Here is a 57,671-nt window from a genome sequence, read left to right as displayed (position 1 = left end):
GCCACGCTCGAGGTCCGCAAGGCCGCACGGTATGCGCTGGCTTTGTGTCAGTGGTTTGAACTGGAGGCTGAACGGGCCGCCTGCACCGATGGGCTCTGGAACGAGTTCGGCTTCCTCCTGGGCAAACTGGGTTATACGCGGGTGGAGATGCACGGCCCGGATGGTCAGGTCCGCACCTGGCAACGAAACGGCCCCCCTGAGGCCGACCTGCGCAGGGCCGTCTTCCGACTGCCGCATCAGGGCGGGATTGAACTCCGGTTCGAAGCCCCGGCCAGCATGCCGGAACGAGTGTTTGACCTGCAAAATGAACTCGCGGCCGAGGCGTGGAGCAAGGCGTTGGAAAAGCTTGCCGCACGCGCGCCGTCCCCTGCCCCCGCGGTTACCAGCCCCGCCCCATCTTCACCCCGGAGGCTCAGGGATCCTCACGTGGTCGGGTGACAAGCCACGGAGGTACGAAGGTTTTCGGTTTCACCACAGAGACACAGAGGACACAGAGGGGTACAGAGGGGGTGTGGTGTTTCACGAACGGCATGGGAGGGACGGCGTCCCCGCCGTCCGCAAGGATTGGCGGGCACAGAGGACTGTGCCCCTCCCATGTATAAGGGTTGACGGAAACGGGCACAGGGGACTGTGCCCCTCCCGTTTGAAGAGTAGGGCGATACGGTCATGAACGTGCTCATCACCGGCGGGGCGGGTTTCATCGGCAGGCGCCTGGCGGAACGGCTGGCGGCGGACGGGATCGGGGTGCGCGTGCTGGACCTCCGCGCGCCGCACGACGCCATGGTCTCGTTCCATCCCGGAGACGTCCGGGATCCGGAGGCGGTGGGCCGGGCCGTGGCCGGCACGAACGCCGTGTTCCACCTGGCCGCCGAACATCGCGACGATGTGCGGCCGGTGGAGCGTTACCAGGAGGTGAACGTCCGCGGCACGGCCAACCTGCTCGAGGCCATGACCCGGGCCGGTTGCCACCGGATCGTCTTCACCAGCACGGTGGCGGTCTACCCTCTGAATGTGCACGAACCCGACGAGGAACATCCCCCGGCCCCGTTCAACGATTATGGTCGGAGCAAACTCGAGGCGGAACGGCTGGTCGAGGCGTGGGCGGCCGGGGATCCAAACCGGTGCGCGGTGATTGTGCGGTTGTGCGTGGTGTTCGGTGAGGGGAACCGCGGGAACGTGTACAATCTGCTGCACCAGATTGCGTCGGGTCGGTTCGTGATGGTCGGGCGTGGCGGAAACCGGAAGTCGATGGCGTACGTGGGTAATGTGGCCGCGTTTCTCCGGTGGTGCCTCGATCTCCCGCCCGGGTTGCATCGGTTCAATTACGCGGACAAGCCGGATCTGACCACGGCGGAGCTGGTGGGGCTGGCCCGTCGGGCGCTGGGGAGGGATGGGCACTGGACGGCACGCCTGCGCCTCCCCTACCCGATCGGCCTGGGCCTGGGGTACGTGGCGGACGGATTGGCACGGCTGACGGGTCGGTCGCTGCCCTGGAGCAGCATCCGGGTGAAGAAGTTCTGTGCCGAGACCACGGTGAACACCGCCCGGCTGGAACGAACGGGTTTTGTGCGGCCGTTTACCTTGCAGGAGGGGCTCCGGCGCATGATTGAGCACGAGTTCCTGTCGGCCGGGTCGTCGGCCGGGCAGGCCCCGGGTGCCGACCGGTAGGGACGCCGGTCAACGGGTGTGTCCAAGCAAGGCCGCCTCAGGGCGGCCTTTTTGTTTTCCGGGGACCAGCGAAACACGCAGGTTTTTGGTTTCACCACAGAGACACAGAGGGCACAGAGGGGGTGTGGTGTTCCGCGAACGGCTTGGGAGGGACCGCGTCCTCGCGGTCCGCACGAATTGGCGGGCACACGCATTTTTTGTTTCACCACAGAGACACAGAGGACACAGAGGCAGAGCACAGTGTTGTGGGAAGATCCAGTCCATGGGAGGGGCACAGTTCTATGTGCACCTCTTTTTTCCGTGTGCCTGCATGGTTCACGCGGGTGGTGGGAGGGGGTTAATCGTTGAGGGTGATGACCTCGATGCGGGCGGGGTCGCTGACGCCGAGTTCCAACAGGGCGGCGTTCTCGTACAGTTCCCGGCTCACCGGCGGATGGGCAATCCCGAGAATCCGCCGCTGACGTTCGATTTCGCGCAGGGACAACACGTCCAGGGCCACCGGATCGTTGCCCACGCGGATTTCGTTGAGTTCACTGGAATAGTGCAGCAATCCCCGGTTTCCGCCCAGGTACTGACATAACAGGCCGTCCACCACGCACAGGGTCAGGGGATCGGACAACGCCGGCAGGGCGCAGATCTCCGGCACGGCCTGGGCCAGCCGGGCCGCCTCGCCCTCGAACCGGAGGAAATTGTCCACGCTGCCCCGGGCCAGCGTGTACAACAGGCCGGCCACGCCCGCCTCCGGATGCGCCATCATGGGACTGACCACGATCAACCGGGTGATGCGCCGGGTGAGCAGTTTGGTCACATGGGATTTTCGGCCCGCACCGGGCTGATGTTGACCGTATTCCAGGTCGCCCCACACCAACGTACCGAGCAGAGCGGACTCGTAATAGACCTCGGGATCGTATCCGGTGTCGGCCGCACCGGCCAGGACCACTCCGTACCGGTTGGTGAGGGTGTCGAATCCAGCCTGTTGGAGGTCGCGCAGGTAGCGGTCCCAGACGATGATGTTGGTGGGGGCGCAACCGGCCTGGAGCAGCCCGGCGATCAGGGCTTCCACCACGGCCGGGCGGGTGCCGAAGATCCGGCCGGGCGCGCTGTGCACCTTGATACCGACGACGTCGCCGGTGCCGACCAACCGGCGCCATGCGCCGGCCACGTCGGCGGTTTCCGTCCAGCGCATTAATGCCCGGTCCACCATCCGCCGGACGCGGTCGGGTCGGGCTCCAAACGCCTCGAGGGCTTGCGGGTCGTGGACGACGACGACGCGGGCCGCGGGCCGCGTGGGGACCTGGGCTGCCGGACCGGTCCACGGGCAGACAAGGCCCCACGCGACGAGCAGGAGGGCGAGGTGAATCCGCCTTTGCAGAGATTGACCTGCGTTTCTTGACACTTCGAAGGGCGGGATGTTACCACCGGCGGAGATGGCGGCCACGAAAAATCGGGTCAGGTCCGGGTGCCTCCTCCTGTTGGTCTGCCTGATGGTTGGGTGGCTGGGTACGGGGTGCACACCGGGCGGCGTGAAGGCGCTTCGCGAGGGTCAGCGTGCCCTGGCCGCGGGCGATCTGCCCCGGGCGATGCAGCGGTTGCAGCAGGCGGTGACGTTGTTGCCCACCAATGCGCTGGCCTGGAACGAGTACGGCGTGGCCTGTCATCGCGCGGGGCAACTCACCAATGCGGCGATGGCCTACCTCCGGGCCTTGCAGTGGAATCCGGACCTGCTCGAGGCGCGGTACAACCTGGGGTGCGTGTATCTGGAACTGGGACAGTTTGAGCCGGCCCGGTCCGCCTTTCTGGCCTGTACGTTGCGGGATCCGGGTCGGGTGGAGGCGTGGTGGCGGTTGGGGTTGGTGTGTCTGCAACTGCGTCAGACGGCCGAGGCGGAGCGTGCGTTCCGGGAGATGCAACGGTGGGTGCCCAACGATCCACGTCCGTTCAACGGCCTGGGCTTGTGCGCCCTGCAACGGAATCGTCCCCAGGAGGCGATCCGCGCCTTTACGGCGGCGTTGCAGGTGCGGTCGAATGATCCCCCGGCCCGACTCAATCTTGCGGTGACGTTGCATCGGTACGCGGGCAACCTGCCGGCTGCGTTGGAACAGTACCGGCAGTACCTGGCCCTGCAGCCGACCCCGCCCCGGTACGCCGAGGTTCTCGAGGTGGCGCACGCATTGGAGCAGGTATTGATGGCGCGGGAAGAGGCGACCGCGCGCCCGGCCGTCACCAATGTGGCGCAATCGGAGGCTGCGACCCGGCCGGCCGAGCCCGGTGCGGGTCCGACCGCCCCGGCGGCCGGGTCCGCCGGAGGGGTCCCCCGCCCTGCCGAGGCCCCGGTCCGGACGCCTTCAACACCGACCGCTGTTGCCCGAGGGCCGGCCACGGGCGAGTTGGAGACCGGGTCGGGTCGTACCCCCGGGCGCACCGAGGTGCCCAAACCGGGGCCGGTGACCACGGGAACCGCCCCTGCCCTCCGTGAACCCGAGATCGGTGGGGCGCGTGAGCCGGGTCCGACCCGTCCGGGGCCGACCCGGGTGCAGCCGGTGCCCACGGAGGTGGTGCGATTGCCGGAACCGACGCCGGTGGAGCCCGCGCCCGGGCCCGGACCTGCGGAGGCCCGACCGGCCGGTGCGCCTCCGGAACCCGCAGCGAGGCCGGAGGTGGAGGTGATAGAACCGGCACAACCGCTCGCCCGGACGGCGCCGACCGGTTCACGCACCCCGTGGTGGGAGCGGATGAACCCGGTCCGATGGTTTGGCGGGCGGGAGGAATCGGTGCGACGGCCCACGCCGTTGCCGGGGAGCGCCCCGGCGAGTGAAGCGGCTCCGGCGGCCGGGCCGGCGGTGGCCGAGGCGGGGTCGGCCCCGCGCGGCCGTGTGGAGACGGGTCCGACAGTCCGGGTGCAGGCACCCGCGCCGGCCCCGGCCACCGCGTCCCGAACGGAGGAACCACCGCCGGATGTGCCGCGGTACACGTATCTTCGGCCCGGCCGACCCGAGCCGGGCGATGTGAACACCGCCAATGCATGGTTTGCCCGGGGACTGGAAGCCCAGCGGGACGGTCGGTTGATGGACGCCCTGCAGGCGTATCAGATGGCATTGGAGGCGAATCCGGCGTTTTTCGAGGCGTACTATAACTTTGCGTTGGCGGCCATGAAGGTGGGTCGATTGCGGGATGCCCTGAGGGCGTCGGAACATGCGCTGGCGTTGCGACCGGAGTCGCGGGATGCGCGTTACAACTTTGCGCTGGCGTTGCGGCAATCGGGGTATCTGCTGGACGCGGCGTCGGAGCTGGAGACGTTGTTGCGCCGGTATCCGGACGATACGCGGGCGTTGCTGGCGCTGGGAAATCTTTACGCGCAACAGTTGCGGCAGCCGGATCGGGCCCGGGTGTACTATCAACGGTTGCTGGCGCTGGAACCGGGGCACCCGGATGCGGAGGCGATCCGGTACTGGTTGTCGCGGCACAGCGACTGAACCCGCGGAAATACGGAGGTCTTTGGATTCACCACAGAGACACGGAGGACACAGAGGGGCACAGAGGGGGTGTGGTGTTTCGCGAACGGCATGGGAGGGACGGCGTCCCCGCCGTCCGCAAGAATGGGCGGGCACGGAGGACCGTGCCCCTCCCGGGGATGATTGCGGGCACAGGGGACTGTGCCCCTCCCCCATCGTGCGATCGGGAGGGACCGCGTCCTCGCGGTCCGCAAGAATTAGCGGGCACAGAGGACTGTGCCCCTCCCTGGATAAGGGTTAACGAAACCGGGCGCAGGGGACTGCGCCCCTCCCTCAATTGGGTCTTTCCACTCTCTGTGTTTCACCTCTGTGTCCTCTGTGTCTCTGTGGTTCTTCTCCTCTCCGTGCCGCGCTGGTTTTGGTTTGCGCGGGGGGTGCGGGGTCGTACCCTCAACCGGCGGAGAAGGGTGGCTGATGGACGTTTCGACCGCGATGCAAGCCGGCGTGGGCCGACCGTTGTGGGTCCTGGGCCTGTGCGTGGCCCTGTTGGTGCTACTGATTGGTCGCTGGCGGGTGCATCCGTTCCTGGCGCTGTTGGGGGCGGCGTTGCTGGCGGGTTGGTGTGCCGACCCCGCCCGGTTTGCCGCGGCCAACGGCGGCGAGGGACAGTCGCATGCGTTGCGGGTGGTGGAGGTGGCGGCGACGGAGCTGGGCAACCTTTGCGGCCGGGTGGGGATTGTGATCGCCCTGGCGTCGATTCTCGGGGTGTGCCTCCTGGAGAGCGGTGCGGCGGACAAGGTGGTGCGGCGGTTCCTGGCGGTGACGGGCGAGGCCCGGGCCGGGCTGGCGCTGGTGTGCGGCGGGTTTCTGGTGAGCCTGCCGATTTTTTTTGACACGTTTTTCATGCTGCTGATTCCGCTGGCGCGGGCGTTGCGGCTGCGGACGGGCCGGGATTACACCTTGTATGTGCTGGCGATCTGTTGTGCCGGTGCGGTGACGCATTCGCTGGTGATTCCGCATCCGGGGCCGCTGGCGATGGTGGAGGTGTTGAAGGTGGACGCGGGCGCGTCGGTGTTTGTGGGGACGTTGTGTTCGATTCCGGTGGTGGCGTTTGGGTGGCAGGTGGCGCGGTGGTTGAACCGGAGACACGACCTGCCGTTGCGGGAGGCGCCGGGGTTGAGCCTGGCGGAGCTGCAACAGGTGACGCGCCGGCCCGAGTCGGAGCTGCCCTCGCTGGGTGCTTCGCTGCTGCCGATATTGCTGCCGCTGGTGTTGATCTCGGGCGCGTCGTTTCGGAAGGCATTTGTGCCGGCGGAGGTTTTGGGTCCGGGGACCGCGGTTCTGGAGTTGTTGGGGAACCGGAATGTTGCGTTGCTGCTGGGAACGGTCTGGGCGATGGGGTTGGCGTACCGGTACACGGGTCGGAGTTGGTCGAGGTTGTCGCGGATGACCGGTCAGGGTTTGGAGACGGCGGGGGTGGTGGTGTTGATCACGGCGGCGGGTGGGGCGTTTGGTTTGATGCTGGCGCGGGCCGGTGTGGGGGATGCGGTTCAGGCCCTGGTGGCCGGGCGGGAGGTGAATCTGTTGGTGCTGGCCTGGACGATGGCGGTGCTGCTGAAATTTGCGCAGGGCTCGGCGACGGTATCCATGCTGACGACGGCGGGGATCATGGCGGGGATGGCCCAGCAGGGGCAGTTACCCTACCATCCGATGTATCTGTTTCTGGCCATCGGGTTTGGGGCGCTGGGGATTTCGTGGATGAACGACAGCGGGTTTTGGGTGATCGGGCGGTTGAGCGGGTTGACCGAGCGCGAGACGTTGTCCACGTGGACGGTGCTGGCATTCAGCATGTCGGCGGCGGGGCTTGTTCTGACGCTGCTGTTGGCGGCGGTGTATCCGGGGATCTGACGGCGTGTCCGGGTGGGCGGCTGTCAGGGGGCTCAGCGGGGTCGGATGAGGAGTTCTTCCACCACGGCGTGCTGCGGGAGTTGGACGCAGAACAAGACGCAGGCGGCGATGTCCTCGGGTTGCAGCATGCGGGCGCGGGCCTCGGGCGGTGGCGGTGAGGGTCGTTTGTCCAGGAGTGGGGTATTGATGTCGCCGGGGAAGATGGCGCAGGCGCGGATGCCGTGGTGACGTTCCTCGGCGTTGATGCTCTGGGTGAGGCCGGCCAGGCCGAATTTGCTCATGACATAGGCGGGGCCGGCCTTGGCGGAGGCCCATTTACCGGCGTCGGATACGATGTTGATGATGGTGCCGCGGCCCTGCCGGCGCATGACGGGCAGGAAGGCCCGGACGCAATGGAAGGCGCCGTCGAGGTTGGCACCCATGATGGTGCGGTAATCCCGGAGGGACAATTCGGCCAGGGCGCGTTGCGGGACGTTGGTGCCGGCGGCGTTGACCAACAGGTCCACGCCGGGCCAGCGTGCGAGGATTTGAGCGGCCACGCGGTCCACGGCGTCGGGGTCGCTGATGTCGCAGGTGATGGTGAGGAGGTGATGGGCGCGGGGTCCGGCCTGGTGGAGGGTTTCGGTGAGGCTGTCGGGGCGGCGGCCGAGGATGGCGACGAACCAGCCGTGTTGGACGAGGGCCAGTGCCACGGCGCGGCCGACGCCGCTACCGCCGCCGGTGACGACGGCGTAGCCGGTGGGGTTGACGGGGTGGGAATCGGAGTTGGACGGGCGCGGGGTTTCGGTCGGGGTCATGGGGTTTCGGTCCATGGCGGCAATTCGATCCATTGATGGTGTTCGGCGGATTGGGCGATGGCGTCCATGACTTCCTGGACGCGTGCGCCGTCGCGGAAGGTCACGGCGCAGGGTCGTTCTTCGCGGATGGCCTGGATGAATTCCCAGGTTTGGTCGTGGCGGAAGGTGATGAGTGGGTTGCCGCGGGCGGGGTCGCGCGGGGAGCCCGGCCAGGTCCAGAACTCGCGGGGCACGTCGAGGGGTTCGAGGTCGGTTTGACCGGGTCGGCCCAGCCACAGGCGGTTCCACTGTCGGGTGTCGTAGAGGAAGGTGGCGTGGCTGCCGTTGAGTTCGACGGTGTCGGGGGATTGCCAGCTTTCGCCCCGGCCGGTGGCGAGTTTGCTGCTTTCCCAGACGCCGGTGGCGCCGTTGCGGAAGTCTGCGAGGACGGCGACCCATTCATCGAGTTCGTTGGGTTGGCCGCCGCGGGTGGCGTGCCAGCGTCGCCAGTGGGCGCAGAGGCGGTGGATGGGGCCCATCAACCAGTGTCCGAAGTCGAGTCGGTGGCTGAGCATGTCGCCGAGTTCACCGGTGCCGGCGCGGGCGCGGCTTTGGCGCCAACCGAGGGGGCGGCTGCCCCAGTCCTGGAGGCGACAGGCGCGGAAATGGTAGGGTTGACCGAGGTCACCGGCGTGGATGCGGCTGGCCAGATAGCGCATGGCGGGGACGAACCGGTAGGTGAAGGCGGTCATGTGCCGGACGCCGGCGGCTTCGGCGGCCCGGACCATTTCCCATGCCTGGCGGGCGTTCAGGGCGAGGGGTTTTTCGCAGAGGACATGTTTCCCGTGGGCGAGGGCGGCCAGTGCGATGGGTGCGTGGGTGTCGTTGGGGGTGGCGATGATGACGGCGTGGATGTCGTCCCGGGAGACGATGGATTCGAACCGGGTGCTGGCGATCTCGGCGCCGGTGGTCTGGCGGGCGGCTTCCAATCGGGCCGGGTCGGCATCGCAAATGGCTTTGAGTCGGACGTCTTTGCAGAGGGCCAGGCCCGGGAGATGATTTTGGAGGGCGATGGCGCCGCAACCGATCAGGGCGACGTTGATGGGTGAGGTGGACATGGTGGGTTGATTGGGGTTCGCGGCGGCGGGTTGTGGTGGGCCGTGGTGCGGGTGGTCAGCGGTCGACCTCGCCCAACACGATGTCGATGCTACCGAGGATGATGACGACGTCGGCCACGAGGTGGCCGCGGCACATGTCTTCGAGGACGGTGAGGTTGATGAAGCTGGGCGGGCGGACGCGGTAGCGGTAGGGGTTGGGGCTGCCGTCGCTGATGAGGTAGAAACCGAGTTCGCCCTTGGGGGCTTCGATGCGTGCGTAGGCCTCGCCGGGTTTGGGTCGGAGTCCGCGTTGTTTGACCTGGGGGTTTTGGATGGGGCCCGGGGGGAGGTCGCGCAGGGCTTGATCGAGGATTTTGAGGGATTCGCGCATTTCCAGGACGCGGACCATGTAGCGGTCGTAGACGTCGCCGTGCTGGCCGAGGGGGACTTTGAATGAGAAGCGGTCGTAGATGCCGTAGCGGTCGACTTTGCGGATGTCGTAGTTGACGCCGCTGGCGCGGAGGACGGGTCCGCTGACGCCGGCGTTGATGGCGAGGTCGGCGGGCAGGACGCCGACGCCCTGGGTGCGTGCCATGAGGATTTCGTTTTCGGTCAGGAGGGCTTCGAACTCGTCGAGGAACCGGGGGAAATCGCGGACGACGCGCCAGGCCTGTTCGACCCAGCCCGGGGGCAGGTCGCAACGGACGCCGCCGAACCGCATGTAATTGCACATCATGCGTGCGCCGGTGAGGGATTCGAAGAGGTCGAGGATTTTTTCACGTTCGCGGAAGGCGTACATGAGCGGGGTGCCGCTGGCGCCCATGTCCTGGAGGAGGAAACCGGCCAGGGAGGCATGGTTTTGGAGGCGGGTCAACTCGGCCAGGATCACGCGGATGTACTCGGCCCGTTCCGGGACGGTGATGCCGCACAATCGTTCGACGGCGAGGGCGTAGGCCCAGTTGTTGGTGAGGGAGCAGAAGTAGTCCAGCCGGTCGGTGTAGGGCATGGACGCGAGGTAACTGATCTGCTCGGCGATTTTTTCGTGGTTGCGGTGCAGGTAACCGAAGAGGGGTTTGAGTTTGACCACCCGTTCGCCGTCCAGCACGACGTCCATGCGGAAGACGCCGTGGGTGGAGGGGTGTTGCGGCCCCATGGAGACCTCCAGGAACTCGCCCGGGAGGTCATCGGTGCGCGACATGAGTCGTGCCGCGTGGGCGGGCGCGGTGGTGGCGAAGTTGGAATGGTCTTCGGTTCCCTGCGACATAGGCTTACCCAACGGACGCGTACGGGTTTGGCACGCGGCCCGGTACCGATGACAGGACGTTCCTGCGCCCTGTCCAGCAAGGTCCGGTCCGGCGTGCGCCCGGTCCGCCCGGGACGAGTGTGCCGTACAACCGGGGGTTGGACGGGCCACACATGCCGGGTCCGGGAACGGGCACGGATCGCATCAAACCCGCGCTGAATCTAGAGATGCCGGCGGCGCGTGACAATGTCCAACACGGGTGCGGTGGGGAAGTGGATGCGGTGGCTGTGTGGTCAAAGGTCCGCTTGCGCACCCCGTGGGGGCCGGTACCTTCGCGGGGTGATGCATGGAACACCCGCAAAGGATGTTGGCGCGGACGCTGCGCTGGGCGCGGGCGGCGTGCCGGGTGGTGGTCGGGTCGGTCGTGGTTTCCGGGCATGGGACCGGCTCCGGCTGGCTGGTGTGCTGGTGGTTTGGCTGGGGCGGGCCCTGGCGGTGCCGGGGGCCGGGTTTGGTTTCACCGGGCCGGAGTTGTATCCGATTGATCAGGGGATTGGTCTGTTGCGGGTGGCGGACGTGGATGGCGACGGTTTGCAGGACCTGGTTTTGGCGAACAACACGCGGGCGCGGATTGTGGTGATGTACAATCGGACCGGGCAGCCTGCATGGACGAACCGGCTGGCCGTGGACCGTGTCCGCGAACCGAATGCACTCCCGCCGGATGCGCGGTTTGAGATCCGGTCGATCGCATCGGAAAAGCGGATCAGTGCGTTGGAGGTGTCGGATCTGAACGGGGATGGTCGGCCGGACCTGGTGTATTTCGGGGAACCGCGCGAACTGGTGGTTCAGTACAACGAGGGCGGGCGACGTTGGAGTGTGCCGGAGACGTGGTCACTTTCGGACGTGCCCTTTTCCCCCAACGTACTGGCGGTGGCGGACCTGGACGGGGATGGTCGGACGGACGTGTTGGTGGTGGGTGAATCGCAGATTCACTGGTTTCGGCAGACCGGGTCGGGTCGGCTGACGCGTGCAGATCCGATCCCTTTGGGTCAGCCGGCCTACAGTCTGCAGGTGTTGGACGTGGATGGGGATCATCGGCAGGATTTGTTGTTGGTGAACTGGGAGAGTCCGGACCCGTTCCGGGTACGGTTTCAGAGGGCGGACGGGGGGTTGGGACCGGAGTTGTATTTTCGGTTTCCGGCGCTGCGGGCGTATTGGGCGGACCGTGCCGGTGCGGAGGGGCCGGCCTGTCTGGTGGCCATCGGGCAGGCGTCCGGGCGTGCGTTACTGGCCCGGTTCGAGTCGGTGCCGCCGGAGCGGAAGGGCCCGTTTGCACAGGGGCAGTTTGAAGTGTTTCCGTTGCCGCGCACGGACAAGGTACGGCGCGGAGTGGCCTGGGCCGACGTGGACGGGGACGGTTCGGTGGACCTGGTGGCTTCGGATCCGGATCAGGGGCATTTGTTGGTGGGTTGGGCGGATGGTCAGGGCGAGGTGGCGATGCTGCGCCGGTTCCCGTCGCTCATGGGGGTGACGGAGATCGTGGTGGCGGACTGGGACGGGGACGGTCGGCCGGAGGTGTTTTTGCTGAGTCCGGACGAGAAGGCGGTGGGGATGACGCGGATTCGGGACCGCGACACCGTGCCGTTTCCGACGTTTCTTCCGATTCGGGGTCGGCCCCTGGGGATGGCGCTGGACCGGCCGGGTCCGGATCAGCCGCCCGTGCTGGCGGTGGTGGTCGAGGAGGAGGGTCGGCGGTCGGTAACCCTGCTGCGGGCGCAGGGTGATCCGGTGCGGATTCCCCTGAGTGAGTCGTTCAAGGGTCAGCTCACCGGCATGGTCTGGCACGATGCAGACGGGGATGGCCCTGGGGATTTGATCCTGCTGGCCTCGTACGAGCGGATCAAGGTGCTGCGCCAGCGCGGGCGGGACGAGTTTGAGGAACTGGACGTACCGCCACCCGGCGGTGTGCTGGAGAATCCGTGGTTGGCGCGGACGGATCTGGACGGTGACGGCCGACCGGAATTGTTGCTGGCGCAGCGAAACCTGGTCCGTTCGGTACGGCTGCAGCAGGCGCCGGCCGGATCGGGCAGCGATTCGTCCTGGTCCTTTCAGGTTTTGGAACAGATCAATGCGGCCTCGCGCGATTCGCGGCTGGTGGCGGCCACGGCGTTGACGGTCGGGGAGTCGGTTCCTGCCCTGTTTTTGTTGGATGCCACGACGCGTGCGCTGCAGTTGCTGGTTCGGCAGACGAACGGCGTTTGGGAGGTGGTGGATACGCTGGGGCTGCCCCGTGCGGATTACTTTCGGCTGCAGGTGCTGTCGGGGCCCGGTGCGGGGCCGGTTCGGCTGGGGTTGATTGGATTGGCGACGGCGGCGCAATTGCGGTTGGGGGGGCCGGTATGGGCGTTGCGGGAGCTGGACCAGTACGAGACGCCGGTTCGGAACGGTTACCTTCGCGACGTGGTGGCCGGTGACCTGGATCAGGACGGTCACAAGGAATGGGTGTTGCTCGAGACGGCGCGGCATTATGTGGACATCGTGCGATGGGAGGGGGATCGGCTGGTGCCGGGGGACCGCTGGCCGGTGTTTGAGGAACGGTCGTATCAGCGGGCGGGGGCGCAGCGGATGGAACCGCGGGAGGCCTGCGTGGCGGATGTGACCGGCGACGGACGGAACGATCTGATCCTGGTGGTGCACGATCGCGTGCTGGTGTATCCCCAGGAACCGCCGGCGGCTCAGTCGGCGGGGGAATCCGGGTCGGTCTCCTCGACCGGTCGTCGCCACTCGGGATACACGGATTCGGGCAACTGACCGCGCCGGATGAGTTCCTGCAGGTCGCGCATGATGGTGCGACGGGCCACGCGGAATTCGCGGGCCAGGGCCGAGATGTTGGCCCGTTGGGACTGACCGCGCAATTTGGAGAGGATGCGGTTCTGGCGGCTGAGGCGGTCGGTGGACCGGCTCAACAGTTCGAGCGCGTCAATGCGCCGGGAGCGTTCCAGGGCTTCGAACTGGCGCACCACCTCGGCAGGGCCGCATTCCCGGAGGGCTTCCTCCACGGTGCGACGCAGTTGACGCAGGTCCACCGGTTTGGGCAGGCAATAGTGCGCGCGCCGCGGCCCCTGCAGGGCGCGCAATTGCTGGTCCACTTCCAACACCCCCGAGACAATGATCACCGGCACGTGGGGCAACAACTCGCGGAACTCGGGCAGGAAATCCAGGCCGCGTTCGCCCTGCTCGAGCACGTGATCCAGGATCACGACGTCGGGCTGGCAATGGCGCAGGCAGGCCAGGGCATCGGTACCCGTGCGGGCCCGCACCAGTTGGTAGGAACCCAGGGTTTCCTCGTAGAGCTCGTACTGGTCATCGTCGTCTTCGATGACCAGGATCGTGGCCGGTTTGGCGGTCATGGGTTCAATTCCCTGGCAGGGGCACGGTTGCCCGGGGGGCGACCGGCCCCGGTGGTCCGACCTGTTCGTTTTTTAGCTCTGAGTGCCGGGGCCGGCAACCTCGCGGGTGGCCGGTTCGAGGGTTCCGGAGTCCATTGGCGGCACGGGCAGGATCAGCCGGAAGGTGCTCCCCTGCCCCGGCTGCGACTCCACGGCCAGGCCGCCGCCGAGGCGCTTGGTCATTTCGTAGACCATGGTCAGGCCCAGTCCGGTCCCCCGACGACTGGAGAGTGCCTTGGTGGTGAAGAACGGCTCCCAAATCCGGGTGAGGTCTTCGGGGCGGATGCCGCAACCGAAGTCCTGAACGGACACCTCGACGTACTCGGGCGCGTCGGCAGGGCGCAACACCATGCGCGGCGGCAACTCCCGCAGGCGCCGGGTGCGCACAATGATCTGGCCGGTGGGACCGCCCGCCTCGGCCGCGTTGAACAGGAGGTTCAGCAGGCTTTGCTGGACCAGATCCCGGATCATGGGCACCGGGGGCAGGTCACGGCCGGGTTCGAAGGTTACCTGGCAATCGTTGCGCCATGGCTCGCCCAACAGGGCGAGCGTATCGTGGACCACCTGATTGAGCGACAGCCGTTCAAACTGCCCGGCCGAGGCCCGGCTGAAGCCCAACATGGCCTGCACGACGCGGGTGCCCTGCTCCACCATGGCCTTGATCCGTTCCAGGCGGCGCCGGACCTTGACCGGATCGTCCATGTGGTCCTCGATGACCTGGACCGAACCCTTGATGATGGAGAGCAGGTTGTTGAAGTCGTGGGCGACGCCTGCGGCCAGCGTGCCCAACGCGCGCATTTTCTGGCTTTCCAGCAATTCCTGGTAGGCGCTCTCGAGCTGGCGCGTGCGTTCGGCCACCTGTCGTTCCACCTCGGCATAGCTCCGGCGCAGGCGCCGGTGCCGGTTCAGGGCCAGTCCCGCAAAGAACAGGACCCCGAGCGCACCCGTCACGGCCACGCCGACCAGCCGCGGCTCACGGTACCAGGGCAACCGGACATGGAACTCGCGCTGGGCCGGGCGACGTTCGACGTTGCCGGCGCGGTCCACGGTCCGGACCTGCACCACGTACCGGCCGGCGGGGAGGTCATTCCAGGTAATCACGGTGGATTCCTGGGCGGGGGACCAGTCGCCCTCGTTCAACCGGTAGGAGTAGAGCAGACGGGACGTGGGAGTGAACTTCCAGCGGTCCCAGCCCCGCAGGCCCAACGTCACGAGGGAACCTTCCGGGACGGTGAGGCTTTCGGGGAGGTTCAGCTCCGTTTGGGGTGGGTCGCGGTCGGCCTCCGGATGCCAACCGTACAAGCCCCGGCCCGTGGCCAACCAGAGGCGGCCTCGGCGGTCCTCGATCATGCCGTGGAGGGTCGCCGCGGGCAGTCCTTCGTCCGGGCCGTGGCCGATCCAGCCCACATCGGTGCGCCGGAACACGCCCTCGGCGCTGATGACCCAGAGGCTTCCGTCCCGGGTACAACCCAGGGTTCGCAACGGGCCGCTGCCGCTCCAGACGAGGGTCCATTCGCGTTCATCCCAGCACCAGACCTGTTCGCGGCCGCCGGCGTAGATCCGGCCGTCCGGTCCCTCGGCCAGCAGTTCCACCGCGTCCGCTTCCATGAGATCGGTCATGAGAAATCCCTGCTCACGTCCCTGGCGGATCCGGATCATGCCGGTGCGGGCGGCCAACCATTCGTCTCCGCTGCGAGTCTCCAGGTAGGCGGTCCAGGGACCGCCTGGTGCGGACGCAGGAGGCAGGACGGGGAAAGGTTCCCATTGACCGGCCCGCCACCGCCACAAGGTGCCGGCAGGGTCGGCCGATTCTGCTGCGGGCTCGGTTTGGACCACCAGTGTGCCGTCGTGACGCCGGCCCAGGGCCCGCGCCGGTTCACCTGCCGGCCCGCGGACCTCGATCCAGTCCGGGTCACCCGGGCCGGCCACCCATGCGCGTCCTGCGTGTTGGATCCAGAGGTAGCCATCGGCGGCGGCCCACACTTGCACGGCTCCCCCCTCTTCCGGATGCATCCCTTTCGGCAGGGGGCGCGATACGACGCGCAGTCCATCCCAGCCGTCCAACCGGTCCGGACGGGCCAACCAGAGCATGCCATCCGGGGCCTCTGCCAGGGCGAGCACGGGCATGTCATTCACGGCAGCGTGGACCGGCTGCCACAGGGGCGGGCTGTATTTCAGCAGCCCGTCGAGCGTGGCCAGCCAGAAGGTGCCGTCCGGAGCCGGCGCCACGTCGTAGAATTCCCGGGCCGGACAGGATTCGTCGTGGACCCACTCCCGGCGGGATGCATCGAAACGCCACAACCGGCTTTCGCTCAGCGACCAGAGATCGTCGCCGGGGCCGTGCCAGACGCGGAAGGCCCCCTGGGGCAGGTCCGGGCCCGGTTGCCATCTTGAGCCGTCAAACTGCAGCGCGACCCTGGTTTGCCCTGTTGTTGAGGCGGTCATGACCAGGTGGCCCAGAGTATCTTCGGTGAGGCCTTGCAGATCCGCGAGTCCCCATTCAACCGGCAGTTCCCATCGCTGCCAGGGATCCCCGGCGCGCAGGCTGCGGGCCGGGACATTGGCCCGGGCCAGGCCCCGTTCCGCACTGATCCACAGGTTCCCGTCCCGCCCCACCCAGAGGTCCCACAACCGGCCGAGGGCCAGGGCCGATGCCGTTTGAACCGTTTCAACCTCCACGGCACCGTCGCGCGTGACCTGCAGCACCAGCAGACGATCCGGCAACAACACAAGCAACCGACCGGTCCTTACCGGGCGGATGGGCGTGTCGGGGTTCACCGGGCCTGCCTGGATGCGGATCCAGGTCCAGTTGGTGCCGCTGTACAGGAAGACGCCGCCCGCGGCCGCCGTCCAGAGTTGTCCGGTGTGCCATGCCCAGACCCGTGACCCTGCCCGGGCGGGCAGGTCCACCACCTGCACGGTGTATCCGTCCAGGCGGCTGACGGCGTTGGTGCGCCGGTGCCGGACGATGACCTCGCCACGGACGGTTGCGGTCACGCCCGCACAGGCCGCCTCGGCCATACCGTCCAGGGCCTTGAACGAACGCCACCACGTGGCTGCCCGGCCTGCTCCCGGCCAGGCCAGCCACAAGCCGATGCCGGCCGCGATCCATGCCCTGGGAATCCGGTGACTCATGAGTTTGTCGGCCGCATCTGCGGCGGTTCCCTTGAACCCTACGAAAGGGCGTGCCCGGCCGCAATGGTCCGGGGCCTGTGCCTTCAAACGCACACTTCCCGGAGCCGGCTCGCTGATTAGGATGGAGTCCAGGAACCGGCCATGACACACCCTCGTCTCCAGATGAAAGCCGCCCCCGACCCGAATCCAGGGTCTTCCGGAGTTCCTCCATCCTCCGATTACCGGGTCAAGGTTGCGGGTTCGGCCGGGGTGAGGCGTATGTCCGGCACCGGCCCGGCCGCCCGGCGCCGGATTGCCCGCATCCGGTGGAAGGTATCGGGCTGGGTCGTGCCCATCCGATTCCCTGCCGGGGGCGGGCCCGGGGTTTGAACCGGCCCTGACCGGGCCGGTGCGATCAAGTGTGCCGGGGGCGGCCGCCGCTTTTGGCCCGGGCCGGTTTGGTGCCGCCCGCAAGGACGGTTTGAAAGTGGGGCGGTGTTTCCTCGCGTGCGACCACGCAAACTTCGATGTCCCGGAAACCGGCCTGTTCCAGCCAGCGGTGCAGTTGACCCTCGGTGAAGCCCAGCCAGCGGTCGCCGTAGAGTTCGCGCGCTTTTTCGAACTGGTGCTGCAGGAGGTCCAGGATCCAGACCTGTCCACCCGGTTTCAGGATTCTCCAGGCACTTTGCAGGGCGCGGGGCGGATCCTCGGCGTGGTGGAGGGCCTGGCTCAGGAGTACCAGGTCCACGCTGGCATCTTCGATGGGCGGGTCCTGGAGGTCGCCGAGCCTGAACTCGAGGTTTTTGAGTCCGATTTTGCGTGCGCGGGCCCTGCCATAGGCCACGATACGTTCGGAGTTGTCCACCGCGATGACCTTGCGGCAGCGCCGTGCCAGCAGCTCGCTGACCAGGCCTTCGCCCGATCCCAGGTCCGCGACCACCAGCGGCGGCAGGATGCGCAACAGAAACTGGCCCAGGGCCTGCCAGGAACGGCCCGGGCCGTACACCCGGTCGAACCGGCCCGCCACCTGGTGAAACGACACCTGGGCCTGGTCGCGCCGCCACTGCAGCACGCGGCGCAGATTGGCGGCGTCGTCCGCGGCCTGGGGCAGTTCGGCCGCGCCGGCCAGGGCGGCCTTCACCAGGCCGGCCGCATCGCCGTTCAACCCGTCGGCCAGTCGGTAGAAGGCCCGGCGTCCCTCCCGGCGGGAGCGCACCAGGCCGGCCTCCAACAACTGCCCCAGATGGGTGGAGATTCGCGACTGGCCGAGCCGGGTGATCTCCTGCAACTCGTGCACCGAGAGTTCTTCGCGCTCGAGCAACGCGAGCAAACGCAGACGCGTCGGGTCCGCCAGAGCCCGCAAGATTTTCAAGGTCCCGTTCATGGCATCGTCGTCCCCGGCCGGCACGCTCCACGTTCCGGCCCCCCGATCACCCGGCTCGACCGCGCCGGTTCCGGTCCACGGTCGCCGGGCGGTTCGCCGGCGTCTGCCGGTTCCGGTGCGATTTGCCGGTTGACGATTGTCGTTGATGACATATCTTCGCATCCTGATTTGTCAATGAAACGAACGTGCAACAGGAGCAAGCGCCGGTCATGAGCCCTGATTTCATCTTTTCCTCCGAGTCGGTCGGGGAGGGACATCCCGACAAGGTCTGTGACACCGTTTCGGATTACGTGTTGGATGCCTGCCTGCAGGTGGATCCGCAAAGCCGCGTGGCCTGCGAGTGCTATGCCAAATCCAACGTCCTCATCGTGGGCGGTGAGATCACCATCCCGTCCCTGGGCAGCCGTCATCCCAGCGAGGTGATCGACTTCATCCAGATCGCCCGTCAGGCGGTGCGGGACATCGGGTACACCCACGACGACGATGTGTTCCATGCCGACCGGATCTTCGTCCATCTGCTGGTGACCGGCCAGTCGCCCGACATTGCCCAGGGTGTGGACGCCCGAAAGGCCAGGGGCAAGAAGACGTCCAAACAGGGGGCCGGCGACCAGGGCATGATGTTCGGGTATGCCTGCGACGAGACGCCGGAGCTCATGCCCGCGCCCATCATGTTCGCCCACCGGCTGGGTCGCGAATTGAACCGAATCCGCAAGAGCGGCAAGGTCCCGTGGCTGCGGCCCGACTCCAAAACGCAGGTGTCCGTGGCCTATGAAAAGGGGCGGCCGGTGGCCATCACCAATGTGGTGCTTTCCACGCAGCACACGCCCGATGTGGACCACAAGGAGATCGAGGATTTCTGCATCCGCCAGGTGATTCAAAAGGTGTTGCCCCGGGAGCTCCTCACGCCGAAGACGCAGTATTTGATCAATCCCACGGGCCGGTTTGTGGTGGGCGGACCGCATGGCGACACGGGCCTGACCGGCCGCAAAATCATCGTGGACACCTACGGCGGGATGGGCCGGCACGGCGGCGGTGCGTTTTCGGGCAAGGACCCCACCAAGGTCGATCGCAGCGCCGCCTACATGGCGCGCTGGGTGGCCAAGAACATCGTGGCCGCCGGCTGGGCCAGACGGTGCGAGATCCAGTTCGCCTACGCCATCGGCTATCACCGGCCGTTGAACGTGAGCATCGACACATTCGGCACCGGCACGGTGTCCGAGGACCGGATCCTTAAGGCGGTGCAAAAGGTCTTCAACTTCGAACCGGCCGAAATCATTCGTCAGCTCGACCTGCGCCGACCCATCTACAAGAAAACCACCAATTACGGCCACTTTGGAAAGGACGATCCGGATTTGACCTGGGAACGCACCGACAAGGTGGAGGAACTCAAACGCGCACTCTCTTAAACCCACTATCTGCAATCCCTGCAAGCCATGGCCACGACACTGAAAAACAAAACCGCCGCGAACCGCAAACCAGCCCGCGCGTTGCCCGCGCGTGCCCGGCGCAAGTCGGAACCGGACTTTTACGTCCGCGACCTCAGCCTGGCCGAGCTCGGCCGCAAGGAGATCGAGGTGGCCGAACATGAGATGCCCGGGCTCATGGCCATCCGTGCCAAGTACGGTCCCCGCAAGCCGTTGCAGGGTGTCCGCATTTCCGGCTCGCTGCACATGACGGTGGAGACCGCGGTGCTCATCGAGACCCTGGTGGAACTGGGGGCCACCGTGCGCTGGGCCAGCTGCAACATCTTTTCCACCCAGGACCACGCCGCCGCCGCCATTGCCAGGGCCGGCATCAGCGTGTTCGCCTACAAGGGGGAGACGCTCGAGGACTACTGGGAGTTCACCCTGCGGGCGCTGACGCATCCCGACATGAAGGGCCCGCAACTGGTGGTGGACGACGGCGGCGACGCCACCCTGCTCCTCCACCGGGGCTATGAAATGGAACAGGGCGACGACTGGGTGCATCAACCGGCCGAATCAAAGGAGGAACAGGTCATCAAGAACCTGCTCAAACGGTGTGCGAAGGAACGGCCCGGCTGGTTCACCGAGGTCGTCAAGGAATGGAAAGGGGTGAGCGAGGAGACCACCACTGGCGTCCATCGACTCTACCAGATGCTGCAGCAGGGTCGGCTCCTCGTCCCGGCCATCAACGTCAACGATTCCGTCACCAAGTCCAAGTTCGACAACCTGTATGGGTGCCGGGAATCGCTGGCCGACGGCCTGAAACGGGCGCTGGGCGTGATGATCGCGGGCAAGACCGCGGTGGTGTGCGGTTACGGGGACGTGGGCAAGGGCAGCGCCCAGAGCCTGCGCGGGTTCGGCGCCCGGGTGATCGTCACGGAGATCGATCCCATCAACGCCCTCCAGGCAGCCATGGAAGGGTACCAGGTCACCACGGTCGAGGAGACCCTGGGGATTGCGGACATCTACGTGACCGCCACGGGCAACTGCGACGTCATCACCCTGGAACACATGTTGCAGATGAAGGACCAGGCCATCGTCTGCAACATCGGGCATTTCGACAACGAGATCCAGGTGGACCGTCTCAACGCCCTGCCCGGGGTGCGAAAGGTGAACATCAAACCCCAGGTGGATCGGTATGACCTGCCCAACGGCCGGAGCATCTACATCCTGGCCGAGGGCCGGCTGGTGAACCTCGGCTGTGCCGAGGGTCATCCCAGCTTCGTCATGAGCAACAGCTTCACCAACCAGTGCCTGGCGCAGATGGACCTTTGGGAGAATCGCGACACCTACAAGGTGGGGGTCTATCGACTGCCCAAGAAACTCGACGAGGAGGTGGCCCGGCTGCACCTGGACCGGCTCGGGGTGAAGCTGACCCGGCTCACTCCCAAACAGGCCGCGTACATCGGCGTGCCCATTGACGGACCCTACAAGCCGGAGCATTACCGCTACTGAGTTGGGGCACGACAACCGGGTGTACCGGTGGGATCCGGCGGCGGGACCGGACCCCGGACGTCACGGGCCGGGATTCGGCCCGGCGGAAACTCGGGTGCGGTCCTTCCACGGTCGTTGCACCGGCCGGGCGAAACGATGGGTCGGATGGACGGGAGATCCCGGCCCTGCCCCACAATCCACACCCGGTGCGTGCACCGGCGTGTCCGAGGATCCCCTTTTGCCGATTCGCCCGCGGCGAAGCGCAAATCCGGGTATGCCGCCGATGCAGCCGGGGGCTGTTGTGGGTTCGCCCTTCAGGGTCGGCCCACGAAGCCGAACGCGGCGCAGGCCGGTGCCGCCCTGGCACGAGGGCCCGTCGAGCGGTGTTCAGTTCCGCCAGTGTCGGGCCGAAAGGATCCGGCCGCGGATGAGCCCGACAAACCGGCACTCTCCGACGTACCACCAACCCAGTTGCAATCCGCAGCCGCGGCAGACGCAATAACACCACGCGTGTCCGGGGAACCACGTATGCAGTTCTGTGGGCACCCCCACGGGCCGACCACCCGGACAATCGGCAAACAACAGGATGTGAAACCGCTGGCCGTCCGGGTTCTCGAAATCGAACTCGCTGCGTCCGTCCCGATACACGCGATCGTATTCCCGGGCCACGCCCCGCAGGCAGCGAACGCAAAACCAGTCCAGACCCGGATCCGCGTCCGCGCCCCAGGTCACCGGCTCCACCAAACCCTGTTCATGCACCGGAGCACTGTCCGACATCGCCACTACTGAACCACACCCGGCAGCGGCCGTCCATCGCCCAATCCGGCTCCGGCTCGGAGGTGCAGTTCTGGCGGAGACGCATGGCGGCCGTGGACCGGTCAGGTGGTGAACGAGGCCATTTGGGGTTGGACCAGGCGTTCGAAATCGGACCAGGCCATTTTGATGATTTCGGTGTGGGATCCGGCGTTGAAGGCGATCTCCGGGTTTTGGCGGAGGGACTCGGCGGCAAACACCTTCATGCCGTACAGGTTGCCGAAGGGCGGCATGGCCCCGATCTCGCAATCCGGGAACCGGGTCTGAAACGCCTCTTCGGTGGCAAACCGCGCGCGATCGCAGCCGGTGAGCTCGCGCAGGTCCTGCAAGACGACCCGGCGGGTTGCGGGCAGGACCGCCATGGCCAGCTCGCCGTCCAGGTCAACGATCACCACCTTGGCCATGATCCGGCCCGGTACATGGGCTGAAGCGGCCACTTCTTGGGCGGTATAGGCCGGTGAATGCAGGATGCTGACGTATTTGACGCCATGGGCGTCGAGGAACTCCTTGAGTTTGCGCACGGGCATTGCGGGCTCCTTTCCATTGGTGGCGTTGTTGATGGGGGCTGTTGGTTCTCACCGTACCGTACGACCGGCCGGCGGATTTGCAAGGGGCAGGTTCCGGTCCCGGGGATCGCACGGCGGGGGCCAGAGGCTCCCCGTCGGGACTGACCACGGCAGCACGGAGCCAGGCCCCTCCACAGCACACAAGCCACACAGGGCGAATGCAAAAGGGGCTTTCGAAGGGGGAACCTGAACGTGAGGGGCAACCATCCCCGGTGCCGGCTCATTCTTGCGGACGGCGGGGACGCCGTCCCTCCCTTGCCTCTGGCGGAACACCGCACCCCTCTCTGTGTCCTCCGTGTCTCCGTGGTGAAACCAAAAACCTGCGTGCGCCCGCCAATCCTTGCGGACGGCGGGGACGCCGTCCCTCCCAATTGCACAATCGGGGAGGGGCACAGTCCTCTGTGCCCGTTTACCTCATCCCCGGGAGGGGCACGGTCCTCCGTGCCCGCCAATCCTTGCCTTTGTGCCTGCCAATTCTCACGGACCGCGAGGACGCGGTCCCTCCCCATCCACCACCTGGGAGGGGCACAGTCCCCTGTGCCCGCTAATTCTTGCGGACGGCGGGGACGCCGTCCCTCCGGTGCTGTTCGCGGTACACCACACCCCTCTGTGTCCTCTGTGTCTCTGTGGTGGAACAAAAACCTGCGTGCGCCCTCCAATCCTTGCGGACGGCTGGGACGCTGTCCCTGCCGGTTTGGGGCGGTTGCCGCGGTGGGTGCGGGTCGGCGGGAACTTGCCCGCCGGGTTGGCCGTTGCCTAGGTTGGTCGGCCTTGGATGGATGAACGACGCAAGGTGTTGATGTCCGCGTACGCCTGCGAACCGGGTCGCGGATCCGAGCCCGAGGTCGGTTGGCGTTGGGCGACGGAGATGGCTCGTTACCACAAGGTCACGGTGGTGACGCGGGCCAACAACCGGCCGGCCATTGAAAGCGCGCTGGGATCGTTGCCGGAGCCGCATCCGGAGTTTTTGTACTATGACCCGCCCGGTCCGTGGTTGCGGTGGAAGGGCCGGGGCGTGCCCGTGAGCGTCTTTTATGCGGTGTGGCAATGGGGGGTGCGCCGGCACGTGGCAGCCCGGCTGAACTCCTACGATTTGGTACATCACGTCACCTTCAATTCGTTCCGGCAACCCGGGTTTTGGTGGCAGGCGCGCCCGCCGGTCCTGCTCGGCCCACTGGGCGGCGGGCAGATCTGTCCCTGGCCGTTCCTGCGCCGGTTTGGCACCCGGCTGATCCCGGAAGGCTTTCGGTCGCTCACCGTCCTGAGCGCGCCGTTCTGGCCTCCGTTGCATTTCAGCTTTCGCGCCGCGGCCATGATTCTGGTGGCCAATGGCGACACGGCGCGCCGGATTCCGGAGCGTTACCGTTCCAAGGTGCGGTCCATGCTGGAGACGGGTGTGATGCCGGAGCAGGTGAGGCCGCCCCGACCGGTCCGGCGGGAGGGCCCGGTGCGGGTGTTGTGGGTCAGTCGCATGGAAAAGATCAAGGGCGGCTCCCTGGCAGTGACGGCCTATGCCCGGGCGCGGCAACAGGAGCCGCGTCTGCGATTGAGCATGGTGGGGGACGGACCCGACGCGGGAGCGGTCAAGGCGACGGCGGTGCGGCTGGGTGTGGCCAGTGCCATTGAATGGCACGGTCGTGTGTCGCGGGAGCAGTTGCCGCCGCTGCTTGAGTCTCATGACCTGTTTTTGTTCACGAGCCTGCGAGACACGTCGGGCAACGCCTTGTTGGAGGCCATGGCGGCATCCCTGCCCGCCGTGACGCTGCTGCATCACGGACAGGCCGAGATTGTCACGGACGCGACGGCCATTCGCGTACCGCCGACCGATCCGGAAACCACTGCCGATGCCCTGGCACGGGCCCTGGTGGAACTGGCCCGCGACCCGGATCGGCGCCGGTGCATGTCCGTGGCGGCACATGAACGCGTGTTGCAGCACTACATCTGGCCGCAAAAAGCCGCGGCGATGAATCGGATTTACGAGGAAATCTGGTCGGCCCTGGCGGCGCAGGCGCCCTCGTCCGGTGTTCCCGGTTCGGCGAGGTGAGGTTCCCCGGCCGGACCGCGGCGCGGGGGTTTGTCGGTGATTTTTCGTTTCTGCTTGCGCCGGGCTGTTGGCTCTTCAAATGCTGCAACAGAGTTATGGCCGCCAGGAAACAGTCCCGGTCCGGATCCAAACGCAAGGCTGCGACCCGGCGCGTCCGGAAAAGTGGCCGGGCCAGGGTTTCCGCCCCCGCGCAGGGCGGGACCCGGGCGGCAGCCGGACAGGTCCCGGCACCTGCCGAGGCTGCGGAACCTGCGGCGCCCCCCCCGGAGGCCACTTCGCCGCCCGCCGCCGCGACCGTACCCGAGCCTCAAACCCCGGCGCAGTCACCCGGCCCCACCCCGGCCGAGCTCGAAGTGGCGCGGGAGGCCGAGGTCGGCCCGGAGGATCAGGACATTGACGATCGGGACACGGAGAACGCGTTCCGGCTGTATTTACGGGAAATCGGGCAGGTGAAGCTGCTGACGCCCGAGGAGGAAATCGAACTGGCGGCGCGGATCAAGGCCGGCGACAAGAAGGCGCGGGAACACATGATCAAGGCCAACCTCCGGTTGGTGGTCAAGATTGCGCGGGATTACGAGGGGCTGGGGTTGCCGTTGCTGGATCTCATCAGTGAAGGGAACATCGGGTTGATGAAGGCCGTGGAACGGTTCGATCCCAAGAAGGGCGGCAAGCTTTCCACCTACGCCGCCTGGTGGATCAAACAGGCCATCAAACGCGCCCTGGCCAACCAGTCCAAGACCATCCGCCTGCCGGTGCATCTGGTGGACAAGATCGCGCGCATGCGGCGCGTGGCGATGGAGTTGCAGGAGGAGCTGGGGCGCGAACCCACCGATGAGGAGCTTGCAGCCGAGCTGGGGACCACCCCCGCCCGGGTGGCGCAAATGCGCACGGCGGCCATCCGACCGGCCTCGCTGGACGCACCGCTTTCGGATGAGGAGGACTCCAACAGCTTTGGCGAGATCGTTCAGGACGAATCCGCCCACACACCCTACGAGGAGCTGGAGGAAAAGACGGTGACCGCCATGCTCCGCGAGTTGTTGGCCCGGCTGGACAAGCGCGAGGCCACCATCCTGACGCGGCGCTTCGGCCTGGACGGTGAACCGCCGCAAACGCTGGAGGAGGTGGGCGCCCAGTTCGGCGTCACCCGCGAACGCGTTCGTCAGATTCAAAACATTGCCCTGCGCAAGCTGCGCCGGATGATTGAGAAACTCGAGAAGGTCAAGGATTGACCCACGGGAGTCTGAACCATGGCGGATGTCACCCCCCTTGAAATCCAGCAGGCCATTCGGAACGTGCCGGACTTTCCCCAGCCGGGGATTCAGTTCAAGGACATAACGCCCCTCCTGGGCGACGCGCGCCTGTTCGCCGGGAGCATCGACCTGTTGACGGAGGGTTTTACGCCCGGCCAGGTGGACACCGTGGTGGGCATTGACGCGCGCGGGTTCATCTTTGCCGCAGCCGCCGCCTATCGGTTGCGCGCCGGGTTCGTCCCGGTGCGCAAAAAGGGCAAGCTCCCCTACCTGACCCACGAACAGACCTACCAACTGGAGTACGGCACCAACACCATCGCCATTCACGTGGATGCCATCCGGCCCGGTGCCAGGGTCTTGCTGATGGACGATCTGTTGGCCACGGGCGGCACCGCCGCGGCAGCGGCGGAGCTGGTGCGAAAACTGGGCGGGCAGATCCTGCAGATCGCCTTTTTGATCGAGCTGAGCCACCTGCAGGGGCGGGCCCGGTTGGCCGGGTACCCGATCCGCTCGATCGTGGTTTACTGAGGGTTTGCGTCGGCGTTCCCCCGCCCTCGCCCCACCCCTCGGACGGGCGTCGGGTCCGGTTGCCATCGCGCGCCTCTCGAACGAACCCCCGCGTGGCCCGGAAACCGGCCGGTCCCGTTATACCCGGCCGTCGCCGCGGGCCCGGATCCACCCTGAAGGTTGCCGCAAACGGCGTCCGGTGTTCCCTATCCCTGGACTTCCGTGAGCACCCGCGCGGACCGGGCGCGTTCCAAGGGATTTGCAACGGGGCGGGGCTTGGGGTTAGATACGGACGGTTATGAACACGCGAGTCCACTGGCGGTGTCATGAATTCATTCCGCTCATGGCAGGGGTGCTTCTGGGGTTGGTCTGCCTGCCAGGTTCGGGTCAGGTTCCCTCGCCCACCCTTCCGCCGCAGGGCGCGGCCGCGGCCGCGGGTGCGCCGGCGACCCCCGAGACCGGTACCGGTACCGGACCGCAGATCCGTTTCGCGGCGCCCATCCACGATTTCGGTCGCGTGGTCAGCGGGGCCGTCCTCCGACACGATTTTGTCTTCACCAACACGGGCCGGGCGGTGTTGGAAATCACCGGCGTGCATGCATCGTGTGGTTGTACCACGGCGGGGGAATGGACCCGGCGCGTCGAGCCGGGACAAACCGGCGTCATTCCCATCCAGTTCAACACGGCCGGCTTTCAGGGGCAGGTGCTGAAGCCCATCACGGTCAGTTGCAATGATCCCCGGCAACCGACCGTGGCCTTGCAATTGCGGGCCGAGATCTGGAACCCGGTCGAGCTGAGCCCCCGCTACGCCATCCTGCACGCCAATCCCGAGCGACTGGACCAGGCCAGGGCCGTCATCCACATCGTCAACCGCGAGGAGGCGCCGCTCCGGTTGGAGGCACCCCAAAGCAGCAGTCCCCACCTGAAAGCCGAGCTTGTGGAACGGGAGCCGGGCCGTGAATTCGATCTGGTCATCGCTGCCACGGACAACGCGCCGCCGGGCAATGTCCAGGGCGTCATCAGCATGGACACCTCGTCCACGAACCTGCCGAAGCTCAGTGTCACGGCGCTGTTGTTGATGCAGCCGGTGGTCACGGTGGCGCCGCCCTTCCTGCAACTGGCGCCCGGGCCATTGCCCACGCCGCAGACGTTGACCGTGGCGGTGGTCAACAACGGCACCAACCAGCTGCGCCTGTCGGACGTGACCGTCAACCACACCAACGTCACCGTGGAGGTTCAGGAGACCAATCCGGGCCGGTATTTCAACGTCCTGCTGCATTTTCCCGCCGGATTCCAGATTCCGGCCGGTCAGGTACTGGCCCTGACAGCCAACACTTCACATCCGAATCATCCGCAGCTTCGCGTGCCCATCGCCCAGTCGCGCGGCCCGGTGGCACCGCCCCCGGCCCTTCCGCCTCCCCCACAACCGCAACCGGCAGTCCAGGCGGGTCCGCCGCCCCTACCGGCGCCCAACGCCGCCCCTGCCCCGGCCGCACCGGGCGCCAGGCCGGCAGCAGCGAGCCCGGCCGCACCCGCGGCAGCGCGGCCGGCCCGGCCGCCGCTGGAATTACCGCCCATGCCCGGAACCTGAGCTCTCGCCCCGGACCGGCACCCGCATGCAACGCGCGCCAGAAATATCCGCGATGAGTCACGGTGGGGAGGGTGCGGGCCGGTCCGTCGGTTCCGTTTGGTGCATTGTGGCGGAGGCGGTTCTGGTGCTGGCCGTCGGGCTTGGGTTCGGGTGTCTGGCCAATGCGCTCTCGCCGCGCGGGCTGAACTGGACGAGGAACTACTTCCCGTTGCCGGCGGTGACACCTCAACCGGTGACGGCGGGAGACGCCCCCTCCGGAGTCCCGGCCGCAGACGCGGAATCCGAAGCGATCGCCCGGGTGACCGCCCGCGGGTATGCGGCCTGGACGTTCGAACGGGCCGTGGAAGCGTTTGCGGATCCTGCGCGGCTGACCGGTCGGATGGTGTGGGTGGACGCGCGCGCCGAGATCCCCTACCGACGCGGTCACATCCCGGGAGCCCGGCAGTTTGATCCCTATCGGCCGGAGCAGAACCTTTTGGAAGTCGTGGCGGCCTGTTTGCAGGCGGAAAAGGTGATTGTGTACTGCAGCGGGGGCCGGTGCGAGGACGCCGAGCTGGCTGCCTCCCTCCTGGAACAGGCCGGTGTACCGCGGGAACGGCTGGTCATCTACGTGGGGGGCTTCGAGGAATGGGAGGCCCGGGGCCAGCCGGTGGAACCCCGTCCAACCTCAACCGGTTCAACTCCGGCCCCGACGCCATGAACCGACGGGAACAGGTCAGGAATTGGGTCGGCGCCGCGCTGCGCGTCGGGTTGGGTTTGTGGGTGGGCTGGCTGGGGCTGGCCAAGGTTCTTGACCCGGTGACCTTTCTCAAGGCGGTGCGGCAGTATGATGTGATTCATTTCCCGTGGTTGTTGAATGCGACGGCAATTCTGCTGCCGTGGCTGGAGGTGTTCTGTGCGGTGTTGCTGGTGGTCGGGATTGCCGTTCGGGGCACGTCCTGGCTGTTGGCCTGCCTGTTGGCCGGGTTCACCGTGTTGGTGGCCGTGCACGGGTGGCAGTTGGCCGCCGCGCAGGGGCTGGCGCCGTGTGCGGTGAGGTTTGACTGCGGTTGCGGGACGGGCGAAGTGTGGCTCTGCACCAAACTGCTGGAGAACGCCGTGATGCTCGGTGTGTCGGTTGTGCTGGGCTCGGGCCGGCTGGGTCGCGCGGGCTCGGTTCGCTATGCACTGTTGGCCGGGTGCGCGACCCGCGCCTGAGGTCCGAGGTCCGGCCGTCGCGGTGCGGGGTCCGCCCCCGGGCCGGGCCGGTCCGACCTTGCCACGCAACCGGGGACGTTCTCATCCTTGCGGGCGCAAGCGACGATGGTGTTTTGTCCTGTCTGTTCCGGCCATTTGCGAACCATCCGGCATCGCGGCGGAATCTATCATGCCTGCGATCAGTGCGGAGGATGCGCCGTCACCGTCCCGCAAATCCGGCAAATGGCCGGGGATCGCTGGGCCACGCAGGTGCTGCGTTTGCTCAACCAGCAAAGCTTCCGGGGAGGTCCACGGTGCCCGTTCTGCAACCAGTTCATGCGCCGGTTTCACGTGCAGAACCCGTCGCTCGAGTTGGACGGTTGCCGGTCGTGCAGGCTGATCTGGTTTGACCCCGGCGAATTTGAAGTCGTACCGAAAAACGTGGTCGTGAGCGAGGCGGCCCAGGAACTGGCCCTGCGCGAGCGCCTGGCACTCCACGAACTGGAGAAGGTCAAGCGGGAGATGGAAGCCAACCCGGAGCCGGAGGGATGGCACTGGCTGCCGATGCTTCTTGGATTTCCGGCCGAGTTGTCGGATCGGGAACCGGCCGGGTTCCCGTGGGCCACGTACGGGCTTGCGCTTTTGATCACCGCCGTTTCCCTCATCGGTTGGTGGGGTGGCGAGGGCGTGTTGGCCGAGTGGGGTCTGATTCCCAACCAATGGTGGCGCATGGGGGGCCTGACCTTTCTCACCAGCTTTTTCCTCCACGCGAATGCGTGGCACTGGTTCGCCAACTTTTATTTCCTGTGCGTTTTCGGCGACAATGTGGAGGATTACCTCGGACGAAAGCGCTGGCTGGCGCTGCTGATATGCTCGGCCCTTGCCGGGGACATCCTGCACATCCTGCTGGATCCCCGTCCGGACGAGCCCTGCGTGGGGGCCAGCGGCGGGATTTCGGGATTGATCACCTTTTACGCGCTGCAGTTCCCGCATGTCCGGCTCGGGCTGCTTGTGTACTGGCGTCTGGTTCGCATCCCGGCAGGTGTGGCGTGGTTCATCTGGATTCTGTTTCAATTCATTCTGGCGTTCTCTCAACTGGGCGGTCACGGGGAGGTTTCCGCCCTGGCGCACCTGGGCGGGGCGGTGGTCGGCGCGGTGGCTTGGTGGATCCACAAAAGGCGGACCCGTGATGAGCCCGCGACCGACATGTAGCCACTTCATGCCACATGACGGGCGGGCGGTTCTGACGCAGACTGTGCGGCACACGGAGCGATCCGGTCCGGGCGGGACCGGAGTTCGAACGACGTTGCGCCCGTGAACGACCGGGGTCATGCTGGGCTCGGATCGGGTCCGAACCGGGAACGTCCCATACCGTTGGCAAACGCATTCCAGGGCAAAATCGACATGAAGAGGTCAGGCCGGGCATGGACAGTGCTTGCGATCGTCGTGGCGTGGGTCGGGTGGACAGGTCGGGCTGAGGACGGTCCGACCGTGGTGGAACGGCCTGTGGCGTCGGGGCCCAACCGCTTTTATGGCGGCCATCGCGCGCCCTTGGAACCGGCGGCGTTCGTGCGTCTTCCCATCGGCAGCATCGTTCCCCGGGGTTGGCTGCGCCATCAACTGGAACTGGCCCGCGACGGCATGGTGGGTCGGCTGTCGGAAATCTCGCCCTGGCTGGATTTCCAGCGGAGCGCCTGGGCCAGCCCGGAGGGCAGGGGCGAACGCGGCTGGGAGGAAATGCCCTACTGGCTGAAGGGATATGGCGACCTCGGCTACGTGCTGAACGACCCGCACCTGATCGCGGAGGCACGGCGCTGGATTGAGGCAGCCATGGCATCCCAGCGGGAGGACGGCTGGTTCGGTCCGCGCGATCTGTTGACCAGCCTGGACGGCCAACCCGATATGTGGCCGCACATGGTGATGCTGAACGTGCTGCAGAGTTACCACGAATTCAGCGGGGATCCGCGGGTGTTGGAGGTGATGCGCCGTTACTTTGCCTGGCAACATCGGCTGCCGGGTCGAGCGTTCAGCGTCGGTTACTGGCCCCCGTTGCGCGCCGGCGACAACATCGAGAGCGTGCTCTGGCTGTACAACCGCACGGGCGAACCCTGGTTGTTGGACCTGGCGCGCAAGATCCACGAAAACATGCCCGCCTGGCACCGCGACGTGGTCAACTGGCACAACGTCAACATCGCCCAGGGCTTCCGCGCCGGTACGATTGCCTGGTTGTTCACCCATGATCCGGCCCATCGCGATTCGGCCGAGCGCAACTGGCAGAAGGTCATGCAAACCTACGGCCAGTTTCCGGGGGGCGGTTTCGTGGGGGACGAAAACGTACGGCCCGGGTACGTGGATCCGCGCGGGGGCATCGAGACCTGCGGCATTGTGGAGTTCATGCACAGCTACGAAATGCTCGTGCGTCTGACGGGCGATCCGGTCTGGGCCGACCGCTGCGAGGAGATCGCATTCAACTCGTTTCCGGCGGCCCTGACACCGGACGCGCGCGCCCTGCACTACATCACCTGCGCCAACCAGGTGCAGCTGGACCGGCACAACAAGGCCCCGGGCATTCAGAACTCCGGCACCATGTTCTCCTACAGCCCCTACGAGGTCTATCGTTGCTGCCAGCACAACGTCTCCCACGGCTGGCCCTACTACGCGGAAGAGCTCTGGCTGGCCACGCCCGACCAGGGTCTGGCGGCGATTCTTTATGCGCCCTGTGAATTGCGTGCCCGGGTGGGCTCGGGCACCACGGTGCATCTCCAGGTGGACACGGAGTATCCGTTTGACGATCGCGTCCGCATCCGCGTGGTCACGCCCGAACCGGAGCGGTTCCCGCTGTATCTCCGGGTGCCGGGTTGGTGCCGCGAACCGCGTTTGTTCCTGAACGGTCGTCGCGTCCCGGTGGAAGCGCGACCGCGAACCTACGTCCGGTGGGAACGCACCTGGCGGGATGGCGACGTGGTGGAATGGCAACTGCCGATGGAACTCTCGGTGCGCACCTGGCCCACCAATCACAATGCCGTGTCCGTTCACTACGGGCCGCTGGCCTTTTCCCTGGCCATCCGGGAACGCTGGGAAAAATACGGCGAACGTGTCCCGGGCTGGCCGGAATGGGAGGTCTTCCCCGCCTCGGCATGGAACTACGGACTGGAACTCGACCCTGCCCGGCCCACGGCCGGCCTGCGGATCGAACGCAAACGCGGCCGGCTCGCCCCACAACCGTTCACCCCGGACACGGTGCCGATCCGCATCCGGGCCCGGGCCCGGCGGATTCCCGAGTGGCAAATGGACCGGCTGAACATGGTGGCGCCGTTGCAGCCCTCACCCGCTTACACCACCGAGCCCATGGAGGAGGTGACCCTGATCCCCATGGGCGCCGCGCGGCTGCGCATTGCCGCCTTCCCCACCGTCAGCACCGGGTCATCCGCACATCGTTGGATGCCGCCCGCGCGCCCGAAAAAGCCGGACTGGCGCGCCTCCGCTTCGCACTGTTACGAGCACGACACGCTCGATGCCCTGGGCGACGGTTTGGAACCGGCGCACTCCAACGATCACGACATCCCGCGGTTCACCTGGTGGCCCCGACGCGGCACCCGCGAGTGGGTCCAGGCCGAGTTCGAACGACCGCGCAAGGTCGGCGCCGTGGCGGTGTACTGGTTTGACGACACGGGTGTGGGGGAGTGTCGCGTGCCGGCCGGCTGGACCATTGAATACCGCGCGGGCGATCAATGGCGGCCGGTAACGACACGCATCCAACCCGGCGTGGCCCGTGACCGGTGGAATCGGGTGGAGTTCGATCCGGTGGAAACCACCGCGATCCGCCTGGTCGTCCAACTGCAACCCAACTTTTCCGCAGGCATCCTGGAATGGAAAATCCTCGAAGAATGAAACGACAAATCCTCCTCCTCATCGCCGGCATCATGCTCGGACCTCAGGTTCAACCGGTACCGGCCGCCTCCGCGGCCGATGCACCTGCACCCTCTCGATGGCAACCGGCTCGCGGCCCGTTGATGACCCGATGGGCGGCGGACGTTTCGCCCGAACGGGTGCACCCCGAGTATCCGCGACCGCAACTGGTCCGCACGGAATGGCAAAATCTCAACGGCCTCTGGGATTACGCCATCACCTTGCGCGAAGATCCCCAACCCCGAACCTGGGACGGAAAGATCCTCGTGCCGTTCCCCGTGGAATCGGCGCTTTCGGGTGTGATGCGCCGCGTCTATGAGACGAATCGTCTCTGGTACCGGCGCACGTTCACCCTGCCGAAGCGCTGGGCCGGCCAGCGGGTTCTCCTGCATTTCGGTGCGGTGGATTGGGAGACCGTGGTGTGGGTGAATGGACGCGAGGTCGGCCAGCACCGGGGCGGTTACGACGCCTTCAGTTTCGACATCACGGACGCGCTGAAGCCGGAGGGTGAACAGGAACTGGTGGTGGCGGTCTGGGACCCCACCGACGCCGGCACACAACCGCGCGGCAAGCAGGTCCGGGACCCTCACGGCATCTGGTACACCCCGTCCAGCGGCATCTGGCAGACGGTCTGGCTCGAACCGGTGCCGCAGACGCACATCGGCCGCGTGCGCCTCACGCCAAACATTGACGACCAGACCATCCGCATCGAGGCGTTCTGCGCCGGCCCCGCCGAGGGCTGGCAGCTGGAGGCGGAGGTGCGGTCCGAGGGCCGCGCCGTGGGCCGGGGCGCCGTCCCGCTCCCCGCGGCCGGGCCCGCCCAACCCGCGGTCCTGGAAATCCGGATTCCCGGGCCGCGCCTGTGGTCGCCGGATGATCCCCACCTCTATGACCTCCAACTCACACTGCGGCGCGGAAAGCAGGTGGGCGACCGCGTCGGATCCTACTTTGGCATGCGCAAGATCGCCGTCCAACGGGATCCCACCGGCATCCCGCGCCTGTACCTGAACAACCGGCCCCTGTTCCAGTTCGGTCCCCTGGACCAGGGCTTCTGGCCGGACGGACTTTACACGGCCCCGACGGACGAAGCCCTCCGCTACGACATCGAAATGACCAAAAAGCTCGGGTTCAACATGGCCCGGAAACATGTCAAGATCGAGCCCGCCCGATGGTACTACTGGTGCGACAAGCTGGGCCTGTTGGTCTGGCAGGACATGCCCAGCGGTGACCGCTACATCGGCCCGAACGATCCCGACATCCAGCGTTCCCCCGAATCAGCTGCCCAGTTCGAACGCGAACTCCGGGCCATGGTCGAGGGCCTTTACAACCACCCTTGCATCGTCATGTGGGTGCCTTTCAACGAGGGCTGGGGCCAATACGACACCTGCCGGATCGTGGAGCTGATCAAACAGTGGGATCCAACCCGGCTGGTCAACAACGCCAGTGGCTGGGCCGATCGCGGCTGCGGCGATGTGCATGACATCCACGTCTATCCGGGTCCCGGCACCGCACCCGTGGAATCGCGCCGTGCGGTGGTGTTGGGCGAGTTTGGCGGGTTGGGGCTGCCGCTGGCCGGGCACACCTGGCAGGAGGAACGCAACTGGGGGTACCGCAGCTACAACAGCCGCGAGGAACTCACCGAGGCGTACCTCGAACTCCTGCGCCGACTCCATCCGCTCACCGGCGATCAGGGCCTGGCCGCCGCCGTCTACACCCAGACCACCGACGTCGAAATCGAGGTCAACGGTCTCATGACCTATGACCGTGCGGTGGTCAAAATGGATCCGGACCTGATTGCCGAGGCCGCCCGCAAACTCTACACCCCGCCGGTGAAACGGGTCAGCCGACGGGACGAACTCATCCCGCCCGCCACTCCGCTGGTCGCGCACGACCCGTACTTCAGCATCTGGTCCCCCGCGGACGAGTTGACCGGGGCCGACACGGTTCACTGGACCGGGCGTCCGCATCGCCTCACCGGCCTCATCAAGATTGACAACCGCGTCTGGCGGTTCCTCGGCGCCAGCCCGGCCCGCGTGCCCGCCCTGACGCAGACCGGCCTGGAGGTCCTGCCCACGCGCACCCGCTACACCTTCGAAGGCGGCGGCATCCGGTTGCATCTCACCTTCCTTACCCCCGCCCTCCCCATGGACGTGGACATCCTCTCGCGACCCGTGACGTACGTGACCTTCGACCTCGCCTCCACCGACGGACGTTCCCACACCGTGGCCCTCTACTTCGATGCCTCGGCGGAATTGACCGTCAACGAGCCGGAACAAACCGTGACCTGGCAACGCGAATCCTGGGAGACCGTCCACGCCGTGCGGGTCGGCTCGGTCGAGCAGCCCATCCTCGAAAAGCGCGGAGACGATCTGCGCATCGACTGGGGGTATCTCTACCTGGCCGGCTCGGCGAACACACCCGGCGCACCGGCGGCCGGTCCGCGCCATGAAATCCAGGAACTCTTCCTCCGGGGCGGTCGCTGGCCCACCGAAGTGGCCGGAAGCGCCGAACCGGTGCGTGCCGATCGCCTGGTGGTGGCGTGGAACCTGCCCGTGGGCAACGTCGGCCCCAGGCCCGTGCGCACCTGGCTGATGATCGCCTACGATGACCTCTATTCCATCCAGTACATGGGGCACAACCTGCGACCCTACTGGCGGCGCAACGGCTGGGAGGCGGCCGATCTCCTGCGCGCGGCAGCCGCGGAGTTTGAAAGCCTGGAGCGCCGGTGCGAGGCGTTTGACCGCGAGTTGATGGCCGATCTGGAAAAGGTTGGTGGGCCCGCCTACGCCCGAATGGCGGCCCTGGCCTACCGCCAGTGCTTTGCCGCCGGCAAGTTCGTGGCCGATGCCAACGGTCAACCCCTGCAGTTCTGCAAGGAAAACCACTCCAACGGCTGCATCGGCACCGCCGACGTGTTCTATCCCATGTCGCCCCAGTTCCTGCTGTTCGGTTCCACGCTGGCCAAGTCGTTCCTGGTGCCCTACCTCAACTACGCCGCCAGCGAACGTTGGAAGTTCCCCTTCGCACCGCATGACCTCGGCACCTATCCCCATGCCAACGGCCAGGTCTACGGAGGCGGCGAACATTCGGAAGAAAATCAAATGCCGGTCGAAGAGTGCGGCAACGCGCTCATCCTGGTGGCCGCCGTGGCCCGGATCGACCGCGACGCGCGCTTCGCCCTGCCGTACTGGTCCCGGCTCGAACAATGGGCCGCCTACCTCAAGGAGAAGGGATACGACCCGGAAAACCAGTTGTGCACCGACGATTTCGCCGGGCACCTCGCCCACAACGTCAACCTCAGCGCCAAGGCCATCATCGGCCTGGGCGCGTTTGGTCAGCTCTGCGCCCTGCGCGGCGACCGGGCCCGGGCCGAAGAATACCTCACCACCGCGCGCAACTTCGCCCGACGCTGGGTGCAGGAGGCCGACGACGGGGATCATTACCGGCTGGCCTTTGACCGGCCGGGCACCTGGAGCCAGAAATACAACCTGATCTGGGACCGGATCCTGGGCCTGAACCTCTTCCCCGAGGAGGTCTTCCAGAAGGAGGTGGCCTTCTACCGCAAAGTGCAAAACCGCTACGGGCTCCCCCTGGACAACCGTCGCGACTACACCAAGCTGGACTGGATCTTCTGGTCCGCCACCCTGAGCCGCAATCCCGCCGATTTCCTCGCACTGACCGAACCGGTCTGGCGGTTTCTGAACGAAACGCCCGACCGGGTCCCCATGACCGATTGGTACGACACCAAAACCGCACGGCGCGTCGGGTTCACCGCCCGACCCGTGGTCGGGGCCCTCTTCGCACCCATGCTCTACGAGCCGCAGCTCTGGGAGAAATGGGCCGCCCGCGACCAGACCCGCGCCACCAACTGGGCGCCCATGCCGGTCCCGCCCAGGATCATCCCGGTCGTGCCCGCCGCCGATACCCAACCCGCCACTTGGCGCTACACCACCAGCCGGCCGGGCCCGGACTGGTACCAGCCCGGGTTCGACGACTCGCAATGGAAGGAGGGCCGGGGCGGTTTCGGCACCCCGGGCACTCCGGGCGCCCATATCGGCACCGTCTGGAATACTCCCCGCATCTGGTTGCGCAGGGAAATCGAACTGCCCGCCGAAGGACTCGACCAGCTCCAGCTCTGGATCCACCACGATGAAGACGCCGAGGTCTACCTCAACGGACAGTTGATCGGCCGGTTCCGTGGGTATGTCACCAGCTACTTCAACCGGGCCCTCAATCCCCAGGCCCGGGCGGCCCTGAAACCCGGGAAAAACCTCCTGGCCATCACCTGCCGGCAAACCGTCGGCGGCCAGTACATTGACGCCGGGTTCGTCCGGGTGGAGTTCGCCCCGAAGTAAAGGCCGCGCCCGCGCCGGGCGCCGGCCCTGATATCATCGGCCCGGTCGCCAAGAGCCGGCCGCCCCTGCAGGGGCCGAAGCAACCAATCTGCCCCTGCGGCAGCGCCCCCACCGTGGCCCGTGCCCCTTTTCAAAAGGGAAGGGAAGCGCCATCACCCGGCTTGCGGGTACCGCACCGGTCAGAACTCGGCGTGTCCGGGCGTGCGCGGGAAGGGGATCACGTCCCGAATGTTGCCCATGCCCGTCAGGAACATCAGCAACCGTTCAAAACCCACGCCAAATCCCGCATGCGGCACGGTGCCGTACCTGCGCAGGTCGAGATACCACTGGTAATCCGACTCATCCAACCCGTGAAACCGCAGGTTTTCGCGCAGCACCTCGAGTCGCTCCTCCCGCTGTGCCCCGCCGATCACCTCACCCACACCGGGCACCAGGACATCCATCGCCCGCACCGTGACACCGTCATCGTTGAGCCGCATGTAGAACGGTTTGATCGCCCGCGGATAGTCATACACGATCACCGGTGCATGGAAATGTTCCTCGGTCAGGAACCGTTCGTGTTCGGACTGCAGATTCTGCCCCGGCTCCGGCGGGAATTCGAAGGAGCGCCCTGATTTGCGCAGGATTTCCATGGCCTCGGCATAAGGGATTCGCACGAACGGCCGCTCGGTGACGAACCTCAACCGGGCCCGCACCTCCCTGTCCACAAACCGTTCGAACAGGTCCAGGTCGTCGCCGCCCTCCTCGAGCATGTGCCGGGCCATGGCCTTCAGGAAATCCTCCGCCAGGTCCATGTCCGCCTCGAGATCAAAGAACGCCGCCTCCGGTTCGATCATCCAAAACTCGGCGGCGTGCCGGGAGGTGTTGGAATTCTCCGCCCGGAAGGTCGGACCAAACGTGTACACCCGGCCCAGCGCGCACGCCAGCGCCTCGGCCTCCAGCTGTCCGCTGACCGTCAAATACGTGGGCCGGCCGAAGAAATCGTCCTTCGGCCGCTCCCCCGGTTGCCCCTTGAGGGTTGTCACCCGAAACAACTCCCCCGCCCCTTCACAGTCACTGGCGGTAATGATGGGGGTGTGCACCCAGAGAAAATCGCGTGCCTGGAAAAACTCATGCACCGCGCGGGCCAGGCGGCTCCGCGTCCGAAACACCGCCCCGAACAGGTTCGATCTGGCCCGCAAATGCGCGATGCTCCGCAGGAACTCCAGCGAATGACCCTTCTTCTGCAGCGGATAGGTGCTGTCGGCCGGACCGATCAACTCCAGCCGCGTGGCCCGCACCTCCCAGCGCTGGCCCGGCGCGGGCGATTCCACCAGATCCCCATCAACCCTCACTGACGCCCCCGTCGTGCACCGGTTCAACTGCTCCGCCCCGGGAATCTGCGCGTCCACCACCACCTGCAGATTCTTGAGGCATGAACCATCGTTCACTTCCAAAAACGAAAAGCCCTTCGCGTCCCGGCGCGTCCGGATCCACCCCTGCACCCGCACCCCGGAACAGGGGCGGTCCGAGGCCAAAAGTTCCCTGATGCGCTTTTCCATAGGCTTCCGATACGAACAATCCCCAGAAATCCGGTCCGGAGCCTGCCGCCGAACCGGTCACCCTGCAAGGGCAAAAGACGCCTCACACCCGCCCCCGATTTGAGCCAACAAGATTGTCACCCGGGTGGGGTGGACTCGTTCGCCGAAACGGACCGCTGCGACACAAGCCGGTGTTACCCGCCTAGAACACCGAAAGGAGCGCACAAACCCAAACGCGAAGCGCCGGCCAAACTGCGGCATGCTTATGCCCGGGCCGGCAGGCTTAACAAACGTCAACTGCTCGACCCCCGCACCAATCAAGGACCTTTGCTCCACAGTTCAGGCCGTAGCGCAGATTGTCAATCTGCCGTCTCGCCGACTGGAAGTCGGCAGGGCGCTCGGTCTGACCGAGCGTCTCACCCCTTTCGCGCGCCCTGCGGCAGTATGGGCCGGCGCAGAGACGCCCCATGCGCGGGTACTGGCGGCGGCCGAAGTCAGCGCGGAAACCAGGGCCCGCGTACAAGCCCTGCACACCACGCTCAACCGCTTCCCACTGGCTCGGGACATCGAGCAGCAGAAGACGACCATCGAAGCCCGGCGCCGTTTGCCGGCTTGAAGGCGAGGGAGACTGGAGCTGGAGGACTGTGCCTCCCAGCGGGAGCGAAGAAGGGCCGAGCGGCTGCGGGCGTCGGCTTCCTTCATTTCCCAAGGGGGTCAACAGGGTAATGCCTATTTTGGCGCAACCGGCATCCCGCCCACCCCGCGTCGGGTCACAGTTACTTTTGACCCACAAGGCCCGAAGGACCCAACCACCCGCCGAAATCCCCGGGCGCTGCGCTGCTCACGACTCCGTCGTCCCTCGCTCAAGCCGTGCCGGCTGCGCCAGCAGGCGGCGCTTACGCGGCTCGAAACGTGCGGAGCACGTCTCCAAGCTCGTGGTCACGGATCAGGCCGATCTCTCAGAGTCGTCCGGTCCGACCCCACCGGCTGCCGGGACGTCCACGGGACGAGGGGCCCTGAAATCATTGAGGCCGGGGGCACGCAGTGCCCCCGGCCCTGTGAGAATCGCAGCACGCTCAGGAATTCAGAATCTCCAGCGCTTCCTCGCGGTAGGCATCCATCAGGTAGGGGATGCCGGTCACCCTGGCGCATTCCTCGGTAAGGGACATGAGTTCGCGCCTTGTGATCGCAGGAACGCTGAAACACCGGGCCCCGGCCATCAACTGTTGGAGGCCGACCTTGATCTTGTCCACGTAACTGAAGATGCCGATGGCGCCCCACGGGATTCGCTTCATCTCGTCGGCGCCAACGATCTTCTTGACCTCCTCCCAGCAGACGAAGATCTCCTCGGGCGTGGACCCGAACTGTCCGATGGTGTTGGGCAGTTTGCCCTCGGGCAGCCAGCGCTGGATGTTCTTGCCCACCATGCCCGGGATCATCAGGGCCCGGCCCATGCAGACCGCCTTGGTGAAGGGCGAACCCAGCGCCAGGGCCTTGAACACACCGTCCTCGCTGCTGAATCCACCAGCAAAGGCCAGGTCCGGAGGACGCTCGCCCTTGTCGGCCAGGATCTTCGCAAACTCGTAGGCTGCGGCATGGAGGTACAGGCTGGGAATGCCCCACTCTTCCATCATCCGCCACGGGCTCATGCCCGTGCCACCGGAGGCACCGTCAATGGTGAGCAGGTCGATCTTAGCCCTCGATCCCCATTTGATGGCCATCGCCAGCTCGCGCAGGCTGTAGGCGCCGGTCTTGAGCGTGATCCGTTTGAAGCCCAGTTTGCGCAGCCGCTCGACCTCGGCAAAGAATCCCTCCTCGGTGACAAAGCCGAGGCGGCTGTGCCGTTCGAATTCCTTCAGGGCACCGGTCCGGAAGGCGGCCTGGTTGACCGGATCGGACGGATCCGGTGTGACGATGTAACCGCGGCGTTGCAACTCCAGCGCCCTTTCCAGGCTGTCCACTTTGATTTCGCCGCCGATGCTCTTGGCGCCCTGGCCCCATTTGAGCTCGATGGTGGTGATGCCGTGTTTGTTGAGAATGTACTCGGCCACCCCCAGACGCGTGTCCTCCACGTTCATCTGGACCAGGATCTCGCCCCAGCCCTGGTAGTAGCGCCGGTAAATCTCGATGCGGCGGTCCATGTCCGGCGCCAGTTTCACCTTCCCCCTGGAGTCCAACTCCAGCCGCGGGTCAATGCCGCAGACGTTTTCGCCGCACACGATCGTGATGCCGCTGATGGCGGCGCCCACGGCAAAGTGCTCCCAGTTCTTGCGCGCGATCTCGGTCGAACCCAATGCGCCGGTGAAGATGGGCACCTTCATCTTCACCTTGATGTCCCAGCCGTATTCCGTCTCCGTGTTGACTTTGGGGAAGATGGCGGTATCCGGGCTCGCCTCCACGCCCGGCGGCAGCCCGCGTGCCCCCATGGCATATCCCTGGATGTTCAGGTGGGAGTAGTCCACGGGGTAATCCTTGTCGCCGCCCGCGGTGATCTCACCAAACGGGCCCGGATACAGGAGTTCCCGACCGCGGAAACTGGCCTTGAAAACCTCGCAATTGCCGGTGCAACCGTCCAGACACCGGGTGCACAGGCCGCTCATGGGCACGACGCTCCGGGAACGATTGGCCGTCCTTGTCGCTTCGTTGGCATTCGGTCTTTGCAGATTCATGGCGTAATTCTCCCTGCACAGTGCGTTGTTGTCGGACCCCAATCTATCAGCCCGGCACGCCCGGTGTGTGCCCCGTGGTTGCCGTTTTGTTGACCATTTTTGTCATGTGATCCGCCGGCTCGGGGAAGCTGGGCCGCGGACTTTGAGCCGTCACCTGCACCGGCCTTTGAGGGGGCAATCCAGGGAGGCCTTGGCACGCGGCGGTCGGGCATTCATGAACGGCACGGTGCGGGCCCCGAGTGCGGCTTTGACGGCGCGCAGGCGCCGGTCAGTCGTCGTCCTCGACGGTTGTGACCGCCCATTCGGGGTACGGCTCGGCACTGCCCTTCATGGCGTGCCAGAGGATCCGGTTGAGGACGGACTCCGGGCAGGCGTCCACCTGTTTGAAGTTCAGCGTTTGGGAAAGTTCGGCCTCCTGCCGGAGCACGGGATCCCGAATGGCCTGCGGGGCGGGGTTCATTTCGTCCAAGTGCACCCGGTTGGGCACGGCGGTAAACGGGGTGAAGTCCGGCGTGTCCGTGAAACAATCAAACATCGGATCGGCGCTGGCGTCGAACTGGTTCATGGGCGGCAGGCCCAGAATCTGCTCCATGGTGCGGAGGATGCTGATGGTGTTGTAACGGGTGCTGACGCGGACGCCGCGTTTGACGCATGGCCCGGCCAGATAACCCGTGGTCCGGTAACCGCTCACATGATCAAAGCCGTCCTGCGGATCGTCCTCGATGGCGAAGATCACCATCTGCCGCCAGAAGCGGCTGTGACTGAGGGCCTCGACGATCCGACCCAGGGCCAGATCATTGTCCGCCACGCAGGCCGCGGGTGTGGGCGCTCCCCTGCGGGTGCCGCTGGTGTGATCGTTGGGCAGGCAGATGATCACCAGCTGCGGGAACTCGCCCCGCTCCTCAAACATCCTGAGTTCCCGGATGATAAAGTCCGCGCGATACTGGTCCGGCACCGACATCTCCCAGCCGACGTAACCCGTGGGCGAGAACGAACGGATGGTCTCGATCATGGGGGCACTTTCGAACACGACCTCCTCGGTCCGCTCCTTCCAGGCACGGTAACAGGCCGTCCAATCCGGCTCGCCCGGCCGCGCGGGATCGCGCCAGCGCACCTTCGGTTCCATGAATTCGCCATGGTTGCGGATCCGGATGCCGTGGGCGAGGGCGTTGTCCCAGAGGAAGCCGGCGGGGGAATAGGCCAGCGCGTCGGCCTCGTCGGTGCCCATGCCGTCGGGGTAACTGCGCGGCCAGCCGGCGAAGGATCGTTCCAGGTAGTCGGTACCAAAGGCCGTGGTGCTCCACTGGTGCCCGTCGGCGCTGAGAATGCCGGCGCAGTAGGTGTTGTCCAACAGCACAAACTCGCGCACCAACTTGTGCTGGTTGGGCGTGATCCGCTCGCCAAAGATGCACAAACGCGGATCGCCGTTGCCTTCCGGCACGTCACCCAACACCTGATCGTAGGTCCGGTTCTCCTTGATGATGTACACCACGTGACGGATCAGGCGGGGCTCACCACTGCGTTCCGGGATCGCCCTGGGCGGCTGGTCCGGCCGCGGCGGCAACAAGGCCGCGCGGATCCTGTCGCGTCGCGCCTTTGCGCTGAAGCCTGTGCGGAGTGGTGGCTTCACTGCAGCGCGACCCTTTGCTATTTTCACACATGGCATGCGGGCTTTGGTATGGCTCAAACGCGACCTGCGCCTTTCGGACCATGCGCCGCTTTATAACGCCGCGCGGGCCGACGCTGCTGCCGCCCTTTATGTGATCGAGCCGGAGTGGCTTTCGAGCGCCGAGTTTGATCCGCAGCACCTTGCCTTTGCGCTCGCCTGCCTTGAGCCACTGCGCGTGCAACTCGCGGCTCGCGGACTGCCCTTATGGGTGAGGCAGGGAGAGGTGACCGAGGTCCTGACGGCGCTCCATGTCCGTTACCGGTTCACCCACCTCTTCAGCCATGAGGAGACCGGGCCGGGCTGGAGCTATGCGCGCGACCGGGCGGTCCGCGCCTGGTGCCGCGCGCACGGGGTCGTGTGGACCGAATGGCCGCAGACGGGCGTTGTGCGCGGTTTGCGTGACCGCAGCGGCTGGTCCGACCTCTGGCAAGCGCGCATGGAGGCCGATCTCGTGCCGACGCCGGCGCGCTGGCGCGGCATTGAACCCCCCAGGCTCGAGCCCTTGCCGACGCTCGCAGAGCTGGGGGTACCGCCGTCGCGGCCGCTGCCCCCGGCTGGCGAAGCCGCGGCACAGGCGCTGCTCGAAGGGTTTCTTGCCGAACGCGTCCGCGGCTATCGGCGGGCTATTTCGAGCCCCCTCACCGCTGCTGATGGTTGCAGCCGCTTAAGCCCCCACCTGGCGTTCGGAACGATCTCAATGCGCCAGGTGTATCAAGCGACCGCCGCGGCGATCCGCGCGACTACCGATCGCGCCCTGGCGGGCGACCTGCGCGCGTTCGCGAGCCGCCTGCGATGGCACTGCCACTTCATGCAAAAACTCGAGGACGAACCTGAGATTGAGTTTCGCAACTTCTCCCGTGCCTATGATGGCCTGCGCGAAGAGGCGTTCGACCCCGAGCGCTTCGCGGCGTGGTGCGAAGGCCGCACCGGCTTTCCCATGGTCGATGCCTGCATGCGTCAGTTACGCGCCACAGGTTGGCTCAATTTTCGCATGCGGGCGATGCTGGTCAGCTTCGCTGCCTACCACCTGTGGCTTCACTGGCGCTTGCCCGGGCAGTTCCTCGCACGGCAGTTCCTCGACTTCGAGCCGGGGATCCACTGGTCGCAGATGCAGATGCAGAGCGGCACCACCGGCATCAACGCGCTGCGGATTTACTCGCCTGCGAAGCAGGCGCGGGACCACGACCCTGAAGGCCACTACATTCGCCGCTGGATACCCGAGTACGGCACCCGCGCTTATCCCAAGCCGATCGTCGACGAGCGCGCGGCGCTCGCGTTTGCCAGGGCGCAGCTCTATCGCGTAAGAAACAGCCCTCTGGCGCGCGCTGAAGCCGAACGGGTACAGGCGCGCCACGGCTCGCGTAAAAGCGGCTTGCCGCCCACCGATCGCAAATGGCGCCCGCAACGGGAGAAAGGGACACACCAACTGGAGCTTATCTGATGGCTTTACGACGGAGGAAAGGGAACCAAGCGACGCTGCCGACAAAGGCCTGCGCCGTTTGCCGCCCACCAATGAACCGTGCCGCGCTTCGGCGAGGGATTGGGACGCGATGAAGTACTGCTCCGACGCCCGGCGGCGCCGCAAAGGTCGATCATGACGCAACCGCTACGCCACCTGGTGCTCGTATTGGGCGACCAGCTCGACCACAGCTCGAGCGCCTTCGACGGCTTCGATCCGCAACACGACGCGCTCTGGATGGCCGAGGTCAGCCAGGAATCGACCCATGTGCCGTCGAGCAAGTTGCGCAGCGCCCTCTTTCTGAGCGCGATGCGCCACTTCGCCTCCGCGTGCCGCGCGCGGGGATGGCGGGTGCACTACACACCGCTCGAGGCGGGCGTCGCGACCCTTGCCGATGCGCTCGCCGCCGCCGTCGCGCGGCTCCGCCCGCAGCGCCTGATTCTGACCGCGCCGGGCGAATGGCGGGTGCTGCAAGCGCTGCGCACCACTGCCCGCGCCCTGGGCGTGCCGTTGGAGCTCCGCGAGGATCGCCACTTCTTCAGCACGGTGCGCGACTTTGCCGCCCACGCCCGCGGGCGTAAGCAGCTGCGCATGGAGCACTTCTACCGCGCGCTGCGCCAGCGCCACCGCGTGTTGATCGATGGCGACCAACCCTGCGGTGGCCGATGGAACTTCGACACGGAAAACCGCGCCGCCTTTGGCCCTGCCGGCCCGCCGCCGGTGCCCGCGCGCGTCCACTTTAGCCCCGACGCAACCACACGCGAGGTCCTCACCCTCGTGGACCAACGCTTTCCCGGCCACGTCGGGGATCTTGCCACCTTCGACTGGCCAGTGACGCGCGAGCAGGCGCTGCTGACGCTCAAACGCTTCATAGACGAGCGGCTCCCCTACTTCGGCCACTGGCAGGACGCGATGTGGAGGGGTGAGCCGTGGTTGTGGCATTCCCAGCTTTCGGCGGCGCTCAACCTGAAACTTCTCAACCCACGCGAAGTGGTCGCGGCGGCTGAGGCGGCCTACCGCGCCGGCACGGCACCGCTCGCCTCCGTTGAGGGGTTCATTCGCCAGGTGCTCGGTTGGCGCGAGTATGTGCGCGGCATCTACTGGACACAAATGCCCGAATATCTCGATCGCAACGCCCTCGACGCGCATCTGCCGCTACCCGCGTTCTACTGGACAGGCGAAACCGAGATGGCTTGCTTGCGCGAGGTGATTGGCCAGACCCTGCGCCTGGGCTACGCTCACCACATCCAGCGCCTGATGGTCACTGGCCTGCTCGCCTTGCTGCTGGGCGTTGCGCCCAAGGCGGTGCACACCTGGTACCTCTCGGTCTATGTCGACGCGGTCGAGTGGGTGGAGCTACCCAACGTCCTCGGGATGAGTCAGTTCGCCGACGGCCTGACCGCTGACGGACGCCCGGCCCCAGGCGGACCGATGGCGAGCAAACCCTACGCCGCCACCGGCCAATACATCGCCCGCATGTCCAACTACTGCAGCGCCTGCCGCTACCGCCCCCATCAGCGCACGGGCGACACCGCTTGCCCGTTCACCACCCTCTACTGGGATTTCCTGATGCGGCACGCCAAGCGCTTCGCGAGCCACCCGCGAATGGCACTGCAGGTGAAAAACCTCGCACGCCTCTCAGCCGAGGAGCGCGCGGCGATCCGCGCGCGTGCTGACGAGATCCGGCGCGCCGTGACGTGACTGTTCGTTATCATGGGCCGCACCACGGGCCGTTCTGGCGCCCGCCTTCGCGTGGCGGCGCCGTTGTGGCGAGCCGCCGCGCAGCCAGCGCCCTCGGAGCTGGAACAGGGGCAGCTGCTCTTGACACTCTTCTGCGGCATTCCACTGGTCGCGGTGCACCACGACGCGCCCGTCAGCGGTAAAGCGCACGTGGGTGGAGCCGCAAATCTGCGGCTCGTGGCGCTCGCCGCTAGAGCGACAAAGAAAGCGCCTGCCAAGAAAGACCGGTCGTGTGAGAAATTTTGTGCAGGGCCCTGCTGTTTAAAAGGGGTCACGACCATCGAAAAGGGGTGCCCCTTGGATCGGAATATCCTACAAAGCCCAGTCAGAAAAAGCCATGAAGGCGACCGTGACCGTGGCGATACAGCCCCTTCTCCATCTGGAACAAGAAGATTTCTTGCGGAAAAACGGCGGCACGAAAAACGGCCATTACCGCCGTACCCTCCAGACCCCCTTCGGTCAGGTGGACCTCTCCATCACCAGGGACCTGGAAGGCGGGTACTACTCTTCCTTCTTCATCCCCTACCAGCGTCGGCTGGTGGACGTGGGCGAGGTGGCCATCGCCCTTTACGCCTCGGGGATCACCCACAGCAAGGCGGCCGAGACCCTGGGCCTGCTCCCCGGCCGCCGCTACTCCCCCGAGATTCTGAGCGCCCTCACCGACCAAGTCCTGGAAGCGGCCGAATCCTTTCGCCGAAGGCCTCTGCCCCCGGAGATGGCCTTAGTCTACTTGGACGGCCTGTCCCTCAAGGTCTTCCAGGGGCGAAAGGGGTGGTACGGGCATCAGTTTACGTGGCCCCAGGGATCAGCCCGGAGGGGGACGCAGGGTCCTGGGGTACTGGCTCTTCCACTGGGAAAACGCCACCACCTGAGGGTGTGCTCCGGGAGCTGAGGGAGTGGGGTCTGGAACGGGTGTTGCTCCTTATCACCGATGGCCTACCCGGCTTGGCCGAAGCGATTGTCTGCCTCAAGCCTCTGGCCCGGTGGCAGCGATACGTGATGCACGGGGTGCAGTGCAGCCTGAGTCAGGTGAAACCACGGGACCGGGCCCTTTTCGCGGAGGAGCTGAATCGGGTGTCGAAGCCAAGAACCGGGCCAGGGCGCTGGCGGCGCTGGGGGAGCTGAGACGGGCTTGGGGTGCGGCGGTACCCGCAGGAGGTGGGGATGTGGTTGGAGGATTCGGGGGCCTTCGTGCGGTTCTGCGAGTCTCCCCCGAAGCCTCGGACTATGTCGGGAGTACGAACCTGATGGAGCGTTTTATTTGGGAGGTAAGATGTGGGGCGAGGTGCGGGACCACGAGTTCCCCACTGAAGCTGGGGTTTACGAGCTGTTGTACCTGGAGTCGGAGCGTCGGGAAACCAAATGGGGTCAGCGCAGGTTGAAGGGGCTCGGTGCTGCCTCCCAGTAGGGGTAGTACCGACAGGCTTGGGAGATTCTGGACAATACGCCCGCAAAAGCAGTCTGGCCCCCTCAAATAAAGGCTTTCAAAAAACTCGTGACGTGACCAAAAAAGGCGGGCCAAAACAGAGCTCGGTCGCCCTGGGCAACCCAAGCCAGATGTTAACGACTTCGCCTACGAACCTTGGGCGGGCGAGCAAGGTACTGGTAAAAGTGTAAAATCCGCCAGAATCAGTGTCGGTAGACTTTACACTTTGGCCCTTTTTGTCGCAAGTCGTTGATTATCAATAGCAAGCAGACTTTTGGCTCGTTTCGTAGGTCAGTCGACACTCGTCGGATGCCCTACGGATGTCGGCCGGTTTTACACCGGGACCACAGGTTTGTGGCGCTTGACGAAAGCATTGAAAATTTTCCGTAAGTCTCTGTCCGCCACACTTGCAGCAAGTTGCTTGTGTACAACGGGTTATCAATACACAACTGCACGCTGCAAAGAGGCGCGTTCCTTGGGCTAATTCCGGCATGCAAGGTGCTGCTGGGCTTTTCCAAGGCCAACATCAAAGAAAGGAGATGAACGACATGAAACGGACAAACTTGTTGCTGGGTTTGGCTTGCGGGACGCTGGCACTGGCGGTGACCGTCCAAGCCGCGCCCATCGTGCCCACTTATACCACGTTCGGAACGCTCTCCGGGGCAACGTTTGGCGGAAGTGGGATTCCCAACAACGCCGTCGCCATTTGGACCAGTAGCGACGGCACGGTCACCCTCGGACTGACGGCCCACCAACGCTATTCCAATCCGCCGGTGGGCAACAACGGCGCCGGCGACTTTTACGCAGTTAAAGGCGGCGACATCTACAGCGGCATACATGCAAACCCGGCATACGCCCGATGGAACTTTGGCTGGTACGCGCTCAACACGGGCTCAAACTACTACCGTGTGGATCTCTTGTACGACCTTGATCCGGCGGCCGGGACTGAGCAGAGTGCTCACTTAGTTCTGAGCAACTTCCTACCACCCGATTCCACTCCATACCAAAACTCATGGAACCTTGGGATGAGTTCTCTCTTCGGAGGTTCGTTCAATCCGAACGTATCCGGGGAGTACACCCTCGCTCTTATCCTCCGGGACTACCAGTCCGGACAGGAGCTGGGTCGGACTGCCATCCGCGTCAATGTGGTGCCTGAGGCGGGGGCCACGGTGGGTTTGCTAGGTCTGGGCCTGGCGGGGCTGACACTGCTGCGCCGCCGGTTCTAGGCACCCCGTCGTAGACTACAAGATTTCAACACGCGTTCGGCCGCCCTCTTTCCCGAGGGCGGCCTTTTGCTGCCCGGACGGCGCAGAGTCCCCGGCCGACCCCGATCCAGAGTCCGCTCTCATGGGCTGTTGAAAAACCGGCTTGGGAATTTGGGCCGACGGCTGAAGGACTCGGTCGATGAGTAGGCGCCGCAAGTTTCGAGCTTGACAGCACTCTTTCACCCTCCTGACCCTCAACGCCACCACGCCCCGGTCCACTGCTGCAAGACCAGCACGGGCCAGCGGAACGCAATCCTCCAGAAGCTCTCTCCCTCTTCGAGGAGGTGCAGAAGCCCGGCGGGCATCCGAGCCCCCCCGCCCGAAGGGAGTACCCGGGTCCTTGCCGTCCCTGGTCATCCCATCGGATTTGCCACGAATGCAGTCCCTACCGAATCGGGGCGGTTGGCACAGGTGGCTCGTCACCCCGGCTTGGTGGAATTGCGCAGGTTCGCTGGGTAATGTGCCTGCGCCGGTTTCAGCAAATTGCTGATGGCGGGTGGACTTGATGTGGGGAACGGTCTGGGACGGCGCGAGGTGCAACATGAACAGCGGCGATCCGGCAACCCAGGTCCGTTCCGACACTTTCAAAACCGTCTTGTTGTATGACGACGCGGTCTGGGCCCGTACGGCCAAGGCCGGCGTGGAGGAGATTGCCACCCGGTGCGGCGCGACCGATCCCCTGGTGGTTCCTTGGCGACTGGACTTGCTGAAGCAGACGCGGTTTGCCGACGCGGCCCTGGCGCAGAGTTTGGACGCCGACGTCGTGTTGTTGGCGCTGGCTCACACGCGGTTTTTGCCCGCGTCGTTGAGCCGCTGGCTGGATGTGTGGGCCACATGCAGGACGGTCCCCGATGCCGCCCTGGGCGTGATGACGCCGCCCGAGGTCTCCGACGCCGAGATCAAAAAGGAACTGGGACCGTGGGTGCATCGGCACAAGCTGACCTGGCTGGGCGATTGGGAAGCCGCGCGGGCAGAGGATCCTGAACTGGACACGGCGGCGACCGTGGCCGACCTCCGGCAACGGGAACGCAGCCTCAGCCCGGTGTTGCGCGAAATCATGGCAGGGCCGGCGCCCTACCGGTTCTTCGGTCTGAACGAATAGTCGCGTTCACTTCAGGCCCCACCGCGGATCGCCCCTCCACCCCCAAAGACGCTGGATCGCCTCTCCAGCTTGGCGCGGCATCAGGAGTTGTCCGTCGTTGGTTGGTCTCTTGCCTCACCGGATCCATGCGGCCCACCTTCAGGCCGCCGGATGCGAAGGGCACCTTTTGGCGGATCCAGGGGATTCAATGGACGCGCGTTTCGCCTTCCAACACCTGGGCTTGTTTGACCCGTGGCACCCGGCTCCGGCGGGAAGCAGGTCGTGCCCGGGGCAACCTTCAGAACCGCCTTCGCGATTTGCTTCGGGTTGACTGGCAAAACGTTGGAAAAGGTTCGATTCCGAAGGGCCTTTGGGCGCCAACGACCCCTGGTGGCCGATGGTCGAGTTGGACCTGCGAAACACGGTGAGCTGCATGGGTTCAGTGTGGATCCATCTGGATTTCCGATACCCGGCCACGTGGGGGGGCGTGCCGTGGCCTTTTTTTGGCAGGGGCTGCCGCCATCATCTCCGGAATGACTTGCGGTGTTCTGGTGGTTGGGGGGCAGGAACCGCCGTGACGGCTGTTTTGCAGGGTTGGCCTCCCCGGGCGCACGGTCCACGGCGAATGCGGGACCGGAAAAACCGGTGCACCCGTTGGATGTTTCATCGGATGGCGCCGCTTGACAGCCGTGGACTCAACTGATTGTGTGTCAGCATGAAAGCGGGGTTGGGCTTGTTACGGTCCGTTCGGGTCGGCTTGTGGGTTTCCGTCGCGTGGGCGTGCCTGGCGGGAGGGGTTGGGGTCGCATCGTCGCAGACGGCTTCCGTGCGGTTTGCGTGTGTTTCTTTACGGTTCCACCGGGGCAGCGAGCCGTTTGGGCTGTTCGGCTTGGAGCTCTCGTCCCTGCCGGGCCAGGTCAACGGCGAGTTGTTTCCCGTGTTCCAAGCGGATCCCTACACGCATGCGGCCCTTCTGACGTTCATCGATGAGGCGTGGTTTCTGGAAGTGCCGGGCAACATGCTGCTGCAGGTGCCCATGGCAGACAGCGACGGCAATGGCATTCCGGACTTTTTCCAGGTCGAGAACGGCGTGCAGGCCACCACCGCGGGAGTGTTTGCCCTGCAGGGGTACGGTTCCGGGACCGTGGTGGCGCAATGGTCGCGGGCGCCGGGCAGTCCCACGGGCACTTGCAGACTGGATTTGAAGTCCAATCCATTCCAGTCCCTGGCCGTCTTCACCCACACTTTCGAAGTATGGGAGTACCGGGGCACCCTGGAATACCGGCGAAACGAATCGCAGATCGAGGTCGGCTTGCAGGTGGCCCGGGTCGGGGGGGAAGGGTCGTCGTGGCGTGGCTCGGCCACTTTGATTCCTGCGCCGGAGGATCCGCTGAACCAGTTGGTGCTGCTGCCCGGCGCATGGACCAACGAACTCGATCAGCTCATGGTTTGGTCCACGAACTATCTCTTTCGCGACGAACGCTGGCCCACAAACTATTCGGCCCTTTTCGATTTCCAGGACGGTAATCCGGTCACACCGGAGCCGGACTATCTGACGTGGGTCTGGTCCGTGGACGATCCGAACGACAACGACGGCGACGGGATTCCGGACCTCAGCGATGCCGTGGCCGCTCCGCCGGTGCAGATCCGGTTGTGGGTGCGCAGGCTGCAGGGTGAGCTGGAAGTGGGTGTGGAGGGGCCGCTCCAACGAACATGTCGCCTGTTGCAAACGACCAACCTGATGACCGGGCCGTGGGTTGAGGTGGCGTCGGTCACACTGACCAATGCGAGTCAACTGCTGCTGCGGCAACCTCTCCAGGGCCCGGCCCGGTTCTGGCGTGCATTGTTGCCCTGATCCGGTCATGTCAGTCCATCCCGCAGGCGCACTGCCGCTCCCCTCCACTCTGACAGCCGCCCAGGCACGGGCCGTGACGGCCGGCGGCAATGTGTTGGTGATGGCCGGAGCCGGGACCGGCAAGACCCGAACCCTGGTGGAGCGGATCCTGCATTTGTTGGTGGGTCAGCCGGTCGGTTCGCAGGCCGGGGTGCGACCCCGGGTCACGGATTTCCTCGTGGTAACCTTCACGGAGGCGGCGGCCGCGGAATTGCGCGAGCGGATCCGGCACCGGTTGGAAGAAGCTGCCGCGCAGGATCCATCGCCCTTCTGGCACGAACAGTTGGCGTTGCTGGACACGGCCTGCATCGGCACGCTTCACAGCTTCTGTTACCGCTTGATTCGAGAGCACTTTGCCGAGCTCCAACTGGATCCGCGCCTGACCGTGATGGAGGAGGGACAGGCGCGGTTGCTGGAGCACGAGGTGTTTCGTGAGGTGCTCGAGGCAACGCTGGGCGAAACGACGCCCGACGCCAAATCCGTCGAGGAAGCGTTCGTTGAGACCTTTCGGGCCGAAGAAACCCGGTTGCGCGACTGGGTGCTCCGCGTACACGGCTACATCCGGAGCCTGCCGGATCCGCATCAATGGTTGGAACAACAGTCCCGCCACCTGACGGAACCCGAGCCGGTGCAGTGGGAGGCGTGGTTGCCCGAGGCGTTCGGGTTCTGGCTTGAACGATGGCGGCCTGCACTGGAGGAGGAGGACCGGCAGCAGAATCCCCTGGCAACCGAGCTGCTCAATCTTCTCCGCGAAACGGGTCTGTTCGAGGTCCAGGGTTTCCGCTCCGGCACCTCGTGCGCGTCGTTCTGTCAACGGGCGATCACTACCCTGGACGAGGGGCTGCGGGACCGGCGGTTTCTCAAGAAGCATTGCCAGCCGCTGACCGGTTGTCTGGCGGATCTGCGGTTGTTGGCCCGATGGTTTGAATCCAACGGACAGGCCGCCGGCAATGAAAGCATCCGGCCGCTGGCCTGGGATTGGGACCGGATGCGCCGGCCGATGCTGGCGTTGCTCCACCTGACCCGTCGGTTTGGAGAAGAGCTGGCCGCGCGCAAACGCGAACGCGGTCTGCTCGACTTTGCGGATCTGGAGCAGTTTGCGCTCGACCTGCTCTGGGACCGCGATCGGAACCAGCCCACCGATCTCGCCCGACGTTTGCGGCAACGGTTTCGGTGGGTTTTCGTGGACGAGTACCAGGACATCAACCCCGCCCAGGACCTGATCCTGCGGGCTCTCAGCCGGGAGGCCCCCCACGGCAACCGGTTCCTCGTGGGCGACGTGAAGCAGAGCATCTACCGCTTTCGCCGGGCCGATCCGGTCATCTTCCGCAAATACGCCCGCGATTGGGACGGAGCCATCCACGCCCAGGTCATCCCGTTGCAGGAAAACTTTCGCAGCCACGCCGGGATCCTCACCTTCGTCAACACGGTGTTTGGAGCGCTGATGGACCCGTCCGTCGGCGGTGTGGACTACGGCCCGGACGCACGGCTCCAACCCGGTTCCACTCAACCTCCGGCCGGTACCGGAGCCGAAAGCCACTCCCCGCCGGTGGAAGTGTGCCTTTGGCCACCGAGAAAACCGGGTAACCGCAGCCGGGTCGAACCCGCCGAAAACGACCTCGGCGATGCCGAAGCCGGTGAACTGGAGGACCTGTCCAGGGCCGAGGAGGAAGCCCGGCTGGTGGCTTGTCGACTCCGCGAACTGCGCGAGGCTCAATGGCCCGTCCGGGACCCGGGCTCGGGTCGGACCCGACCCGTGCGATACGCCGACATGGCCGTGCTCCTGCGTGCGCCCGGGCCCAAGACGGAGATTTACCTCAGCCAATTTGAGGCCGTCGGCGTCCCGCTGGAAGTGCCCCGCAGGGGGTTCTTCGACGCGCTCGAAGTCGCGGATCTCCTGAACCTGCTCCGGCTGCTGGACAATCCCCTGCAGGACCTGCCGCTGCTGGCCGTGTTACGATCCCCGTTTGTGGGGCTGACACCGGACGAGATGGCCTGGGTCTGCGCCCGGGACCGTAACCTGCCCGTCTGGCTCCGACTCCGACGCTGGGTCAACCACGGGGACGACACCGGCCCTTCAGAGCTGGACCTGCCCGGCCTACGTCGGCGCCTCAAAGGGTTCCTGGAAAAGTACGCCCGGTGGCGACAACTGGCGCGGGTGGAGTCGGTCACCCGCTGCATGGAAGTCATCCTCAGTGAAACTCAATACGTCGCGTGGCTGGAGTCGCTGCCGCACGGCCGGTTTCGCCGGATGCACGTGGAACGTTGCCTGGAACTGGCCCGGGATTACGACCGGATCCAGGGCGAAGGGCTGGGCCGTTTCCTCCGGCAAATGGAGGCCTACCAGGAAAGCGAGACCGAACCGGAAGTCCCGGCCGAAGCCGGCGCCGACGCCGTCCGACTGCTCAGCATCCATCAAAGCAAGGGGCTGGAATTTCCCGTGGTCGTTGTGGCCGACCTGGGCAAGCCCTTCAACCTGCAGGATCTGCACGCCCAGGTGCTGCTGGACGAACACTACGGCCCGTCATCGCAAATCCTCAGCGCCGACGGACGTCGGTATCATCCCAGCCTGTCCTTCTGGTTGTCGCGGCACCGGCAGTGGCGGGAAAACCTGGGGGAGGAGGTCCGGCTCCTCTACGTCGCGTTCACGCGGGCCCGGGATTACCTGTTGCTGACCGGACACGTACGATCGCTCGACCTGAACCGGGGCCACTCCACGTCGTCCCGACTCCGGTTGCTTCAAGCCCGGACCCCCATGGACTGGCTCCTGCCGGTGCTTCAACATAACGGCCTGCCAGCCCCGGGGGATCAGGTCACCGGCCGCACACAACTGTTTGCCTGGCGCTGGGTGGTGTGCGATTCACCAGCCGACACCCCACCCGGCGGCTCCGACGCAGTCCCACGCAGCGCAGAGGAGCCACAGACTTCCGCCCCCGCGTCAACCTCGTCGGAAGACAATCCGTGGGCCGAGCTGCTGCGCCTGAGACAACTGGCCTACCCGGCCCGATCCGCCACGGTGGAACCAGCCAAGACCTCCGTAACCGCGGCGCAACGTCGCTGGCAGGAAGAGGAACGGCCGGTGTCGCTGTTCCCCGGGCTCACGGCCGGCCGCGAACGACGCTTCCCGCGCCCGCCGCTCACCGCGGTGGAACGGGGCACGGCTCATCACCGGTTTTTGCGGCATTTCAACCTGCAAACGCCCCTGACGCCCGATGGTCTGGCGGCCGAGGCCCGTCGGTTGCAAAACGCCGGCCTGCTCAAACCGGAAGAGGCGGAAGCCCTCGATTTCGACGCGCTGGGCCGTTTCTGGCGATCCGAGGTCGGTCAGCAGATCCTCCAACATCCCGGGGCCATCCGGCGGGAGCTGGAGTTCACCGTCCGAATGGACGCCCTCGATTTGCGTGAGGTCGTGGGTGTCCGCGCCGAACCGGGATTGGCAGGCGAATTCGTCATCGTGCAGGGTGCGGCGGACCTTGTGGTCGTGTTGCCCGACCAACTGTGGTTGCTGGACTTCAAAACCGACGAAGTTGAGGATGCCGAGGTGGAATTACGGGCGGCGCACTACGCACCGCAACTGCGTCTCTACGCCCGGGCGCTCGAAAGAATCTACGCCCGCCCCGTGGTGCGGCTCTGGCTGCATTTCCTGACTGCGGGCGTGACCAAGGAAGTGGCGCGCAGTTGAGGCGCCGCACCCTCCAGGCTCCCCACTTACAGGCCGGCCCATTCGCGGGGAGTGTTGAACCGGCGGTGACTCCCCGTTTCGCAATCCCGCTCGAAGGGCAGCACCAGCAAGGCCCTGCACGGGCTCAAAACCGCATGACCCTACTCCCCGGCACCCAACCAGCGCGCCCGGATCCATCTGCATGCGGCTTCGTCCGCCGACAACCGAACAGTGCCCGTGAACGCCCCACCCCAGGGCTCCCAGGGAGCGTCCCATCCCGTCCGGGTTTCCAGTTGAAACCGGCCGGCCAGCCCGATCGGATCCAGCCAGACTTCTCCGCCATCTCTCCTCACCTGCAACACCCAGGGGACGGGCAATCGCATCACGACCCTGTCGGTCCGCAGCACCGTCATCTCGCCCCTCTCGCCGTGCACCAAAATGCGAGCCAGCGGAGCCGCGAGTTTGCCACCCAGGCGAAGGACGCAGCGTCCGGTGTCAATCTCCCAAACCGTGAGGAGCCCGTTCCGTTCCTTCACCAACAGCAACCGCCCGTCCGGACTCAGATATGCGGTTTGAGGATCTACCGGCAGCGATCGGCGATCCAAAAGCGTGCCGTCCTCCCAGCGCCAGAACATCAGCTCGGATCCGACATCGCCGGTGGCCAACATGATGTACTCACCGCTTCCACGGCGCCACCCCACCGAAAGCCCCGGCGGTAGTGTGAACCGGGTTTCAAGAGTGGCACGGGAGAGCACGCGCCGCGTTTTGTCGGTCAGTCCGACGATGAGCCGGTCCCCCGCCGGGTCAAACCCTGCCGAGACCAGGCCGGTAATCTCGGCTTGTGCAGCCACAGCCCATGAAGCGTCGAAGACCTTCAGCAGGCGACGTTCGTTCGCAGCCACAAACCACTGTCCGTCCTCTGACCACGACATGATCATGATCCTGAGGTCCTGAGAACCGACCACCGAGCCGGGACCGAAAAGTCGAACGGTGGTTTGCAAGGTTCCATCGTCTGCACGCCACAGCTCGCATGTCCCGTCGTCAAAACCCAGGGCGACCCGATCGCCCCCCGGTGACACGGCCAGAGCATCCTTGATGAACCTCGCCGGAGCAGCCCGATGCCAGAGCTCCTCGCCCGTAGCTCCGTCAAAGGCAAACAGCCCGTTGAAAGAGTCACTCACCACCACCCGTGAACCCGGACCGTCCGAGGCAATCGGCCCAGTGCCGGTCAACCGATAAAAGCCCCGCGGTGGATCATCCGAGGAAAGGTCCCAACACCACAGCTGCTCCAAGGTGGAAACCAGGAGGAAACGTCCATCCGGCGACCACGCCACCCCGCTGGCCAAGCCACCTTGGGGCCACGGACCCAACCGGCGCACGAGCTCCCCATCGGAGGCATTACGAATCTCGACGAACCGATCCCGCATTGCAAAGGCCACCTGATCGCCTCTCGGTGACCATGCCACCGCATCCACATTCGTTCCCAGGGACGTCCACTCGGCCTCGATCCGCCCATCCGACAGATCCACCACAAACGGTTGCCGATCTCGAATCCCAATCAGGCGCTGTCCTGATGGTGAGACAGCCGCCAGCCACACCTCCAGATTTTGCTCCCAAACGGGTAAATGCTGGCCGATCCGGAACCTGGCCACGGATTGCATGGTCCCGCCAGGGCCGCTCAGGGCCACAAAGTCCGAATTACCCACAAATCCCACCGGCACAAATCTCCTCTCGTCCGCCAGCCATTTGGGTTCCAAGACGCCACCATCAGCGAGGCGAAGGACCCGGAGGGAATACGGAAACCCATCCGGCGGGAGGTACGGATATCCAATGCCCAGTACGACGAACTCGCCTCCGGGCGAAAGCAAAGGCTTCTCAAGTTGCCATGCGTCCGTCCTCAACACCTCGGCCCCCGAGTCCAATGAAACCACCACCAACTGATTGGATCTCGTAACCATGGCCGCCCGTCCAGCCAGCGGGTTGATATCGGCCTCGAAGCAACGGTCACCAGGCCAGAAATTCTTCAGCAACCGCCCGTCTGGGAACGACCACGAGCTGACCCCGTACGAAAACCCGCCGGTCCACAAC

Annotated in this window: 37 protein-coding genes (1 of these 37 running past the window's edge); 24 read left to right on the top strand and 13 right to left on the bottom strand. The window is 65.8% G+C overall.

Annotated features, from left to right (window positions below; genetic code table 11):
• Positions 1 to 438: the end of an MraY family glycosyltransferase gene (locus G4L39_RS12330; RefSeq protein WP_205880995.1), read on the top strand. It extends 1,077 nt beyond the left edge of the window; 438 of the gene's 1,515 nt are visible here — the last part of the coding sequence; its start codon lies beyond the left edge, outside the window; it ends in the stop codon at positions 436 to 438.
• A gap of 228 nt (positions 439 to 666) precedes the next feature.
• On the top strand, positions 667 to 1,668 hold the full coding sequence (locus tag G4L39_RS12325) for an NAD-dependent epimerase/dehydratase family protein (protein WP_165108498.1): 1,002 nt from the start codon (positions 667 to 669) through the stop codon (positions 1,666 to 1,668).
• 337 nt (positions 1,669 to 2,005) lie between these two features.
• On the opposite strand, the gene G4L39_RS12320 is transcribed toward G4L39_RS12325, so the two are convergent.
• Complete coding sequence (locus G4L39_RS12320; RefSeq protein WP_165108496.1) at positions 2,006 to 3,106, bottom strand: DUF362 domain-containing protein; 1,101 nt, start codon at positions 3,104 to 3,106, stop codon at positions 2,006 to 2,008.
• 85 nt (positions 3,107 to 3,191) lie between these two features.
• Between G4L39_RS12320 and G4L39_RS12315 the strand changes: the two genes are divergently transcribed.
• Positions 3,192 to 5,141: a tetratricopeptide repeat protein gene (locus G4L39_RS12315; protein WP_165108494.1), complete on the top strand. Its 1,950-nt coding sequence runs from the start codon at positions 3,192 to 3,194 to the stop codon at positions 5,139 to 5,141.
• A 453-nt stretch (positions 5,142 to 5,594) separates the two neighbouring features.
• Positions 5,595 to 7,028: a GntP family permease gene (locus tag G4L39_RS12310; protein WP_165108492.1), complete on the top strand. Its 1,434-nt coding sequence runs from the start codon at positions 5,595 to 5,597 to the stop codon at positions 7,026 to 7,028.
• A gap of 32 nt (positions 7,029 to 7,060) precedes the next feature.
• Here G4L39_RS12310 and G4L39_RS12305 read toward each other — a convergent pair whose 3' ends face one another.
• Genes G4L39_RS12305 through G4L39_RS12295 form a run of 3 tightly spaced genes read right to left on the bottom strand, consistent with a single transcriptional unit; the run spans position 7,061 to position 10,099 of the window.
• A complete protein-coding gene (locus G4L39_RS12305; protein ID WP_240893988.1) occupies positions 7,061 to 7,840 on the bottom strand; it encodes an SDR family oxidoreductase in 780 nt (259 codons plus the stop codon).
• Positions 7,822 to 8,922 (bottom strand): Gfo/Idh/MocA family protein, encoded by a 1,101-nt coding sequence (locus tag G4L39_RS12300; protein ID WP_165108488.1) that lies wholly within the window; start codon positions 8,920 to 8,922, stop codon positions 7,822 to 7,824. Before G4L39_RS12300 ends, G4L39_RS12305 begins: the two co-directional genes overlap by 19 nt.
• Before the next feature lie 55 nt (positions 8,923 to 8,977).
• On the bottom strand, positions 8,978 to 10,099 hold the full coding sequence (locus G4L39_RS12295) for an NADH-quinone oxidoreductase subunit D (protein ID WP_165108742.1): 1,122 nt from the start codon (positions 10,097 to 10,099) through the stop codon (positions 8,978 to 8,980).
• Positions 10,100 to 10,606: 507 nt separating this feature from the next.
• Here G4L39_RS12295 and G4L39_RS12290 point away from each other — a divergent pair.
• Entirely contained in the window at positions 10,607 to 12,955 is a 2,349-nt protein-coding gene (locus G4L39_RS12290) for an FG-GAP-like repeat-containing protein (RefSeq protein ID WP_205880994.1), read from the top strand.
• On the opposite strand, the gene G4L39_RS12285 is transcribed toward G4L39_RS12290, so the two are convergent.
• The 3 genes from G4L39_RS12285 to G4L39_RS12275 form a co-directional block, all read right to left on the bottom strand.
• Positions 12,880 to 13,554: a response regulator gene (locus tag G4L39_RS12285; protein ID WP_165108484.1), complete on the bottom strand. Its 675-nt coding sequence runs from the start codon at positions 13,552 to 13,554 to the stop codon at positions 12,880 to 12,882. The two genes, G4L39_RS12290 and G4L39_RS12285, sit on opposite strands and share 76 nt — an antisense overlap.
• A gap of 72 nt (positions 13,555 to 13,626) precedes the next feature.
• The gene (locus G4L39_RS12280; RefSeq protein ID WP_165108482.1) at positions 13,627 to 16,728 is read right to left on the bottom strand and encodes an ATP-binding protein; all 3,102 of its coding nucleotides are present in this window, start codon (positions 16,726 to 16,728) and stop codon (positions 13,627 to 13,629) included.
• Positions 16,729 to 17,122: 394 nt separating this feature from the next.
• Positions 17,123 to 18,091 carry an ArsR/SmtB family transcription factor gene (locus G4L39_RS12275; protein ID WP_165108480.1) on the bottom strand — a complete coding sequence of 323 codons (969 nt, stop codon included), beginning with the start codon at positions 18,089 to 18,091 and terminating at the stop codon, positions 17,123 to 17,125.
• Between the two features lie 209 nt (positions 18,092 to 18,300).
• On the opposite strand from G4L39_RS12275, the gene metK reads away from it, so the two are divergent.
• Together metK and ahcY are read left to right on the top strand one after the other, a co-directional pair.
• A complete protein-coding gene (gene metK, locus G4L39_RS12270; RefSeq protein WP_165108740.1) occupies positions 18,301 to 19,497 on the top strand; it encodes a methionine adenosyltransferase in 1,197 nt (398 codons plus the stop codon).
• A gap of 27 nt (positions 19,498 to 19,524) precedes the next feature.
• Positions 19,525 to 21,009, top strand: a complete 1,485-nt coding sequence (ahcY, locus tag G4L39_RS12265; protein WP_165108478.1) for an adenosylhomocysteinase — start codon at positions 19,525 to 19,527, stop codon at positions 21,007 to 21,009.
• A gap of 366 nt (positions 21,010 to 21,375) precedes the next feature.
• Here ahcY and G4L39_RS12260 read toward each other — a convergent pair whose 3' ends face one another.
• Complete coding sequence (locus G4L39_RS12260) at positions 21,376 to 21,765, bottom strand: cereblon family protein (RefSeq protein ID WP_165108477.1); 390 nt, start codon at positions 21,763 to 21,765, stop codon at positions 21,376 to 21,378.
• Positions 21,766 to 21,866: 101 nt separating this feature from the next.
• Positions 21,867 to 22,328 carry an aminoacyl-tRNA deacylase gene (locus tag G4L39_RS12255; protein WP_165108476.1) on the bottom strand — a complete coding sequence of 154 codons (462 nt, stop codon included), beginning with the start codon at positions 22,326 to 22,328 and terminating at the stop codon, positions 21,867 to 21,869.
• 814 nt (positions 22,329 to 23,142) lie between these two features.
• On the opposite strand from G4L39_RS12255, the gene G4L39_RS12250 reads away from it, so the two are divergent.
• The 9 genes from G4L39_RS12250 to G4L39_RS15215 all read left to right on the top strand — a co-directional run bounded on the left by G4L39_RS12250 (position 23,143) and on the right by G4L39_RS15215 (position 37,199).
• A complete protein-coding gene (locus tag G4L39_RS12250) occupies positions 23,143 to 24,411 on the top strand; it encodes a glycosyltransferase family 4 protein (RefSeq protein WP_165108475.1) in 1,269 nt (422 codons plus the stop codon).
• Positions 24,412 to 24,803: 392 nt separating this feature from the next.
• Entirely contained in the window at positions 24,804 to 25,640 is an 837-nt protein-coding gene (locus G4L39_RS12245; RefSeq protein ID WP_165108738.1) for a sigma-70 family RNA polymerase sigma factor, read from the top strand.
• An 18-nt stretch (positions 25,641 to 25,658) separates the two neighbouring features.
• Positions 25,659 to 26,189, top strand: a complete 531-nt coding sequence (locus tag G4L39_RS12240; protein WP_165108474.1) for an adenine phosphoribosyltransferase — start codon at positions 25,659 to 25,661, stop codon at positions 26,187 to 26,189.
• A gap of 277 nt (positions 26,190 to 26,466) precedes the next feature.
• On the top strand, positions 26,467 to 27,759 hold the full coding sequence (locus G4L39_RS12235; protein ID WP_165108473.1) for a DUF1573 domain-containing protein: 1,293 nt from the start codon (positions 26,467 to 26,469) through the stop codon (positions 27,757 to 27,759).
• A gap of 52 nt (positions 27,760 to 27,811) precedes the next feature.
• Positions 27,812 to 28,459, top strand: coding sequence for a rhodanese-like domain-containing protein (locus G4L39_RS12230; RefSeq protein ID WP_165108472.1), 648 nt, complete (start codon positions 27,812 to 27,814; stop codon positions 28,457 to 28,459).
• Positions 28,456 to 28,956, top strand: coding sequence for a MauE/DoxX family redox-associated membrane protein (locus G4L39_RS12225; protein ID WP_165108471.1), 501 nt, complete (start codon positions 28,456 to 28,458; stop codon positions 28,954 to 28,956). The genes G4L39_RS12230 and G4L39_RS12225 overlap by 4 nt, the downstream gene beginning before the upstream one ends.
• Before the next feature lie 135 nt (positions 28,957 to 29,091).
• Positions 29,092 to 30,147, top strand: coding sequence for a rhomboid family intramembrane serine protease (locus tag G4L39_RS12220; RefSeq protein ID WP_165108470.1), 1,056 nt, complete (start codon positions 29,092 to 29,094; stop codon positions 30,145 to 30,147).
• Positions 30,148 to 30,339: 192 nt separating this feature from the next.
• On the top strand, positions 30,340 to 32,826 hold the full coding sequence (locus G4L39_RS12215; RefSeq protein WP_165108469.1) for a beta-L-arabinofuranosidase domain-containing protein: 2,487 nt from the start codon (positions 30,340 to 30,342) through the stop codon (positions 32,824 to 32,826).
• Positions 32,823 to 37,199, top strand: a complete 4,377-nt coding sequence (locus G4L39_RS15215; RefSeq protein WP_240893986.1) for a glutaminase domain-containing protein — start codon at positions 32,823 to 32,825, stop codon at positions 37,197 to 37,199. Before G4L39_RS12215 ends, G4L39_RS15215 begins: the two co-directional genes overlap by 4 nt.
• A 179-nt stretch (positions 37,200 to 37,378) precedes the next feature.
• Here the strand turns inward: G4L39_RS15215 and asnS are convergent, their stop codons facing one another.
• The 3 genes from asnS to G4L39_RS12195 form a co-directional block, all read right to left on the bottom strand.
• Positions 37,379 to 38,740, bottom strand: a complete 1,362-nt coding sequence (asnS, locus tag G4L39_RS12205) for an asparagine--tRNA ligase (RefSeq protein WP_165108468.1) — start codon at positions 38,738 to 38,740, stop codon at positions 37,379 to 37,381.
• A 1,055-nt stretch (positions 38,741 to 39,795) separates the two neighbouring features.
• Positions 39,796 to 41,388: an FMN-binding glutamate synthase family protein gene (locus G4L39_RS12200; protein ID WP_165108467.1), complete on the bottom strand. Its 1,593-nt coding sequence runs from the start codon at positions 41,386 to 41,388 to the stop codon at positions 39,796 to 39,798.
• Positions 41,389 to 41,656: 268 nt separating this feature from the next.
• The gene (locus G4L39_RS12195) at positions 41,657 to 43,018 is read right to left on the bottom strand and encodes an alkaline phosphatase family protein (protein WP_205880993.1); all 1,362 of its coding nucleotides are present in this window, start codon (positions 43,016 to 43,018) and stop codon (positions 41,657 to 41,659) included.
• Positions 43,019 to 43,052: 34 nt separating this feature from the next.
• Here G4L39_RS12195 and G4L39_RS12190 point away from each other — a divergent pair, with 34 nt between their 5' ends.
• The 8 genes from G4L39_RS12190 (at position 43,053) to G4L39_RS12155 (ending at position 55,604) form a co-directional block, all read left to right on the top strand.
• Positions 43,053 to 44,498, top strand: a complete 1,446-nt coding sequence (locus tag G4L39_RS12190; RefSeq protein WP_165108466.1) for an FAD-binding domain-containing protein — start codon at positions 43,053 to 43,055, stop codon at positions 44,496 to 44,498.
• 153 nt (positions 44,499 to 44,651) lie between these two features.
• Entirely contained in the window at positions 44,652 to 46,217 is a 1,566-nt protein-coding gene (locus tag G4L39_RS12185; RefSeq protein ID WP_165108465.1) for a cryptochrome/photolyase family protein, read from the top strand.
• A 376-nt stretch (positions 46,218 to 46,593) separates the two neighbouring features.
• Complete coding sequence (locus G4L39_RS15950; RefSeq protein ID WP_165108464.1) at positions 46,594 to 47,148, top strand: transposase; 555 nt, start codon at positions 46,594 to 46,596, stop codon at positions 47,146 to 47,148.
• Positions 47,049 to 47,381, top strand: a complete 333-nt coding sequence (locus G4L39_RS15945; protein ID WP_165108463.1) for a transposase — start codon at positions 47,049 to 47,051, stop codon at positions 47,379 to 47,381. The genes G4L39_RS15950 and G4L39_RS15945 overlap by 100 nt, the downstream gene beginning before the upstream one ends.
• Before the next feature lie 849 nt (positions 47,382 to 48,230).
• On the top strand, positions 48,231 to 48,908 hold the full coding sequence (locus tag G4L39_RS12170; RefSeq protein ID WP_165108462.1) for a VPDSG-CTERM sorting domain-containing protein: 678 nt from the start codon (positions 48,231 to 48,233) through the stop codon (positions 48,906 to 48,908).
• Positions 48,909 to 49,488: 580 nt separating this feature from the next.
• Positions 49,489 to 50,049 (top strand): hypothetical protein, encoded by a 561-nt coding sequence (locus tag G4L39_RS12165; protein ID WP_165108461.1) that lies wholly within the window; start codon positions 49,489 to 49,491, stop codon positions 50,047 to 50,049.
• Between the two features lie 694 nt (positions 50,050 to 50,743).
• Positions 50,744 to 51,883 carry a hypothetical protein gene (locus tag G4L39_RS12160; protein WP_165108460.1) on the top strand — a complete coding sequence of 380 codons (1,140 nt, stop codon included), beginning with the start codon at positions 50,744 to 50,746 and terminating at the stop codon, positions 51,881 to 51,883.
• 7 nt (positions 51,884 to 51,890) lie between these two features.
• Positions 51,891 to 55,604 carry a UvrD-helicase domain-containing protein gene (locus G4L39_RS12155; protein ID WP_165108459.1) on the top strand — a complete coding sequence of 1,238 codons (3,714 nt, stop codon included), beginning with the start codon at positions 51,891 to 51,893 and terminating at the stop codon, positions 55,602 to 55,604.
• 140 nt (positions 55,605 to 55,744) lie between these two features.
• Here G4L39_RS12155 and G4L39_RS12150 read toward each other — a convergent pair.
• Positions 55,745 to 57,671, bottom strand: a 1,927-nt coding sequence (locus G4L39_RS12150) for a WD40 repeat domain-containing protein (RefSeq protein WP_205880992.1), incomplete at its 5' end; no start/stop codon positions are given.

The organism is Limisphaera ngatamarikiensis (genome assembly GCF_011044775.1).
Lineage (GTDB): Bacteria > Verrucomicrobiota > Verrucomicrobiia > Limisphaerales > Limisphaeraceae > Limisphaera > Limisphaera ngatamarikiensis.
The sequence above is the reverse complement of the archived record's forward strand: the minus strand, read 5'-3'. Positions and strand labels throughout refer to the sequence as shown.

Excerpts from the sequence above, each read along its gene's own strand:
- G4L39_RS12235 (WP_165108473.1), top strand. The coding sequence starts at position 26,467 with ATGAACACGCGAGTCCACTGGCGGTGTCATGAATTCATTCCGCTCATG.
- G4L39_RS12305 (WP_240893988.1), bottom strand. The coding sequence starts at position 7,840 with ATGGACCGAAACCCCATGACCCCGACCGAAACCCCGCGCCCGTCCAAC.
- G4L39_RS12240 (WP_165108474.1), top strand. The coding sequence starts at position 25,659 with ATGGCGGATGTCACCCCCCTTGAAATCCAGCAGGCCATTCGGAACGTG.
- G4L39_RS12200 (WP_165108467.1), bottom strand. The coding sequence starts at position 41,388 with ATGAATCTGCAAAGACCGAATGCCAACGAAGCGACAAGGACGGCCAAT.
- G4L39_RS12190 (WP_165108466.1), top strand. The coding sequence starts at position 43,053 with ATGCGGGCTTTGGTATGGCTCAAACGCGACCTGCGCCTTTCGGACCAT.
- G4L39_RS12300 (WP_165108488.1), bottom strand. The coding sequence starts at position 8,922 with ATGTCCACCTCACCCATCAACGTCGCCCTGATCGGTTGCGGCGCCATC.
- G4L39_RS12325 (WP_165108498.1), top strand. The coding sequence starts at position 667 with ATGAACGTGCTCATCACCGGCGGGGCGGGTTTCATCGGCAGGCGCCTG.
- G4L39_RS15215 (WP_240893986.1), top strand. The coding sequence starts at position 32,823 with ATGAAACGACAAATCCTCCTCCTCATCGCCGGCATCATGCTCGGACCT.
- G4L39_RS15950 (WP_165108464.1), top strand. The coding sequence starts at position 46,594 with ATGAAGGCGACCGTGACCGTGGCGATACAGCCCCTTCTCCATCTGGAA.
- G4L39_RS12185 (WP_165108465.1), top strand. The coding sequence starts at position 44,652 with ATGACGCAACCGCTACGCCACCTGGTGCTCGTATTGGGCGACCAGCTC.
- G4L39_RS12170 (WP_165108462.1), top strand. The coding sequence starts at position 48,231 with ATGAAACGGACAAACTTGTTGCTGGGTTTGGCTTGCGGGACGCTGGCA.
- G4L39_RS12250 (WP_165108475.1), top strand. The coding sequence starts at position 23,143 with ATGGATGAACGACGCAAGGTGTTGATGTCCGCGTACGCCTGCGAACCG.
- G4L39_RS12165 (WP_165108461.1), top strand. The coding sequence starts at position 49,489 with ATGAACAGCGGCGATCCGGCAACCCAGGTCCGTTCCGACACTTTCAAA.
- G4L39_RS12295 (WP_165108742.1), bottom strand. The coding sequence starts at position 10,099 with ATGTCGCGCACCGATGACCTCCCGGGCGAGTTCCTGGAGGTCTCCATG.
- G4L39_RS12285 (WP_165108484.1), bottom strand. The coding sequence starts at position 13,554 with ATGACCGCCAAACCGGCCACGATCCTGGTCATCGAAGACGACGATGAC.
- ahcY (WP_165108478.1), top strand. The coding sequence starts at position 19,525 with ATGGCCACGACACTGAAAAACAAAACCGCCGCGAACCGCAAACCAGCC.
- G4L39_RS12275 (WP_165108480.1), bottom strand. The coding sequence starts at position 18,091 with ATGAACGGGACCTTGAAAATCTTGCGGGCTCTGGCGGACCCGACGCGT.
- G4L39_RS12215 (WP_165108469.1), top strand. The coding sequence starts at position 30,340 with ATGAAGAGGTCAGGCCGGGCATGGACAGTGCTTGCGATCGTCGTGGCG.
- G4L39_RS12160 (WP_165108460.1), top strand. The coding sequence starts at position 50,744 with ATGAAAGCGGGGTTGGGCTTGTTACGGTCCGTTCGGGTCGGCTTGTGG.
- metK (WP_165108740.1), top strand. The coding sequence starts at position 18,301 with ATGAGCCCTGATTTCATCTTTTCCTCCGAGTCGGTCGGGGAGGGACAT.
- asnS (WP_165108468.1), bottom strand. The coding sequence starts at position 38,740 with ATGGAAAAGCGCATCAGGGAACTTTTGGCCTCGGACCGCCCCTGTTCC.
- G4L39_RS12280 (WP_165108482.1), bottom strand. The coding sequence starts at position 16,728 with ATGAGTCACCGGATTCCCAGGGCATGGATCGCGGCCGGCATCGGCTTG.
- G4L39_RS12260 (WP_165108477.1), bottom strand. The coding sequence starts at position 21,765 with ATGTCGGACAGTGCTCCGGTGCATGAACAGGGTTTGGTGGAGCCGGTG.
- G4L39_RS12225 (WP_165108471.1), top strand. The coding sequence starts at position 28,456 with ATGAACCGACGGGAACAGGTCAGGAATTGGGTCGGCGCCGCGCTGCGC.
- G4L39_RS12230 (WP_165108472.1), top strand. The coding sequence starts at position 27,812 with ATGAGTCACGGTGGGGAGGGTGCGGGCCGGTCCGTCGGTTCCGTTTGG.
- G4L39_RS12310 (WP_165108492.1), top strand. The coding sequence starts at position 5,595 with ATGGACGTTTCGACCGCGATGCAAGCCGGCGTGGGCCGACCGTTGTGG.
- G4L39_RS12255 (WP_165108476.1), bottom strand. The coding sequence starts at position 22,328 with ATGCCCGTGCGCAAACTCAAGGAGTTCCTCGACGCCCATGGCGTCAAA.
- G4L39_RS12155 (WP_165108459.1), top strand. The coding sequence starts at position 51,891 with ATGTCAGTCCATCCCGCAGGCGCACTGCCGCTCCCCTCCACTCTGACA.